56 protein-coding genes and 3 tRNA genes (1 of these 59 cut by a window edge) are annotated in these 53,248 nt (G+C 69.0%); 30 read left to right on the top strand and 29 right to left on the bottom strand.

Annotated features, from left to right (window positions below; all coding sequences use genetic code 11):
• The 5 genes in view from AC1DQJ_RS18520 to rdgB are tightly spaced (at most 26 nt apart) and all read right to left on the bottom strand, a layout consistent with a single transcriptional unit that may run on beyond the window.
• On the bottom strand, positions 1-788 hold the 5' portion of the coding sequence (locus tag AC1DQJ_RS18520; RefSeq protein WP_477606002.1) for a transglutaminase family protein. 28 nt of this gene lie to the left of the window's left edge; only the first 788 of its 816 coding nucleotides appear in the window; it begins with the start codon at positions 786-788; its stop codon lies off the left edge, out of view.
• Between the two features lie 6 nt (positions 789-794).
• Complete coding sequence (locus AC1DQJ_RS18515; RefSeq protein WP_477606000.1) at positions 795-1,163, bottom strand: YraN family protein; 369 nt, start codon at positions 1,161-1,163, stop codon at positions 795-797.
• Positions 1,160-2,026, bottom strand: a complete 867-nt coding sequence (gene rsmI, locus AC1DQJ_RS18510) for a 16S rRNA (cytidine(1402)-2'-O)-methyltransferase (RefSeq protein WP_477605998.1) — start codon at positions 2,024-2,026, stop codon at positions 1,160-1,162. The genes AC1DQJ_RS18515 and rsmI overlap by 4 nt, the downstream gene beginning before the upstream one ends.
• A gap of 26 nt (positions 2,027-2,052) precedes the next feature.
• Complete coding sequence (gene hemW, locus AC1DQJ_RS18505) at positions 2,053-3,198, bottom strand: radical SAM family heme chaperone HemW (protein WP_477605996.1); 1,146 nt, start codon at positions 3,196-3,198, stop codon at positions 2,053-2,055.
• On the bottom strand, positions 3,195-3,794 hold the full coding sequence (gene rdgB, locus AC1DQJ_RS18500) for an RdgB/HAM1 family non-canonical purine NTP pyrophosphatase (protein ID WP_477605994.1): 600 nt from the start codon (positions 3,792-3,794) through the stop codon (positions 3,195-3,197). Before rdgB ends, hemW begins: the two co-directional genes overlap by 4 nt.
• Positions 3,795-4,112: 318 nt before the next feature.
• Between rdgB and AC1DQJ_RS18495 the strand changes: the two genes are divergently transcribed.
• From AC1DQJ_RS18495 to AC1DQJ_RS18485, 3 genes are read left to right on the top strand one after another with little or no spacing between them, the layout of a single operon-like run.
• On the top strand, positions 4,113-4,643 hold the full coding sequence (locus tag AC1DQJ_RS18495; RefSeq protein WP_477605992.1) for a DUF2975 domain-containing protein: 531 nt from the start codon (positions 4,113-4,115) through the stop codon (positions 4,641-4,643).
• A gap of 2 nt (positions 4,644-4,645) precedes the next feature.
• A complete protein-coding gene (locus AC1DQJ_RS18490) occupies positions 4,646-4,885 on the top strand; it encodes a helix-turn-helix domain-containing protein (RefSeq protein WP_477605990.1) in 240 nt (79 codons plus the stop codon).
• A 54-nt stretch (positions 4,886-4,939) separates the two neighbouring features.
• Positions 4,940-5,695 (top strand): creatininase family protein, encoded by a 756-nt coding sequence (locus AC1DQJ_RS18485; protein ID WP_477605988.1) that lies wholly within the window; start codon positions 4,940-4,942, stop codon positions 5,693-5,695.
• Here AC1DQJ_RS18485 and AC1DQJ_RS18480 read toward each other — a convergent pair.
• Genes AC1DQJ_RS18480 through tsaD form a run of 4 tightly spaced genes read right to left on the bottom strand, consistent with a single transcriptional unit; the run spans position 5,692 to position 8,433 of the window.
• Positions 5,692-6,060: a Rieske (2Fe-2S) protein gene (locus tag AC1DQJ_RS18480; protein ID WP_477605986.1), complete on the bottom strand. Its 369-nt coding sequence runs from the start codon at positions 6,058-6,060 to the stop codon at positions 5,692-5,694. The genes AC1DQJ_RS18485 and AC1DQJ_RS18480 overlap by 4 nt on opposite strands.
• Positions 6,057-6,344 (bottom strand): YciI family protein, encoded by a 288-nt coding sequence (locus tag AC1DQJ_RS18475; protein WP_477605984.1) that lies wholly within the window; start codon positions 6,342-6,344, stop codon positions 6,057-6,059. Before AC1DQJ_RS18475 ends, AC1DQJ_RS18480 begins: the two co-directional genes overlap by 4 nt.
• Positions 6,345-6,355: 11 nt before the next feature.
• Positions 6,356-7,345, bottom strand: coding sequence for an NAD(P)H-dependent glycerol-3-phosphate dehydrogenase (locus tag AC1DQJ_RS18470; protein ID WP_477605982.1), 990 nt, complete (start codon positions 7,343-7,345; stop codon positions 6,356-6,358).
• Complete coding sequence (tsaD, locus tag AC1DQJ_RS18465) at positions 7,342-8,433, bottom strand: tRNA (adenosine(37)-N6)-threonylcarbamoyltransferase complex transferase subunit TsaD (RefSeq protein ID WP_477605980.1); 1,092 nt, start codon at positions 8,431-8,433, stop codon at positions 7,342-7,344. The genes AC1DQJ_RS18470 and tsaD overlap by 4 nt, the downstream gene beginning before the upstream one ends.
• An 82-nt stretch (positions 8,434-8,515) precedes the next feature.
• Between tsaD and hemC the strand changes: the two genes are divergently transcribed.
• The 5 genes from hemC to AC1DQJ_RS18440 all read left to right on the top strand — a co-directional run bounded on the left by hemC (position 8,516) and on the right by AC1DQJ_RS18440 (position 12,712).
• Entirely contained in the window at positions 8,516-9,484 is a 969-nt protein-coding gene (gene hemC, locus AC1DQJ_RS18460; RefSeq protein ID WP_477605978.1) for a hydroxymethylbilane synthase, read from the top strand.
• A 40-nt stretch (positions 9,485-9,524) separates the two neighbouring features.
• Positions 9,525-10,223 (top strand): uroporphyrinogen-III synthase, encoded by a 699-nt coding sequence (locus tag AC1DQJ_RS18455; RefSeq protein ID WP_477605976.1) that lies wholly within the window; start codon positions 9,525-9,527, stop codon positions 10,221-10,223.
• A 2-nt stretch (positions 10,224-10,225) separates the two neighbouring features.
• A complete protein-coding gene (locus AC1DQJ_RS18450) occupies positions 10,226-11,077 on the top strand; it encodes a COG4223 family protein (RefSeq protein ID WP_477605974.1) in 852 nt (283 codons plus the stop codon).
• Entirely contained in the window at positions 11,074-12,594 is a 1,521-nt protein-coding gene (locus tag AC1DQJ_RS18445; RefSeq protein ID WP_477605972.1) for a heme biosynthesis HemY N-terminal domain-containing protein, read from the top strand. Before AC1DQJ_RS18450 ends, AC1DQJ_RS18445 begins: the two co-directional genes overlap by 4 nt.
• A 42-nt stretch (positions 12,595-12,636) precedes the next feature.
• Positions 12,637-12,712 (top strand) — tRNA-Thr (locus tag AC1DQJ_RS18440).
• A gap of 123 nt (positions 12,713-12,835) precedes the next feature.
• Here AC1DQJ_RS18440 and AC1DQJ_RS18435 read toward each other — a convergent pair.
• A complete protein-coding gene (locus AC1DQJ_RS18435; RefSeq protein ID WP_477605970.1) occupies positions 12,836-13,786 on the bottom strand; it encodes a SurA N-terminal domain-containing protein in 951 nt (316 codons plus the stop codon).
• 296 nt (positions 13,787-14,082) lie between these two features.
• On the opposite strand from AC1DQJ_RS18435, the gene AC1DQJ_RS18430 reads away from it, so the two are divergent.
• A complete protein-coding gene (locus tag AC1DQJ_RS18430; protein WP_477605968.1) occupies positions 14,083-14,364 on the top strand; it encodes a hypothetical protein in 282 nt (93 codons plus the stop codon).
• On the opposite strand, the gene AC1DQJ_RS18425 is transcribed toward AC1DQJ_RS18430, so the two are convergent.
• Positions 14,361-15,113 (bottom strand): SIR2 family NAD-dependent protein deacylase, encoded by a 753-nt coding sequence (locus AC1DQJ_RS18425; protein ID WP_477605966.1) that lies wholly within the window; start codon positions 15,111-15,113, stop codon positions 14,361-14,363. The two genes, AC1DQJ_RS18430 and AC1DQJ_RS18425, sit on opposite strands and share 4 nt — an antisense overlap.
• A gap of 280 nt (positions 15,114-15,393) precedes the next feature.
• Here AC1DQJ_RS18425 and AC1DQJ_RS18420 point away from each other — a divergent pair, with 280 nt between their 5' ends.
• Genes AC1DQJ_RS18420 through AC1DQJ_RS18410 form a run of 3 tightly spaced genes read left to right on the top strand, consistent with a single transcriptional unit; the run spans position 15,394 to position 20,117 of the window.
• Complete coding sequence (locus tag AC1DQJ_RS18420; protein ID WP_477605964.1) at positions 15,394-17,304, top strand: methyl-accepting chemotaxis protein; 1,911 nt, start codon at positions 15,394-15,396, stop codon at positions 17,302-17,304.
• Positions 17,304-17,777, top strand: a complete 474-nt coding sequence (locus tag AC1DQJ_RS18415) for a chemotaxis protein CheW (protein WP_477605962.1) — start codon at positions 17,304-17,306, stop codon at positions 17,775-17,777. The genes AC1DQJ_RS18420 and AC1DQJ_RS18415 overlap by 1 nt, the downstream gene beginning before the upstream one ends.
• Positions 17,778-17,822: 45 nt before the next feature.
• The gene (locus AC1DQJ_RS18410) at positions 17,823-20,117 is read left to right on the top strand and encodes a methyl-accepting chemotaxis protein (RefSeq protein ID WP_477605960.1); all 2,295 of its coding nucleotides are present in this window, start codon (positions 17,823-17,825) and stop codon (positions 20,115-20,117) included.
• Between the two features lie 145 nt (positions 20,118-20,262).
• Here AC1DQJ_RS18410 and AC1DQJ_RS18405 read toward each other — a convergent pair whose 3' ends face one another.
• A complete protein-coding gene (locus tag AC1DQJ_RS18405; RefSeq protein WP_477605958.1) occupies positions 20,263-20,553 on the bottom strand; it encodes a DUF167 family protein in 291 nt (96 codons plus the stop codon).
• A complete protein-coding gene (locus tag AC1DQJ_RS18400) occupies positions 20,546-20,857 on the bottom strand; it encodes a YggT family protein (protein ID WP_477605956.1) in 312 nt (103 codons plus the stop codon). Before AC1DQJ_RS18400 ends, AC1DQJ_RS18405 begins: the two co-directional genes overlap by 8 nt.
• Before the next feature lie 128 nt (positions 20,858-20,985).
• Here AC1DQJ_RS18400 and AC1DQJ_RS18395 point away from each other — a divergent pair.
• Positions 20,986-21,061, top strand: a tRNA-Ala gene (locus AC1DQJ_RS18395).
• A gap of 43 nt (positions 21,062-21,104) precedes the next feature.
• On the opposite strand, the gene AC1DQJ_RS18390 is transcribed toward AC1DQJ_RS18395, so the two are convergent.
• The 4 genes from AC1DQJ_RS18390 to AC1DQJ_RS18375 all read right to left on the bottom strand — a co-directional run bounded on the left by AC1DQJ_RS18390 (position 21,105) and on the right by AC1DQJ_RS18375 (position 25,731).
• Positions 21,105-21,521, bottom strand: coding sequence for a cupin domain-containing protein (locus AC1DQJ_RS18390; RefSeq protein WP_477605954.1), 417 nt, complete (start codon positions 21,519-21,521; stop codon positions 21,105-21,107).
• Between the two features lie 115 nt (positions 21,522-21,636).
• The gene (gene polA / locus AC1DQJ_RS18385; RefSeq protein WP_477605952.1) at positions 21,637-24,501 is read right to left on the bottom strand and encodes a DNA polymerase I; all 2,865 of its coding nucleotides are present in this window, start codon (positions 24,499-24,501) and stop codon (positions 21,637-21,639) included.
• A gap of 88 nt (positions 24,502-24,589) precedes the next feature.
• Positions 24,590-25,387 carry an isocitrate lyase/PEP mutase family protein gene (locus AC1DQJ_RS18380; RefSeq protein ID WP_477605950.1) on the bottom strand — a complete coding sequence of 266 codons (798 nt, stop codon included), beginning with the start codon at positions 25,385-25,387 and terminating at the stop codon, positions 24,590-24,592.
• Positions 25,388-25,482: 95 nt separating this feature from the next.
• A complete protein-coding gene (locus AC1DQJ_RS18375) occupies positions 25,483-25,731 on the bottom strand; it encodes a zinc-finger domain-containing protein (protein ID WP_477606053.1) in 249 nt (82 codons plus the stop codon).
• Positions 25,732-25,891: 160 nt separating this feature from the next.
• On the opposite strand from AC1DQJ_RS18375, the gene AC1DQJ_RS18370 reads away from it, so the two are divergent.
• Together AC1DQJ_RS18370 and AC1DQJ_RS18365 are read left to right on the top strand one after the other, a co-directional pair.
• Positions 25,892-26,830 carry an ABC transporter ATP-binding protein gene (locus AC1DQJ_RS18370; protein WP_477605948.1) on the top strand — a complete coding sequence of 313 codons (939 nt, stop codon included), beginning with the start codon at positions 25,892-25,894 and terminating at the stop codon, positions 26,828-26,830.
• 49 nt (positions 26,831-26,879) lie between these two features.
• A tRNA-Arg gene (locus tag AC1DQJ_RS18365) sits at positions 26,880-26,956 on the top strand.
• A gap of 142 nt (positions 26,957-27,098) precedes the next feature.
• Here the strand turns inward: AC1DQJ_RS18365 and AC1DQJ_RS18360 are convergent.
• A complete protein-coding gene (locus tag AC1DQJ_RS18360; protein WP_477605946.1) occupies positions 27,099-27,725 on the bottom strand; it encodes a PEPxxWA-CTERM sorting domain-containing protein in 627 nt (208 codons plus the stop codon).
• 425 nt (positions 27,726-28,150) lie between these two features.
• Entirely contained in the window at positions 28,151-29,200 is a 1,050-nt protein-coding gene (locus tag AC1DQJ_RS18355; protein ID WP_477605944.1) for a 2OG-Fe(II) oxygenase family protein, read from the bottom strand.
• Positions 29,201-29,416: 216 nt separating this feature from the next.
• Here AC1DQJ_RS18355 and AC1DQJ_RS18350 point away from each other — a divergent pair, with 216 nt between their 5' ends.
• Positions 29,417-30,898, top strand: a complete 1,482-nt coding sequence (locus AC1DQJ_RS18350) for an ATP-binding protein (RefSeq protein WP_477605942.1) — start codon at positions 29,417-29,419, stop codon at positions 30,896-30,898.
• Complete coding sequence (locus AC1DQJ_RS18345) at positions 30,895-31,587, top strand: response regulator (RefSeq protein ID WP_477605940.1); 693 nt, start codon at positions 30,895-30,897, stop codon at positions 31,585-31,587. The genes AC1DQJ_RS18350 and AC1DQJ_RS18345 overlap by 4 nt, the downstream gene beginning before the upstream one ends.
• On the opposite strand, the gene AC1DQJ_RS18340 is transcribed toward AC1DQJ_RS18345, so the two are convergent.
• The 3 genes from AC1DQJ_RS18340 to AC1DQJ_RS18330 are packed head-to-tail and all read right to left on the bottom strand — an operon-like array spanning position 31,584 to position 33,281.
• Positions 31,584-32,051, bottom strand: coding sequence for a hypothetical protein (locus AC1DQJ_RS18340; RefSeq protein ID WP_477605938.1), 468 nt, complete (start codon positions 32,049-32,051; stop codon positions 31,584-31,586). The genes AC1DQJ_RS18345 and AC1DQJ_RS18340 overlap by 4 nt on opposite strands.
• Positions 32,052-32,091: 40 nt before the next feature.
• Positions 32,092-32,919, bottom strand: coding sequence for a heme-dependent oxidative N-demethylase family protein (locus AC1DQJ_RS18335; RefSeq protein WP_477605936.1), 828 nt, complete (start codon positions 32,917-32,919; stop codon positions 32,092-32,094).
• Entirely contained in the window at positions 32,916-33,281 is a 366-nt protein-coding gene (locus AC1DQJ_RS18330) for a VanZ family protein (protein WP_477605934.1), read from the bottom strand. The genes AC1DQJ_RS18335 and AC1DQJ_RS18330 overlap by 4 nt, the downstream gene beginning before the upstream one ends.
• 96 nt (positions 33,282-33,377) lie before the next feature.
• Here AC1DQJ_RS18330 and AC1DQJ_RS18325 point away from each other — a divergent pair, with 96 nt between their 5' ends.
• Genes AC1DQJ_RS18325 through AC1DQJ_RS18315 form a run of 3 tightly spaced genes read left to right on the top strand, consistent with a single transcriptional unit; the run spans position 33,378 to position 35,136 of the window.
• Complete coding sequence (locus tag AC1DQJ_RS18325; RefSeq protein ID WP_477605932.1) at positions 33,378-34,037, top strand: HAD-IA family hydrolase; 660 nt, start codon at positions 33,378-33,380, stop codon at positions 34,035-34,037.
• Complete coding sequence (locus tag AC1DQJ_RS18320) at positions 34,034-34,339, top strand: 4a-hydroxytetrahydrobiopterin dehydratase (protein WP_477605930.1); 306 nt, start codon at positions 34,034-34,036, stop codon at positions 34,337-34,339. Before AC1DQJ_RS18325 ends, AC1DQJ_RS18320 begins: the two co-directional genes overlap by 4 nt.
• A gap of 20 nt (positions 34,340-34,359) precedes the next feature.
• Positions 34,360-35,136: an SDR family oxidoreductase gene (locus AC1DQJ_RS18315; RefSeq protein ID WP_477605928.1), complete on the top strand. Its 777-nt coding sequence runs from the start codon at positions 34,360-34,362 to the stop codon at positions 35,134-35,136.
• Between the two features lie 52 nt (positions 35,137-35,188).
• Here AC1DQJ_RS18315 and AC1DQJ_RS18310 read toward each other — a convergent pair whose 3' ends face one another.
• On the bottom strand, positions 35,189-35,605 hold the full coding sequence (locus tag AC1DQJ_RS18310; RefSeq protein ID WP_477605926.1) for a hypothetical protein: 417 nt from the start codon (positions 35,603-35,605) through the stop codon (positions 35,189-35,191).
• A 119-nt stretch (positions 35,606-35,724) separates the two neighbouring features.
• Entirely contained in the window at positions 35,725-36,492 is a 768-nt protein-coding gene (locus AC1DQJ_RS18305) for a LytTR family DNA-binding domain-containing protein (RefSeq protein ID WP_477605924.1), read from the bottom strand.
• Positions 36,493-36,598: 106 nt separating this feature from the next.
• Here AC1DQJ_RS18305 and AC1DQJ_RS18300 point away from each other — a divergent pair, with 106 nt between their 5' ends.
• On the top strand, positions 36,599-37,069 hold the full coding sequence (locus tag AC1DQJ_RS18300; protein WP_477605922.1) for a (2Fe-2S)-binding protein: 471 nt from the start codon (positions 36,599-36,601) through the stop codon (positions 37,067-37,069).
• The gene (locus tag AC1DQJ_RS18295; RefSeq protein WP_477605920.1) at positions 37,066-39,366 is read left to right on the top strand and encodes a xanthine dehydrogenase family protein molybdopterin-binding subunit; all 2,301 of its coding nucleotides are present in this window, start codon (positions 37,066-37,068) and stop codon (positions 39,364-39,366) included. Before AC1DQJ_RS18300 ends, AC1DQJ_RS18295 begins: the two co-directional genes overlap by 4 nt.
• 65 nt (positions 39,367-39,431) lie before the next feature.
• On the opposite strand, the gene AC1DQJ_RS18290 is transcribed toward AC1DQJ_RS18295, so the two are convergent.
• Positions 39,432-39,833 carry a Tat pathway signal protein gene (locus AC1DQJ_RS18290; RefSeq protein WP_477605918.1) on the bottom strand — a complete coding sequence of 134 codons (402 nt, stop codon included), beginning with the start codon at positions 39,831-39,833 and terminating at the stop codon, positions 39,432-39,434.
• A 108-nt stretch (positions 39,834-39,941) separates the two neighbouring features.
• On the opposite strand from AC1DQJ_RS18290, the gene pseB reads away from it, so the two are divergent.
• From pseB to rarD, 3 genes are all read left to right on the top strand, one after another.
• Positions 39,942-41,000: a UDP-N-acetylglucosamine 4,6-dehydratase (inverting) gene (gene pseB / locus AC1DQJ_RS18285; RefSeq protein WP_477605916.1), complete on the top strand. Its 1,059-nt coding sequence runs from the start codon at positions 39,942-39,944 to the stop codon at positions 40,998-41,000.
• Between the two features lie 2 nt (positions 41,001-41,002).
• Complete coding sequence (gene pseC / locus AC1DQJ_RS18280; protein ID WP_477605914.1) at positions 41,003-42,154, top strand: UDP-4-amino-4,6-dideoxy-N-acetyl-beta-L-altrosamine transaminase; 1,152 nt, start codon at positions 41,003-41,005, stop codon at positions 42,152-42,154.
• A gap of 100 nt (positions 42,155-42,254) precedes the next feature.
• The gene (rarD, locus tag AC1DQJ_RS18275; protein WP_477605912.1) at positions 42,255-43,169 is read left to right on the top strand and encodes an EamA family transporter RarD; all 915 of its coding nucleotides are present in this window, start codon (positions 42,255-42,257) and stop codon (positions 43,167-43,169) included.
• On the opposite strand, the gene AC1DQJ_RS18270 is transcribed toward rarD, so the two are convergent.
• The 4 genes from AC1DQJ_RS18270 to AC1DQJ_RS18255 form a co-directional block, all read right to left on the bottom strand.
• Positions 43,154-44,281, bottom strand: coding sequence for a serine hydrolase domain-containing protein (locus tag AC1DQJ_RS18270; protein ID WP_477605910.1), 1,128 nt, complete (start codon positions 44,279-44,281; stop codon positions 43,154-43,156). The genes rarD and AC1DQJ_RS18270 overlap by 16 nt on opposite strands.
• Positions 44,278-45,135, bottom strand: a complete 858-nt coding sequence (locus tag AC1DQJ_RS18265; RefSeq protein ID WP_477606051.1) for a pyridoxal kinase — start codon at positions 45,133-45,135, stop codon at positions 44,278-44,280. Before AC1DQJ_RS18265 ends, AC1DQJ_RS18270 begins: the two co-directional genes overlap by 4 nt.
• An 81-nt stretch (positions 45,136-45,216) precedes the next feature.
• Positions 45,217-46,608 (bottom strand): adenosylhomocysteinase, encoded by a 1,392-nt coding sequence (ahcY, locus tag AC1DQJ_RS18260; RefSeq protein WP_477605908.1) that lies wholly within the window; start codon positions 46,606-46,608, stop codon positions 45,217-45,219.
• An 81-nt stretch (positions 46,609-46,689) separates the two neighbouring features.
• Positions 46,690-48,171, bottom strand: a complete 1,482-nt coding sequence (locus AC1DQJ_RS18255; protein ID WP_477605906.1) for a CYTH and CHAD domain-containing protein — start codon at positions 48,169-48,171, stop codon at positions 46,690-46,692.
• An 81-nt stretch (positions 48,172-48,252) separates the two neighbouring features.
• Here AC1DQJ_RS18255 and bioB point away from each other — a divergent pair, with 81 nt between their 5' ends.
• The 5 genes from bioB to AC1DQJ_RS18230 all read left to right on the top strand — a co-directional run.
• Entirely contained in the window at positions 48,253-49,251 is a 999-nt protein-coding gene (bioB, locus tag AC1DQJ_RS18250) for a biotin synthase BioB (protein WP_477605904.1), read from the top strand.
• Positions 49,252-49,270: 19 nt separating this feature from the next.
• Entirely contained in the window at positions 49,271-49,984 is a 714-nt protein-coding gene (locus AC1DQJ_RS18245; RefSeq protein WP_477605902.1) for a hypothetical protein, read from the top strand.
• Between the two features lie 779 nt (positions 49,985-50,763).
• Positions 50,764-51,690 (top strand): ABC transporter ATP-binding protein, encoded by a 927-nt coding sequence (locus AC1DQJ_RS18240; RefSeq protein WP_477605901.1) that lies wholly within the window; start codon positions 50,764-50,766, stop codon positions 51,688-51,690.
• Positions 51,687-52,448: an ABC transporter permease gene (locus AC1DQJ_RS18235; RefSeq protein WP_477605899.1), complete on the top strand. Its 762-nt coding sequence runs from the start codon at positions 51,687-51,689 to the stop codon at positions 52,446-52,448. The genes AC1DQJ_RS18240 and AC1DQJ_RS18235 overlap by 4 nt, the downstream gene beginning before the upstream one ends.
• 205 nt (positions 52,449-52,653) lie before the next feature.
• On the top strand, positions 52,654-53,248 hold a 595-nt coding region (locus tag AC1DQJ_RS18230; protein WP_477605897.1), incomplete at its 3' end, for a DUF937 domain-containing protein.

The following is a 53,248-nucleotide window of genomic DNA, read 5'->3' as shown; positions in this document are numbered from 1 at the left end:
CGCTGGGCGCGGGCGGCGAGGGCCGCGCCGCCGTCGAGGCTGGAGGCGTGGGCCAGGGCTTCCAGGGCGCCGGCCAGCGCGCCTTGGCCCTCGCGGGCGGCGGCGACGTCGAGCCAGGGGCGGTGGTCGAGCGGATCGAGCAGGGCCCGGCGCAGGGCGGCGCGCTCGGCTCGGCCGTAGTCGCCGGCCGCGGCGGCGCGGGCGAAGACGTTGTTCTGCAGCCTAATCAGCACTGCTCGGTCGCTGGCCGGAGCCATCAGCCGATCGAGCCGGTCGGCGACGTTGGGGGTCAGGCCGGCGTGCAGCGCCCGGCGGGTCAATTCCGAGGGCAGCACCACCCGGCCCTCGCTGAACGGGTCGAGGGCCAGCGGGCCCTCGCGGGTCTCGATGCGCAGCAGGAAGTGGCCGGGGAAGTCGACGCCCTGCACGGTCAGGCCGCACCGCCGCGCGACATGCAGATAGAACACCCCCAGCGCCACCGGCAGGCCGCGCCGCCGCTCGGCCACCGCCACCACACAGGCGTTGTCGGGGTCGTCATAGGTTAGAAGGTCGCCAGTCAGGCCGAGATCGCCGGCCATGGTCTCGGCCAGCGCCTCCTCGGGGCTCTCCAGTTTCAGCCGCTCGGACAGCCGCTCGACGCCCAGCCGCGCCATCTCCAGCGCCGGCTGCGGGTCGCGGCCCGGATCCTCGTGCACGGCGCAGGCCACCGCCGCGTCGAGCAGCGGGAAGACGTCGTCCGGCGCAAGTCCGGCTTCTCGCAACAGGTTTTCGGCTTCCTCTTGGGTCATAGGCTCTCAAGCGCCCTTCCAGGCGTCAGGACTGTGTACCGGCAAGCGCCCCGGCGCGAGCGCGACCAAATCGAGCCGAATGGAAAGATTTTGCAAGCTGGGCCTGCGCGCGGCGATAGCGCGCCCCGCTCGTCGCAACCGCTCACGCTGGGTCTGCGTCACCGTCTCAAGCGCCGCCTCCAGGCTGGTGCGGCGCTTGACCTCGACCACGACCAGCACCTCGCCGCGCTGGGCCAGCAGGTCGATCTCGCCCTGCGGCGTGCGCAGCCGGAAGCCCAGGATGCGGTAGCCCTTGGCCATCAGCCACAGGGCGGCCCAGACCTCGGCCCGGCGGCCGGACAGCCTGGCGGCGGCTCCCCGGGCCTGGCGGCTCATTTGCCCTTCAGCTCCATGGCCCGCCGGTAGAGGTCGCGGCGAGGCAGGCCCAGCGCCTTGGCCACCTCGGCGGCGGCGTCGGCGGGCTTGAGGCGAGTCAGGGCGTCGGCCAGGGCGGTGTCGGCGTCGGCGGCGCTGGCCGCCTCCTCGCGGCCGGGCCCGACGAGGATCACCAGCTCGCCCTTGGGGAAGTCCATCTTCGGGTCGGCGGCCAGCTGGTCCAGCGGTCCGCGGGTCACGGTCTCGTAGAGCTTGGTCAGCTCGCGGGCCACGGCCGCTTCGCGCGGTCCGAACACCGCGGCCATGTCGGCGAGGCTCGAGGCCAGGCGGGAGCCGCCCTCGAAGAACACCAGGGTGGCGCGGATGCCGGCCAGCTCTTCGAAGAAGGCGCGGCGTCCGGCGCTCTTGGGCGGTGGGAAGCCGGCGAACAGGAAGCGGTCGGTCGGCAGACCGGCCACCGACAGCCCGGCCAGCAGCGCCGAGGCCCCGGGGATCGGATAGACGGCGGACCCCTGCGCCACGGCCTCGCGCACCAGCCGAAAGCCGGGATCGGAGACCAGCGGGGTGCCGGCGTCGGAGACCAGGGCCACGCGCCCGCCCTCGGCCAGCAAGGCCAGGGCCTTGGGGCCGCTGCGTTCGGCCGAGTGCTCGTCATAGCGCTCGATCTTCTTCGACAGGCTGTAGGCGCTGAGCAGCTTGGCCGCCACGCGGGTGTCCTCGGCCAGCACCAGATCGGCGGCGTTCAGCACGTCCAGCGCCCGTAGGGTGATGTCGCGCAGATTGCCGATCGGGGTGGCGACCACATAGAGGCCCGGATCGAGCGGGGCCTCGGACAGGGCCGGCGGAGGAGGGTGACGCGACATGGGCGCAAGGCTTCGCCGGTTATCGCTCAGGTCGCAAGCCTTGAGGTCACGTGGTCGAGCAGCAGGCGCCCCTCCGGAGTGGCGCGCAGCCGGTCGGAATCGTCGGCCAGCAGCCCAGCCTCGACCAGGTTGCGGACCTTGGGATGCAAGGGCGTCAGGCCCAGGGCCGCCACTTCGGCGAAGCCGACGCCGGGCGCAATGCGCAGGCCCGCCAGCAACCGCTCTTCAGCGGCCTCGATCTCGGTGAGCATCTCGCGGGTCGCAAAGCCGGTTCCGCCCGCCTCGACCGCGCCGATGTAGTCGGCCGGCCTGGCGTGGGCGAAGGTGGCGGCGCGCCCGCCCTCCAAGCTGAGCCGGCCATGCGCGCCGGGGCCTGCGCCCACATAGTCGGCGCCGGTCCAGTAGACGAGGTTGTGGCGCGAGCGCGCCGCCTCGCCGCGGGCGTGGTTGGAGACCTCGTAAGCTTCGAAGCCGGCGGCTTCCAGCACCGCTTGAGTGGTCTCGAACAGCTCGGCGGCTGCATCCTCGCCCGGCGGCCTCAGGCTGCCGCGGCGCACTGCGCGGTCGAAGGCGGTGCCGGCCTCGATAGTCAGCTGGTAGGGCGAGACGTGCTCGGCCCCCAGATCGAGGGCCTGGGCCAGCTCGGCGCGCCAATCGTCGGGGGTCTGGCCGGGGCGGGCGTAGATCAGGTCGATGGAGAGCCGCGGGAAGATCGCTGCTGCGGTTCGCGCCGCGCGGATAGCCTCCTCGGCGTCGTGATTGCGGCCGAGCAGGGTCAGGCTGGCGTCGTCCAGCGCCTGCAGTCCCAGCGACAGGCGGTTCACGCCAGCCGCAGCGAAGCCGGCGAAGCGATCGGCCTCGGCGTCGGTGGGGTTGGCCTCAAGGGTGACTTCCAGGTCGGCGGCGGGGCTCCAGAGCCTGCGGGCCAGAGCGACCAGCTCGCCGGCCCAGTCGGGGTCCATCAGCGAGGGAGTGCCGCCGCCGAGGAAGATCGAGACCAGCTCCCGCGGCCCGGTCAGCTGGCGCTGGGCGGTCAGGTCGGCGGCGATGGCGCGGACCAGGGCGGCCTGCTCCTCGCGCCGGCCGCGGTCGCGATAGACGTTGAAGTCGCAGTAGGGGCAGATCTTCGCGCAGTAGGGCCAGTGGATGTAGAGGCCCAGCGATTCAGTCAAAGCAGGGCGGCCTTCAGCTTGGCGAAGGCCAGGGCGCGGTGGCTGATCTGGTCCTTCTCGATGGGGTCCATCTCGCCGAAGGTGATGGTTGCGCCGATGGCCTGGAAGATCGGGTCGTAGCCGTGGCCACGGTCGCCGCGGCCAGGAAACACCAAGGTCCCGTCGACCCGGCCTTCGACGACCACGGCGGGGCCGCCCGGCCAGGCCACCGCCAGGGCGCAGGTGAACCAGGCGCCGGCGTCGTCGCTTTCGACCTCCTCCAGTCGCTGCTCGACCTTCTTCATGGCTCCGACGAAATCCTTCTCCGGTCCGCCCCAGCGCGCCGAATAGATGCCCGGCGCGCCGTCGAGGGCGGCGACCGACAGGCCGCTGTCGTCGGCCAGGGCGATCAGGCCGCTGGCCTCGGCGGCGGCTCTGGCCTTCAGCAGCGCGTTGCCGACGAAGGTGCTCTCGGTCTCTTCTGGTTCGCTCAGGCCCAGTTCCCCGGCGCTCACCAGCTCGAAGCGGTTGTCGAGAATCGCCGCCAGCTCGCGGGCCTTGCCGGGATTGTGGGTGGCGACCACCAGCTTGGCGCCGGGTTCGAGCTTCAGGGCCATGGGCGAATACCTCGCAGACGAAGGGGCGGCGGACCATAGAGCCGGCGGCGGCCGGACGCATTGCGAAAGTTTAATATCGTTTTTCGATATTTCAATTGATCGAAAAGCAATGCGATCATATCGATTATCAACACCAGCGGCGATCCCGCCGCGCCAAACCCAAGAACAGGAGCTGCTCATGTTCTCGTCCATGATGTCCGGCTTGGAACGGACCCTGATGATCGCAGCGGTCGTGATGGCCGCCTTGCCGATCGCCGCCTTGGTCACCGGCGGCGCCTTCGCCTAGTCTGGCGCTTCGTTACAACGCGGAGCGGCTGCATGCGCGCCCTGGGGCCAGGCTCGGTTTCGAGCTTCCTGAAGATCATCCTCGACGTCGTGTTCGTCGCGCTCTGGATCGGCCTGGGCGCGGTGGCGCTGATGATGCTGGCCGCCGCCCTGTTCAGCTTCAATCCGGAGCTGATCGACAACATCTCGATCCGCACCGGCGCCAATGAGATCGAGGCTGGCGGGCCGGTGCTGCTCGGCGGCTTGGCTGCGGCCGGGCTCTATCTGGCCGGAGTGCTGGTGATCGTCGAGCGGCTGCGCCGGATCTTCGCGACCCTGACCGCCGGCGACCCCTTCCATCCGGAAAACGTCCGCCGCCTGCGGGTCATCGGCCTAGTGCTGGCCGGTCTGGAGATCGGCCGCTACGCGATCTACGGCATCGGCATATGGGCCTTGCCTGGCGCCGACATCAAGGAGCCGGAGCTCAGCCCCACGGCCTGGTTCTCGGTGCTGGTGGTGTTCGTGCTGGCCGAGGTGTTCCGCGAAGGCGCCCGCCTGCGCCGCGAAGCGGAGCTGACGATCTGACCATGCCCATCCGCGTAAACCTCGACCGAGTGCTGCTGCAGCGGCGCATGTCGCTGACCGAACTCGCCGACCGGGTGGGCGTGACCATCGCCAACCTCTCGATACTGAAGACCGGCAAGGCCAGGGCGGTCCGCTTCTCCACCCTCGCGGCCCTATGTCGCGAACTCGACTGCCAGCCGGGAGACCTGCTGGTCTACGAGCCGGGACCGGACGACTCCGGACCCGACGACGGGTTCGACTAGCCGCCCGCTCGGTAGTATGGCCGGGGCGACGGGGCTCCTTCCAAGGGATTTCAAATGCTGCTGCACCTTTCGACCTGGCAAGAGATCGAGGCCTATCTGGCGCGCTCCAAGACGGTGGTGGTGCCGATCGGTTCGAACGAGCAGCATGGGCCGACCGGCCTGCTGGGCACCGACTGGCTGTGCCCGGAGATCATCGCCCACGAGGCGCAGAAGACTTCCGACCTGCTGATCGCCCCGACCTTCAACATCGGCATGGCCCAGCATCACCTGGGCTTCCCGGGCACCATCTCGCTGCGGCCGACCACCTTCATCGCCGCGATCGGCGACTGGTGCCGCTCGCTGGCTGGCCACGGTTTCGAGAAGATCTATTTCCTCAACGGCCACGGCGGCAATGTCGCCACCATCGAGGCGGCCTTCTCCGAGCTCTATGCAGAGGCCAGCTTCGCCGGCCGCGAGCGCGGCTTCGCCTGCAAGCTCAAGAACTGGTGGGATCTGAGAGGCGTCAACGCCCTGGCCAACCGGCAATTCCCCAGCGGTCACGGCAGCCACGCGACGCCCTCGGAGATCGCCGTCACCCAGTGGGCCTATCCGGACTCGGTCAAGACCGCCAACTACGCGCCGCAGATCGCTCCCACCGGACCGATCCGTGAGGCCAAGGACTTCCGGGCTCGCTATCCGGACGGCCGCATGGGCTCTGACCCCGCCCTGGCGACGCCCGAGAAGGGCGGCGAACTGGTGGAGCTGGCCGTGCAAGGCCTGATCGCCGACGTCGCCGACTTCGGGGCTGAACCGTTCCCGGCGCGCGGCTAAGCGGTCAGGATTTCGCCATCCACGACCTGCACCGGCCAGGGGCTCAGCCTCTGGTCGGCGCAGGGCCCGGCGACGCAGACCCCGTCCAGCGGCCGAAACAGCGCCGCGTGCCCGCCGCAGAGGATCAGGTCGCCCTCGCGGGTCAGGTAGCGGTCGTCCCAGGCGGCCAGGGGCCAGCCGGCGTGCGGGCAACTGTCGACATATCCGCGGATCTCGCCGCCGACCCGCACCACGAAGCCGGCGAACATCTTGCCGCCCTCGCGGAAGCGAAAGCCCTTGGAGCCGGGATCGGCGATCTCGGCCAGCGGGCAGAGCGCCACGCCGGCGCCCGGGCGGGCGGGATTGTCGGGGCCGTCCCGCGTCAAGCGAACCCGCCGAGGGTGGGCTTAAAGGCGGTGATCTCCACCTTCTGGAACAGGCCGGCCTTGTTGTAGGGGTCGTCGGCCGAGAAGGTCCGCGCCTGGGCGATGTCGTCGAACTCGACGATCAGCAGCGAGCCGGCCATCGCGCCCTCGGCATCCAGCAGCGGGCCGGCCAGCTTCAGGTGCTCGCGGAACCCGCCGACATAGGCCAGGTGCGCCTCGCGGTTGGCCATCCGCAGGTCGAGCGATTGCGGCTTGTCGAGGCAGTGCAGGGCGAAGATGGTCATGGCGTTTCCCATTATCGTTCGGTTCTGATCGGACGCGACAGCAGGCCGGCGATGGCCTCGTCGACCTGCGCCTCGCCAGCCAGGATGGCGGCGACGGCCTCGCAGATCGGGGCCTCGACCTCCAGCTTGCGGGCCAGGGCGACGACGGCGGGCGCCGAGGCGACGCCTTCGGCCACCGAGACCTTGCCGGCCAGCGCCTGCTCAAGGGTCTGGCCGCCGCCCAGCGCCAGGCCGACGCTCATATTGCGCGACTGCGGCGAGGAGCAGGTCAGCACCAGGTCGCCGAGGCCGCAGAGACCGGCGACGGTCTCGGCCTCCGCGCCCAGGGCCACGGCCATCCGGGTCATCTCAGCGAAGCCGCGGGTGATCAGGGCGGCGTGAGCGCTGCGGCCCAGGCCCTTGCCCTCGGAAATCCCGCAGGCGATGGCCAGCACGTTCTTCACCGAGCCGCCGATCTCGGCCCCGACCATGTCGACGGCCAGGTAGGGGCGGAAGGTCGGCAGGCTGAGCGAGGCGGCGATCTGGAAGCCGAGCTCCTCGTCCGGGCAGGCGAGGGTCACCGCGGTCGGCAAACCGCGGGCCACGTCGATGGCGAAGCTCGGGCCCGAAAGCACCGCGGGCGAGGCCTGCGGCAGGGTTTCGTCCAGCACCTCGGTCATCAGCTTCAGCGAGCCCTGCTCCACGCCCTTGGAGCACAGCACCACCGGCACGCCGGCCTTGGCGTGCGGCCGGAAGGCGTCGAGGCTGGCGCGCAGGTGCTGGGCCGGCGTCACATTGAGAATCAGGTCGCAGCCGGCCAGATCGGCCAGGTCGCCGCTGGCCTTCACCGGGGCGTCGAACACCACGCCGGGCAGGAAGGTTTTGTTCTCGCGCTCGCCATTGATCGAGGCGACGACGTCGGCCTCGCGGGCCCAGAGCGTCGTCTCAAGGCCGGCGCGGGCGCAGACCAGGGCCAGGGCGGTGCCCCAGGCTCCGCCGCCGATGACGCCTGCGGTCTTCATGCCTTGGCTCCCTTGCGGCCGAATGCGTGGGTCGGGTTGGCGGCGGCGGCCTCTGGGTCCAGCGGCCAGCGCGGCCTGGCTGGGGCGTCCAGCGGGTCGGAGATGCCCAGCGCCAGGCGCTCGGCCCCGGCCAGGGCGATCATCGCCGCGTTGTCGGTACAGTAGGCCAGCGGCGGGGCGTCAAACGAGAAGCCGTGCCTGGCGGCGGTCTCCTGCAGCTTGTCGCGCACCGCCTTGTTGGCCGCCACCCCGCCGGCCACCACGAAGCGCAGCCGCTGGCCGGGACGCTCGGCGGCGTAGGCCTCCATGGCCCTGTCGGTGCGCTCGGACAGCTGGCGGGCGATCGCCGTCTGGACCGCGGCGGCCAGGTCGCGGCGCTGATCGTCGGTGGTCACTGTGGCGGCGAACCGGGCGGCGGCGGTCTTCAAGCCCGAGAACGAGAAGTCGAAACCCTTGCGGCCCAGCAGGGCGCGGGGCAGCTCATAGGCCGAGGCGTCGCCGCCCTGGGCCATCTGCTCCAGGTGCGGGCCGCCCGGATAGGGCAGGCCCATGCTCTTGGCGATCTTGTCGAAGGCCTCGCCGGCCGCGTCGTCGATGGTCGAGCCCAGCCGCTTGCAGGCGCCGACGCCCTCGACGCTGAGCAGCTGGCAGTGGCCTCCGGAGACCAGCAGCAGCAAGAATGGATAGGGGATGTCGGCCGCCAGCCGGGCCGAGACCGCGTGGCCTTCCAGGTGATTGACCGCCACCAGCGGCAGGTTGCGGGCAAGGGCCACGGCCTTGCCGAACGCCAGTCCGACCATCACCCCGCCGACCAGGCCGGGCCCGGCGGTGGCTGCGACGCCTGTCAGCTCGCCATAGCCGACGCCGGCGGTCTTCATGGCCTCGGCGACCACCCCGTCGATGGTCTCGACGTGCGAGCGGGCGGCGATTTCAGGCACCACGCCGCCATAGGGCGCGTGCTGGGCGAACTGGGTGCCGATCACCGAGGACAGCACCTCGACCTGGCCGTCGCCGCCCAGGCGCACGACCGACGCCGCGGTCTCGTCGCAGCTGGTCTCAAGCCCCAGAACTGTCAGAGGGTCGCTCACCCAGGCTCCCGATGGTTGCGGCGCCCCGCTTGGTCCTATAGGCCGGGGCTTCCTTTCAGAACGCCGAGGTAGACTGCGCGTCGTGCCCACGCAACAGCCCGTCCGGATCGGAGCCCGCGGCTCCAAGCTCTCCCTGGCCCAATCGGGCATGGTCCAACGCCGGATCGCCGCCGCCCTGGGCGCCGATCCCAGCAACCCCGCCGAGGTCGAGGCGGTCGCCCCGCTGATCGTCATCACCACCACCGGCGACCGCGTGCAGGACCGCCGGCTGCTGGAGATCGGCGGCAAGGGCCTGTTCACCAAGGAGATCGAGGAGGCGCTGCTGTCGGGCGCCATCGACTGCGCGGTGCACTCGATGAAGGACATGCCGGCCCTGCTGCCCGAAGGGCTGTGCATCGCCGCCATCCCCGAACGCGAGGATCCGCGCGACGCCTTCCTGAGCCACAAGGTCGAGCGCCTGGAGGACCTGGCGCAGGGCGCGGTTCTTGGCACCGCCTCGCTGCGCCGTCAGGCGCAGTCGCTGCACCGCCGCCGCGACCTCGACGTGCGCATGCTGCGCGGCAATGTCGACACCCGCCTGGCCAAGCTCGCCGCCGGCGAGGCGGACGCCATCCTGCTGGCCATGTCCGGCCTCAAGCGGCTGGGCCTCGGCGACCTGCCCAAGAGCTTGCTCGATCCGGTCGAATATCCGCCGGCGCCGGGACAAGGCGCGTTGGCCATCGAGACCCGGGTCTCCGACATGGACGCGCCGTGGCTGGCGGCGATCCGCCACGCCCCAACCACCGTCGCCGTGGCCGCCGAGCGCGGCGCCCTGACCGCGCTGGAAGGCTCCTGCAAGACCGCCATCGGCGCCCATGCGCGGCTGGCGGGCGGCTCGCTGCACCTGATCGTCGAGGCGCTGTCGGCCGACGGCGCTCACCGTTTCCGCCATGAAGGCTCGGCCGAGCTGGCCGCCGCCCGCGACCCGCAGGAGGCGGCGCGCGCGCTCGGCCTGTCGCTGGGCGAGGCGGTCAAGCGCGAGGGCGGCGACCTGATCCTGGCGCCGGAGTGATTGATTAAGCTTCGCTAGAGCGCCAGGGTTGAGCTCAGCCATGACCACCCGCCCGCTCATCGTCTGGATCACCCGCGCGCAGCCCGGCGCCGAGGCCACGGCTGCGCGGGTGCGCGGGCTCGGCCATCAGGCCTTCGTCGCGCCGCTGCTGACCATGCACCCGTTGCCCGGCGTCCAGGTCGACCTGAACGGGGTCAAGGCTCTGGCCTTCACCAGCGCCAACGGCGTGCGCGCCTTCGCCCGGGCCAGCACCGACCGCTCGCTTCCAGTGTTCGCGGTCGGCGCGGCCACCGCCCAGGTCGCCCGCGAAGTCGGCTTCCGCCGCGTGCTGTCGGCCGACGGCGACGTCGCCGCCCTGGCCAAGGGCATCGCCGACCGGCGCGCCGAGATCGGTGGCGCGGTGCTGCATCCGGGCGCCGTGGAGCTGGCCGGCGACTTGGCCGGAGCGCTGGAGCGCAGCAAGGTCGAGGTCCGCACCCTGGCGCTCTACGACACCGTGCCGGTCCCGCTCGATCCGCACGACCTCGAGCGGCTGGCGGATGTCGATGTCGCCCTGGTGCATTCGGCCAAGGGGGCCAAGGCGCTGGCCGACGTGCTGCGCATCCATCCGCGCCCCAGCCTGCGGGTGCTCGGCCTCTCCATGGCGGCGCTGCTGCCGCTCAGCCGCACCCCGGTGGCCGAGCGAATCCACGCCCCGTTTCCACTCGAAGCCGCACTGTTGAATCTGTTAGATCGATAGACATGAGCGACCAGCTGTCCGCCCCGCGTGATCCTGGCTCCTACGGGCGCCGCCGCTCCGCCGGCTTCGGCATTGGGGCCATCGCCCTGTTCGGCGTGGCCTGCCTGGCGGGCGGCTACGGCCTGGCCCGTTTCGGGCCCGAACTCTATCCCGACAAGCCGCAGCCGGGGGCGAGCGCCGAGCGCGCCGCCGTCGCCCCAGCACCGTCGCCCACGGTCGCACCCATGGCCGTGCTGGTCGACACCGCGCCGCCCGAAGCGTCGCCGGCCCTCGACACCGCGCTCGGCCAGCGGGTCGAGGCGCTGGAGAGCGACCGCGCCAAAATGGCTTCGGCGGCCGCCTCGGCCCTGGCCGCCGGGGCCCTGGTCGAAGCCGCGCAAGGCTCACGCCCGTTCCCGGACGAGGTGAAGGCCCTGGCGGTGCTGGCGCCCTCGCTCGATCTGCGCGCCCTGGCGGTGGACGCCGAGCGTGGCGCACCCAGCCGCGCCGCCCTGGCCGCCAGCTTCCCCGACTATGCGGCCCGCGCCGCCTCCGCCGCCCGCGCCCCGGACGACGGCGCCGGGGTGCTGGAGCGCATCGGCTACGCGCTGTCCCGTGTGGTCGCCCTGCGCCGGGTCGGCGACGTTCCCGGCCAGGGCGTCGATGCCCTCATCGCCCGGGCCGAGCGCCAGGTGGAGGACGGCGACGTGGTCGCCGCGCTCGCCACGCTCGAGACCTTGCCGGCCGACGCCAAGGACGCCATCGGCCCGTGGCGCGACCGCGCCGAGCGCCGCGCCAAGATCGACCGCGAGATCGCCACGGTCCGGGCCCAGGCGCTGGAGGAGCTCGTCCGCCAGGCCCGGAGCGGCGCATGATCCGTTCGGCGCTGATCGTCTTCCTGGTCGCCGCCTTGGCGACCGCCATGCTGGCCGTCACCGGCGAGCCGGGCCACGCCACCCTGGTCTGGCTCGGCTGGCGCGCCGACATGACCGCTGCGGCGTTCGTGCTGATCACCCTCCTGGTCGCGCTCTGCGCCATGATCGCCTGGCGCGCGCTGCTGTGGGTGGCCGAGGCCCCGCAGCGGGCCGAGCGGGCCCGCGCAGACGCCCGCCGCCCCCAGGCCAACGAGGTTCTGACCCGCGGCTTCGTCGCCGCCGCGGCCGGCGACGGCTCCGAGGCCCGCCGCCTGGCGTTGAAGGCCGCCGACCTGGCCGACGAGGCCCCGGGACTGGTGCGCGTGCTGGCCGCCCAGGCCGCGGAAGCCGCCGGCGACGCCGCCGCGGCCCAGGCCGCCTACACCGCCATGCTCAGCCTGCCGGACATGCGCCTGGCGGGACACAAGGGGCTGATGCAGCTCGCCCTCGCCCAGGGCGACCGCGCCGCCGCCGCCGCCCATGCCGAACAGGCCTATGCCGAGGCGCGCACCGCCCGCTGGGCTTGGCGCGCAGTGCTGGAGGCCAAGCTCGAGGCCGGCGACTGGGACGGTGCGCGCGAGCTGGCCAAGAGCGCCCTGGATCGCAAGATCGTCTCGCCCATCGTCGCCGACCGGGCCCGCGCGGCGCTGCTGGCCGCCTCCGCCGCCGAGGCCGAGGGCGATCCCAAACGCCGCGCCCAGGCGCTCGACTTCGCGGTCGAGGCCGCCCGGCTGCAGCCGGGGTTCGCACCCGGCGTGGTGATGGCCGCCCGCCTTCTCAGTGAGGACGGCAAGGCCGCGCGCGCCTCGCAGGTGATCGAGAACGCCTGGAAGGCCGCGCCGCACCCGGCCCTGTGGCTGGCCTATCGCGACCTGCGCACCAACGAGACGCCGCGCCAGCGGGCCGAGCGGCTCTGGAAGCTGGCCTCGCTCAACTCGTCGGCCCGTGAAAGCCGCATCCTGCTGGTCGAGCAGGCGCTGATCGGCGGCGACCCCGACCGTGCGCAGGACGCGGCCAAGGCGCTGGAGGCCGAGCCGGTCACCGCCCGCATCGCCGGATTGCTGGCCCGCACGGCCTTCGCCGCCGGTCAGCCGGACGAGGCGCGGGTCTGGATGGCCCGCGGCGTCAGCGCCGAGCAGGAGCCCGACTGGTCCGACCTCGATCCGGAGGGCCGAGCCTTCGCCTACCAGCCCGCCGATTGGGCCCGGCTGGTGGCCAGCTTCGCCGAGAGCGGCGAACTGATCCATCCGCGACACGAGCGGCGCGAGCGCACGATGAGCGAGCTGCCGGAGCTGCCGATCTCCTATGCCGACTCCGCCGCCTTCCTGGTCGCGCACGAGGCCGAACCCGCCCCCTACGCCTTCGCCGAAGGGGTCTATGAAGACGAGGATCCGCCGACTCCGCCGACCCCGCGCGCCGGCGAACGTCGCCCTTCCGGAAGGCGACGCTTGGCGAGCGCGCCGAGAGTCGCTAAGTAGGCGCTCCCTCGCGGGCCAAATCGGCCTGTGAACGCGTACCAGGCCGCTTTAGCTCAGCTGGTAGAGCACCTCATTCGTAATGAGGGGGTCACAGGTTCGAGTCCTGTAAGCGGCACCACCCTCCCATCTGAAGACGACGCCCTGCTCGGCCTGTCGCGGACGGGTTTGGCGCGCGCCCAAACGAAAAGGGCGCGGCGAGAGGTCCCGCCGCGCCCTTCAGGCTGTGGTCTTCGGTGCGCCCTTAGGTCGGCGAACCGGCCGGGGCCGCCGGAGCGGCGGCCGGGACGGGAAGCGCCGGCGCCGCGGGAGCAGCGCCCTTGGCGGCAGGGGCCGCGCCCTTCGCCGCCGGCTTGGCCGGGACGGGCTTGTACTTGTCGTTGTAGGTGACCTTGGCCTCGGCGCCCTTGCGCATGGTCTCGATCTGCTTGCCGACCTGCTCTTGGGTGCGCATCGTCTTCAGGCCGGACATGGCGTAGTTGATCGCGCGGTCGCCGGTGAACGGCATGACGCGCGAGTCGCGGATCTGGTTGACGAAGATCGCGTTGCCGCGCGGGAAGATGAAGATCTCGCCCGGGGGCAGCTTCATCAGAGTGTCGGTCAGGCCTTCCGGCGCGCTCAGGGTGTCGAGCACGGTGGTGGTGCGCTGGAAGTCGATGTTTTCGCGCGAGAGGACGCCCTCGATCTGCTCGAGGGTGGTCATCGGCTCGAATTCCTTCATCAGCTCCTGCTTGAACTTCCCGACGACCAGCTGGTCGACCACCATCACCCGGCGCTGGGCGAACATGTTCGGATGGTCGGTGACGAACTTCTCGGCGTCCGGACGGGTCGGAGCCACGACGGTCGCTGCGATCTGCCGCTGCATGGCGCCGACCAGCATGGCTTCCTTGGCCTGCTGTTCCTGCTGAGCATACTGCGGGGTCTTGTCGAGCTTCTGCTCCTTCGCGGCCTGGGCCACGACCTTGCGAGTGATGATGGCGTTCAAGGCCGCCTGTTCCATGGCCTTGCGCTCGTCGGGATTGGCCGACGAGGCGCCGCCCAGTTCACGGTTGAGCTCGGTGATGGTGATTTCTTCGCCGTTTACGGTGGCGACCACCTGCCCCTTCGGGGCCTTGGAGCCGCCGCCGATCAGGCCGCAGCCGCTCATGGCGATGCAGGCCAGCAGGGCTGCGCCATGAGTCCAGTTCAATTTCATCGGTCTCTCCCCGAGTGTGTCGCGACGGCTCAGCTTCAGATCGCCACGATGACGTGTAGGCGTCAACTTGGGCGAGCCGTCTCAACGGGCCGTTTGTCCCTTTAACCTCGAAACTTCTTAAACTGTGACGAACAGCGCTGTGCGTCGAGCGCAGGCGCTCCCGCGACCAACCCCTCGCCGGTCGCGGCGATGTCCGCGTCGTTTGGTGTTGCAAGTCAATGCGGGACAAGGGAAAACCGCTGCCGTCCCCGGCCGTCGAGCCGCACCGGGCTCGAAAGGTCCCCAAGTTTCATTTCATGAGCGACGAACCTAAGCGCCGCCCCGTACTTTCGCTGAAGAACCCGCCGAAGGTCGTCCTTCCGGAGGGTCTGAAGCCGCGCGCCCCGGTCCCGCCGCCCCTCCCGCAGCATGAGTGGAAGTGCAAGCCCTGCGGCGCCGGGTTCTCGATCGAGGCGACCTTGGCCGACGAGGTTGTCATCCGCTGCCCCGGCTGCAACGCCAAGCTGGGAAGCGTGGGCGACTTCCGCACCGAGCCGCTGCCGACCAAGGTCCGCGCCCGCTCGATCAAGAAGGCCTAGGCCCCCACCACCTCGCGCATCACCGGGCCGATCTCGTCGTGCAGCACGATGTCGGCGTAGCCGTCCTGATCGGTCGGCTCGCGGTTGACGATCGCCAGCATCGCGCCGTTGCGCTTGGCCAGCAGCGGGAACCCTGCCGCCGGATAGACCACCAGGGACGAGCCCAGCACCAGGAAGAGGTCGCAGGCCAAGGTCGCGGCCTCGGCGCGCTCCATGGGCGCCTCGGGCATCGCCTGGCCGAACGAGATGGTGGCGGACTTCACCAGTCCGCCGCAGGCGCGGCAGACCGGGATTTCGCCGCGCTCGGTGAAACTTTCGCGAAAATCTTCGAACTCATGTCGCAGGCCGCAGGCCAGGCAGCGCGCATAGTGCGCATTGCCGTGCAGCTCGATCACCTGCGCCTCCGGTATGCCCGACTCCTGATGCAGGTTGTCGACGTTCTGGGTGATCACCGCGCGGGCCCTACCTTCGCGCACCAGCCTGGCGACAGCGGTATGGCCGTCGTTCGGCCGCGCGCCGGTCCATCTGGCCGCGCCTGAGAACACCCGGCCCCAGGCCTCGCGCCGGCGGTCCTCGTCGCCGACGAACTCCTGGAAGTAGATCGGCTTCATCTTGCTCCAAACCCCGCCGGGACTGCGGAAATCCGGCACCCCGGACTCGGTGGAGATGCCGGCCCCGGTGAAGATCACGATGTTCCGTGCGCCGTTCAGCGCCCGGGCCAGCGCGGCGCGTCCGCCGTCGTCGGTCATGGTGGCCTCTCCCGTGGATCCGCCAGCGATCGGTAGCGCGGGCCGCCGCGGTCGCCAAGCGCGATCGCGCCGGTAGGGCTGGCCAGAAATCCCAGGCAATACAGAGTAAGTATCTAAAGTATTGCTGCCGAGAAGCGGGCGGATAGAGCAAGAATGGCGCTGGCGTCACGTCCAGTATGAAAAGTGCGACAATTTGGCGTGATGCGATTAATCGTCATTAACCGTCGGGAAGTGTGTTTTGCGCAATTCAATGCCTGAACTGTACTGTCGGGGCCTCGAAATGAACTTCAGTAATATGCGCATATCCGCCAAATTGATCGCGGCATTCGTCGTGATCTTGGCGGTGTTCTCCATGTCGGCGACGGCCGTGTTCTTCAGTCTCAGCGCCACCGTGAAGGCGGCCGAGGCGAACAACGTCAGCAACAAGAACAATGAGCACGTGACCAGCGTGCTCTACTACGCGGTCGAACAACAGAACGCGGCGCGCGGTTTTGCGGCCACCCGCAACGCCGACTTCCTGAAGAACTACGAAGCCAACCGCACAGCGCTCTACAAGAACCTCGAGGACTTCACGGCCAACACTGCGCTTGCCGAGCAGAAGCAGCGCGCCGCACGCCTGAGGGCCGCATTGAACGCCTGGGAAGCCAAGAACGACGAGATCATCAAGCTCTCGCGCGATCCGATGACCGAGTTCCAGGCCCTTGCGCTGTTGGACGAGGTGCGTCTGGGCGACGTCCGCACCGTCCAGGGCGAGATCATGGACGCCCAGCGTAAGCTGGTCGCCCAGCGACTGGCCACTCAACAAGAGGCCATCAAGCAAGCCCAGCTGACCCTGATCGCCGGCAGCGCCATCGCCATGCTGGCCGCGGCCGCCATGGCCTGGCTGCTGTCGCGCGCCATTGCTGCGCCGATCGGCTCGATGACCCGCGTCATGGGCAAGCTGGCCAGCGGCGACAACGCCGTCGACGTCCCCGCCCTCGGCCGCAAGGATGAGATCGGTGAGATGGCCAAGGCCGTCCTCAGCTTCAAGGAAGCCGCGATCGAGAAGATCCGCCTGGAGGCCGCGGCCGCCGAGCAGCGCGCCGCCGCCGAGGCCGAGCGCAAGGCCCGCGAGGAAGAAAAGGCCCGCGAGGCCGAGCAGGACGCCGTCGCCATCGGCTCGCTGGCCGAGGCCCTGGGCAAGCTCGCCAAGGGCGACATGACGCACCGCATCACCGCCGCCTTCGCGCCCAAGGCCGAGCAGCTGAAGACCGACTTCAACGCCGCCGTCGCCACCCTGCAAGAGACGATGAAGGTCATCAGCGGCAACACCACCTCGATGCGCTCCGGCGCCGGCGAGATCAGCTCGGCGGCCGACGACCTGTCGCGCCGCACCGAGCAGCAGGCCGCTTCGCTGGAAGAGACCGCCGCGGCGCTCGACCAGATCACCGCCACTGTCCGCAAGACCGCCGAGGGCGCCAATCACGCCCGCGACGTGGTCGAGACCGCCCGCAGCGACGCCGAGCGCAGCGCCGCCGTCGTCGAGCGCGCCACCGCGGCCATGGGCGAGATCGAGCAGTCCTCCAAGCAGATCGGCCAGATCATCGGCGTGATCGACGAGATCGCCTTCCAGACCAACCTGCTGGCGCTGAACGCCGGGGTCGAAGCGGCCCGCGCCGGCGACGCCGGCAAGGGCTTCGCGGTCGTCGCCTCCGAAGTCCGGGCCCTGGCCCAGCGCTCGGCCGAAGCGGCCAAGGAGATCAAGGCCCTGATCAACGCCTCCTCAGCTCAGGTCGGCCAAGGCGTCGATCTGGTGGCTGAAACCGGCAAGGCTCTGCAGCGGATCGCGGCCCAGGTGGCCGAGATCAACTCCTCGGTCTCCGAGATCGCCGCCAGCGCTCAGGAGCAGGCCACCGGCCTGCACCAGGTCAACACCGCTGTTAATCAAATGGATCAGGTCACGCAGCAGAATGCGGCCATGGTCGAAGAGTCCACCGCCGCCAGTCACGCGCTCGCCAATGAGGCCGTCGAGCTCGCTCGCCTCATGGGCCAGTTCACGATCGGCCAGGACAACGACCGTCCGACCGCGCGCCAGGCCGTGCCTGCGCCCCGCGCCGCCCGTCCGTCGCCCTCCCGCAGCTACGGCTCGGGCGCGGCCACGGCGCGCAAGCTGGAGCCGGTCGGCGACACCGACACCTGGGAGGAGTTCTGATGGAAGTAGATTCCCGTATCCCGTCGCCCGGCGCTGAGCTGATTTCGGTACGCATCGCCGAACAGGCCTACGCCATCGACATCATGGCGGTGCGAGAGATCCGCGGCTGGACCGCGGCGACCCCGCTGCCGCACGCCCCGTCGCACGTGCTGGGCATGATGAACCTGCGCGGCGCCATTCTGCCGGTCATCGACCTGGGCGCGCGCCTGGGTCTGGGCCCGGCCAACCCCAGCACCTCCTCGGTGGTGGTGGTGGCGCAGATCGGCGACGCCCAGATGGGCCTGGTCGTCGACGCGGTGTCCGACATCCTGACCGTGACCGAAGGCCTGATCCAGCCGCCGCCGGAAGTCGGCAGCCCGGAATCCACCGCCTATGTCAGCGGCGTGATGACCACCGACACCGGAATCGTCTCGCTGCTGGCGCTCGACTACATCCTGCCGCCGGACATCCAGGCGACCGCCGCGGCCGCCTGATCGCGGCCGCCAGTTCAGTACCAGTAAGTGCGTTTGGGGGAATAAATGCTGGCGCGACTTTCCATTGCTTGGAAGCTGATGCTCGCTGCGGGCTGCGCCATCGGCGCCCTGCTGCTGATCGCCGCCGCCCTGGTGGCGACCAACGCCAGCGGCATCGTCCGCGACCTCTCGAACGACAACGCTGAAGCCCTGGCCGGCAAGGCCGCCGCCGAGGTCTCCGGCGACCTTGGCCACCTGGAAGGCATCGCCCGCGGGCTGTCGGACACCCTGGGAGCGGCCCACGCCGCCGGGATCCGCGACCGCAAGGTGCTGACCGAGATGATCAAGCCGACGGCCACGGCCTCGCCGATGATCCTCGGCGCCTGGTTCATGGAAGTGCCGAACGAGCTCGACGGCCTCGACGCCGAGCACCTGGGCGACCTGGCCGGCGGCTCCAACAAGCTCGGCCAGTTCACCCCCTACTGGGTCAATGAAGGCGGCTCGCTCAGCCTCGCGCCGCTCGACACCGGCAGCGACTACGAGCAGCCGTTCTACCAGACCAGCTTCACCAGCAAGAAGGCTGCGATCGTCGAGCCCTATCCCTACGAGATCGGCGGCAAGACGGTGGCCATGACCTCGATCACCTTCCCGGTGCTGTCGAACGGCAAGCTGATCGGCGTCGCCGGCATAGACCTAGCGCTCGACAGCATCTCCAGCGAGCTCGGCGCCCTGCGCCCGTTCGGCGACGGCCGCGTCATGCTGGTCTCGCCCCAGGCCAACTGGGTTTCGCACACCGACGCCAAGCTGCGCATGAAGCCCTATGCCGACACCGGCGCCGCCGAGCTCAAGGGCGCGATGGGCGATGGCAAGTCGGTGCTGCTTTCGGGCCTCGACCAGCCGATCGGCAAGGTCGAACGCCTGGTCGTCCCCGCGCCGCTGACCGGCCTCAACTCGACCTGGGCCGTCGTCATGGACGTGCCGACCAAGCACATCACCGGTCCGGCCCGCCAACTGGCCATCTGGCTCGCCATCGGCGGCCTGGTGATCCTGGCCCTGGTGCTGGGCGCGCTGTTCGTCGCGGTCGGCAAGCTGGTCCGCCAGCCGCTGGCCGGCATCACCGCGGCCGTGGGCGAGCTCACCGCCGGCCGCTACGAGAAGGCCGTCGCCGGCGCCGACAAGCATGACGAGGTGGGCGAGATCGCACGCGCCCTCGAAGGCTTCCGCCACGGCCTGGCCGAGAACCGCGCCCTGCGTGCCGGCCAGGAGGCCGCCAACGCCGCCGCTGAAACCGAGCGCCGCAACGCCGAGGCCGAACGCAACGCCGTCGCCGCCCAGCAGGCCGTGGTGGTCAACGCCCTGGCTCAGGGTCTGGAACGCCTAGCCCAGGGCGATCTGACGGCGCGCGTCGACGCCCAGGTCGCGCCGGAATACGAGTCGCTCAAGCACGACTTCAACGTCGCCATGAGCCAGCTGCAGAACACCATGGGCGTGGTGGTCGGGGCGACCTCGTCCATGCGCTCGGGGGCCGATGAGATCAGCAAGGCCGCCGACGACCTGTCGCGCCGCACCGAGCAGCAGGCCGCTTCGCTGGAAGAGACCGCCGCGGCGCTCGACCAGATCACCGCCACCGTCCGCAAGACCGCCGAGGGCGCCAACCACGCCCAGGGCGTCGTCCAGACCGCCCGCTCCAACGCCGCGGAAAGCGCCCACGTGGTGCAGCGCGCCACCGACGCCATGGGCCAGATCGAAGGCTCCTCCAAGCAGATCGGCCAGATCATCGGGGTGATCGACGAGATCGCCTTCCAGACCAACCTGCTGGCGCTGAACGCTGGGGTCGAAGCCGCCCGCGCCGGGGAAGCCGGCCGCGGCTTCGCCGTCGTCGCCTCGGAAGTGCGGGCCCTGGCCCAACGCTCGGCCGAAGCGGCCAAGGAGATCAAGGCCCTGATCAACGCCTCCTCGGCCCAGGTCGGCCAGGGCGTCAGCCTGGTCGCCGAGACCGGCAAAGCGCTGCAGCTGATCGTCGAGCAGGTGGCCGAGATCAACGGCATCGTCACCGAGATCGCCGCCAGCGCCCAGGAGCAGGCCACCGGCCTCCACCAGGTCAACACCGCGGTCAACCAGATGGACCAGGTGACCCAGCAGAACGCCGCCATGGTCGAGGAATCGACCGCCGCCAGCCACTCGCTGGCCGGCGAAGCGGTCGAGCTCGCGCGTCTGATCGGCCAGTTCAAGACCGGCGGCTCGGCTCCGGCGGCAAGCCAGGCGCCCGCTCCGCGCCAGCGCTCGGCTCCGCGCCTGGCCGTCGCCGGCGGCGGCGCGCCCCGCGGCATGGCCGGGCACGACAGCTGGGAAGAGTTCTAGAAGAATAGTTCCTCCCCTCATGGGGGAGGTGGCTCGCCGCCTGGCGGCGAGACGGAGGGGGCACGCTGACTCAGCATACCCCCTCAGTCAGCCATCCGGCTGACAGCTCCCCCGGCGGGGGAGCATCTGGCTGGAGAAGGATCGCCTAGGGCCGCACTCCGAACGCCGTCTCGACGTCGGCCGCCTCGACCCCCCCGATCTCGATGATCTTCAGCCGCGCGGTCTCGCCCGCGGCGATGCGCAGCGCCGATTTCGGCCGCTTCAGCGCCTTGGCCAGGAAGGCGACCACCGCCGCATTGGCCGCGCCGTCGCTGGGCGCCGCCGACACTCGCACTTTCAGGAAGGCCCGCCCGGCCGGATCCAGCGCCCAGCCGTCGGCGCTGTCGCGCCCGCCCTTGGGCGTCACCCTGACGGCCAGACGATAAGGCTCAGCCAAGGCCCATCAGCGCGCCGGCCGCGGCCGGCAGCAGGTAGCGCTGGATGCCCGAGATCACCAGGATCGCCAGCACCGGGCTGATGTCCACGCCGCCCAGGTTCGGCATGATCTTCTGGAACGGCGCCAGCACTGGGCGGGTCACTGCATCCAGGAACCGGGCGACATTGTAGACGAACTGGTTGCGCAGGTTGATGACGTCGAACGCCACCAGCCACGACAGGATGGCGCTGGCGATCAGCGCGAAGACCAGCAGGCCCAGCAGGGCGTCCAGAATGAAGAAGACGAAGCCGACCAGCGGAGCCATCGCGAAATCCGTAGAGGAATGTGGCCCCTTCTATCGGCTGGCGCGCGGGCGCTGGCAAGACGTGAGGCCGCACCGCAGATCTGCGGCTTGACAGACCCGCCCCTCGCCCCCTAAGTCCCCGCCTTCCTGGGGCCGTAGCTCAGTTGGTAGAGCGCCTCGTTCGCAATGAGGAGGTCAGGGGTTCGACTCCCCTCGGCTCCACCAATCTCTCTCAAAGAGGTTGGTCGCTTCCAGGATCCTCTGAAATCTAGAGCTTGGTTCCCGGACCGTCCTCCGTGAGGACGCCGTCGAAGTGTTCCTCGTTGGCCGCGGCTTCGGCCTTGGTGGCGCGGATCACCCCGTCGCGGTGCTCGGGCGGGCCATAGAGCGTGTAGAGCTTCAGGGTCTTGTCGCCAGTGTTGACGACGTTGTGCCGCGCGCCGGCCGGCACGATCACCCCGAAGTCGGCCTTCACCTTGGTCTTCACGCCGTCGATCCAGACCTCGCCCTTGCCCTTCTCGAAGCGGAAGAACTGGTCGTGGGTCTCGTGCGTCTCCTCGCCGATCTCCTCGCCGGGCTTCAGGCTCATCAGCACCAGCTGCAGGTGCTTGCCGGTGTAGAGCACGCGGCGGAAGTCCTTGTTGCCCTCGGTCAGCTCCTCGATGTCGTCGACAAAGCCCTTCATGGCGTCCCTCGCTGGTTTGGAGGCCGAGGCTCGGCGCATCGGCGCTGCCCCGCCTTGATCGGCGTCAAGGCGGGTATCCAGCACTAAGCGGTTGGAACGGCGAAGGTTCCGAGACCTAGTGCGCGTCGTCCCAGTTGTCGGCGGCGCGGGCTTCGACCACCAGCGGCACCGATAGCGCCACCGCCGGTTCGGCCGCTCGCTCCATGATCTTCTTGATCACGGCGATGGCGGCGTCGGCTTCGGCCTGCGGAGCCTCGAACACCAGTTCGTCGTGCACCTGCAGCAGCATCCGGGTCTTCAGACCCGCCGCCTTCAGCGCGTCCGGCATGCGGATCATCGCCCGGCGCATGACGTCGGCGGCGGCTCCCTGGATCGGGGCGTTGATCGCCGCGCGGTCGCCGAACGCCCGCTCAGCCTGCGACTTCGAGCCCACCGCCGGAATGTGCACCTTGCGGCCGAAGATGGTGGTGACGAAGCCCTGGGTCCGCGCCGCCTGCTTGGTGCGGTCCATATAGGCGCGGATGCCCGGGAAGCGTTCGAAGTAGGTCTTGATATAGGCCCCGGCCTCGTCCTGGGGGATCGACAGCTGATTGGCCAGGCCGAAGGCCGAGATGCCGTAGACGATGCCGAAATTGATCGCCTTGGCGCGGCGGCGGGTCTCCGAGGGCATGCCCTCGATCGGCACGCCGAACATCTCCGAGGCGGTGGCCGCGTGAATGTCGTGGCCCTCCATAAAGGCCTTCTTCAACTGCGGGATGTCGCCCACGTGCGCCAGGATGCGCAGCTCGATCTGGCTGTAGTCGGCGCTGATCAGCACATGGCCCGGCTCGGCGATGAACGCCTTGCGGATCTTGCGGCCTTCCTCGGTGCGGATCGGAATGTTTTGCAGGTTGGGGTCGTTGGACGACAGCCGCCCCGTGGTGGTCGAGGCCAGGGCGTAGGAGGTGTGCACCCGCCCGGTCCGCTCGGCGATCGCGCTGATCAGGTTGTCGGTATAGGTGCCCTTCAGCTTCGACAGCTGGCGCCAGTCCAGCAGCACCCGCGGTAGCTCGTGGCCCTCGGCGGCCAGGTCCTCCAGCACCGAGGCGTCGGTGCCTTGCGCGCCGGTGGCCGTCAGCCGCTTCGAGGCCAGGCCCATCTCGCCGTACAGCACTTCGCCGATCTGCTTGGGGCTGCCCAGGTTGAACGGCCGTCCGGCCAGGCGATGGGCCTCGATCTCCAGCTCGCCCATCCGCACGGAGAAATCGTTGGAGAGCTTGCGCAGGGTCTCGGTGTCGACCTTGATCCCCTCGTTCTCCATCTGCGCCAGCACCGGCGGCATGCCCCGCTCCAGCGTCTCGTAGACGGTCAGCAGCCCCTCGCGCGCGAGCCGCGGGCGCAGGTGCTGGTAGAGCCGCAAGGTGACGTCGGCGTCCTCGGCCGCGTAGCAGGTCGCCGGCTCCAGCTTCACGTGCTTGAAGCTCTTCTGCGACTTGCCGGTGCCGGTCACCTTCGAGAACTTGATCGGCTCGTGCTCCAGCCAGCGCTTGGAGAGCTCGTCCATACCGTGGCTTTTGTGCAGCCCGCCCTCCAGGGCGTAGCTGATCAGCATGGTGTCCTCGATCGGCGCGACAGCGATCCCGTGGCGCGACAGGACGGCGATGTCGTACTTGGCGTTCTGGGCGACCTTCAGGACTGCCGGGTCTTCCAGCAGCGGCTTCAGCCGCGAGATCACCTTTTCAAGCAGCAGCTGCTCGATCGCCTCGGGGGCCTCGAACTCCAGGCCGCCGCTGTGCTCGTGCTCATGGCCGACCGGGATGTAGCAGGCCTCGCCCGGCGCCACCGCCAGCGAGATCCCGCAAAGCCCCGCGGTGGCCGATGACAGCGCGTCGGTCTCGGTGTCGAAAGCGACCACGCCGGCCGACCTGGCCCTGGCGATCCAGGTGTCCAGGGCGGCCAGGTCGCGGACGCAGACATAGGCGTCGACGTCGATGGCCGCGGCGATCGGCACGACGGTGGGAACGGGCTTGGGCGCCTGGGCCCCGGCCGGCGCGCTGGCCGTGCCGCCGCCGCCCTGCACCCGGCGGGCCAGGGTGCGGAACTCCATCTCCTCGAGGAAGGCGGCCAGTTCGGCGGCGTCGGGCTCCTTGACCGCCAGGGCGTCGACCGGCTCAGGCAGCGGGGTGTCGCAGTCCAGCCGCACCAGTTCGCGCGAGAGCCGGATCTGGTCGGCGAACTCGATCAAGGTGTCGCGGCGCTTGGGCTGCTTGATCTCGCCGGCCCGGGCCAGCAGCGTGTCGAGGTCGCCGTATTCGTTGATCAGCAGGGCGGCCGTCTTGACGCCGATGCCGGGCGCGCCGGGCACGTTGTCGACGCTGTCGCCACACAGCGACTGCACGTCCACGACCTTTTCCGGCGGCACCCCGAACTTCTCGATCACCTGCTCGCGGCCGATCTTCAGGTTCTTCATGGTGTCGAGCATCGACACCCGGTCGCCGACCAGCTGCATCAGGTCCTTGTCGGACGAGACGATGGTCACCTCGCCGCCGGCGTCGCGCACCTTGCAGGCATAGGCGGCGATCAAGTCGTCGGCCTCATAGCCGGGGAGCTCCAGGCAAGGCACCCCGAACGCCCGCGTGGCGCGGCGCATCAGCGGGAACTGCGGGATCAGGTCCTCGGGCGGCGGCGGCCGGTGCGCCTTGTACTGGTCGTACAGCTTGTTGCGGAACGTCTTCTCCGAGTGGTCGAAGATCACCGCCAGGTGGGTCGGCCCTTCGGCCTGCGCCTTCATCTCGACCAGCAGCTTCCACAGCATGTTGCAAAAGCCGCTGATCGCCCCGATCGGCAGGCCGTCCGACTTGCGGGTCAGCGGCGGCAGGGCGTGATAGGCGCGGAAGATGAAGCCCGACCCGTCCACCAGATAGAGCCGCTGTGCGGGTCCGTCCTGGGTCTGGGTGCGGGGGATGTCTTCCAGGGTGGCTTCAAGCGGCGCGTCGGTCATGGCCGGGAAGATAGGGCGGCGGCGCGCCCGGGTCAGCCCCTGGCGTCATGCTTGCTGACAACGCCTGGCAGGATCGCCGCCGCGCGCCCTAGCCGAAGCGCTTGTTAAGGTCGGGCGCGCCCTTGCCGGCCTCGGCCAGCTTGCTGGCGTCGCCGTCGGCCAGGAAGGCCTGCACCAGTTGGCCCAGGGTCGCATAGGCGGCGCGGAACGGGGCGGTGGCCGAGGACAGCCGGCGCACGCCGATCTCCTGCAGCCGCGCAGCCGGGGCGATGCCGCCGCGGCCCATGGCGTTGAGCGGCAGGGCGATCTCCTTGGCGAGCACGGCCAGCAGCGCCTCGTCGGCCGGGCCGGGCACGAAAATCCCGTCGGCTCCGGCCGACCGGTAGAGCTCGGCGCGGCGCAGGGTCTCGGCCAGGGCCGCTTCGCCCTCGGCCAGGCCTTTCAGATAGATGTCGATGCGGGCGTTGACGAACAGCGGGACGCCGGCGGACTCCGCGGCCTTGCGCACGGCTTCGATCTTCCGCGCGTGCAGGTCGGGCGAACGGGTCCCGTCCTCGAAGTTGATGCCCACGGCGCCGGCGCCGATCACGCCTCTGACCGTCTCGGCCACGGCGGCCAGGTCGTCGGAATAACCGCCCTCGATGTCGGCGGTCAGCGGGACCTTCAGCACCCGGCCCATCTCGCCGATCGCGTTCAGCAGCACCGGAACCGGGAGGTTGTCGCCGTCAGCATAGCCATGTGCCCAGGCCACGGCGGCCGAGGAGGTGGCCACCGCCTTCGCGCCGGCGTCCTCCATCATCGCCGCGCTGGCGGCGTCCCAGGCGTTGGGCAGGACGAGGATCTGCGGACCCTCGTGCAGGGACTTGAAAGTCTGGGCTTGGCTCATGGACGGCTCCTCATCGGTAACGACGATATAGGAGCCGCCGCCGTGACATGCTGGTGGGAATCGGCCGCCAACCGCGTCACTGCTGACAGGGTGTGTCAGTGGCCGTGCGGGCCCTCGTAGACGCCGGGGGCCAGGCGCTCGTCCTCCGGGCCCTCCGAGCCTTCCGGCAGCACGAAGCGGCGGTCGCAATAGGGGCACTCGACGAACGAGGCCTCGCCCATCTCCAGCCAGACCCGCGGGTGGCCCAACGCGCCGCCGACGCCGTCGCAGGCGACGCGGCCCGAGCGGACGACGACGACTTCCGAGGGCGGCAGGTCAGGGGTGCGGGCGCCTTTGGCGGGCATCGGCTCCAGCTTGGAGGAGCGGCCTTGATCGGGAACGGGGGCTTTGCGGGCCATTTCTTCGAACTCTCCGGCGGCGGAAGCTTGGCGGAAGCGCCGCACGCGCCTAGGTATTCGACCACGGCTTTCGCCGTCAATGCACGCCCCGGACACAAAGAGACGCATGACGCTACCTGAGTTCGCCATTGAGGCCGAGGGCGTGGTCAAGATCTACCCCGCGACCAAGACGTCGCCGGAGATGCACGCCTTGCGCGGGCTGGACCTGCGCATCCCCCGCGGATCGATCTTCGGCCTGCTGGGCCCCAACGGCGCCGGCAAGTCGACCTTCATCAACACCCTGGCCGGCCTGACCAAGAAGACGGCCGGCACGGTGCGGATCTGGGACCGCGACATCGACGAGCGGCCGCGCGACGCCCGCGCCGCGATCGGCGTGGTGCCGCAGGAGATCTCAGCCGACCCCTTCTTCACCCCGCGCGAGTCGCTGGAGGTGCAGGCCGGGATGTACGGCGTGCCCCCGGCCGAGCGCCGGACCATGGAATTGCTCAACGCCCTGGGCCTGGGCGACAAGGCCGAGGCCTATGTGCGCCAGCTCTCGGGCGGCATGAAGCGGCGGCTGATGGTGGCCAAGGCCATGGTGCACAATCCGCCGGTGCTGATCCTCGACGAGCCGACCGCCGGCGTCGACGTCGAGCTGCGCCGCCAGCTGTGGGCCTATGTGCTCGAGCTGAACCGCAAGGGCGTGACCATCGTGCTCACCACCCACTACCTGGAAGAGGCGCAGGAGCTCTGCGACCAGATCGCCATCGTCAATCGCGGCGAGGTGGTGGCCTGCGAGTCGACCTCCAGCCTGCTGCAGCGCCTGGACACCCGCAATGTCGTGGTCACACCGGCCGAGCCGCTGCTGACGGCGCCCGACCTGCCCGGCTTCGAAACCAAGCCGCGGGCCGGCGGGGCGTTCTCGGTGACCTACCGCACCGGCCATTCGAGCGTCGAGCAGGTGCTGGCCGCGGTGCGCGCCACCGGCCTGCACATCAAGGACATCGCCACCGAGGACCCGGACCTGGAGGACGTCTTCGTCTCCTTGACCACGGCCGGCGCCTAACCCTTCCGTTTTGCGCCGCTTTCGGTTAGACAGCGCAACTCTCAAAGACGCACCCGTAGCTCAGCTGGATAGAGCGTTGCCCTCCGAAGGCAAAGGTCACACGTTCGAATCGTGTCGGGTGCGCCATTTCTCCTCGTCGGATCAATGATTTAGACCCTCGGCGCCGGCCGCTGGGTTCTCCATGCTCGATCGAGCTGACACGGCATCGAGGCATGAAAAAGCCGGCGGAGCGCGCCCCGCCGGCTTTTCGAAGTCCAACTTCGCTGCCTTAGGCGGCGGCGAAGGTCGTGCGACGACGGCGGATCGCCGCGCCGGCCAGGCCGAAGCCGGAGATCATCATCGCCCAGGTCGCCGGTTCCGGAACCGCCGACAAGCCGCTGATATCGTCGACTTCGAAGGAGTTGTCGGCCGACTCGAAGGTCAGGCCAGTGATGTAGTCGCCGGCGCCGGCGATCGCATAGAAGCGGCCATTGGTCCCGGGCTGCTGTTGATTGCCGTTGGCCGGACTCGGGATGACGATCGTGTTGCCGCTTTTGGCGTGGATGGTCAGAGTGTTGTAGGTGTCCAACGAACCCCAGTTGAAGCTGATGCTCGACATGATCGAGTCGAACGTCAGCACCGCCTTGCCGCCGCCCTTGACCGACATGTAGTTGCCGCCGGGGTCGGAGAACGGGTTCTGGGCGCCATCGCCGTTGGTGACGCTCTGGATAATGGTCAGCGTCGAGCTGTCCAGAAACGCCAAGCTGCCATCGGTGAAGTCGTAGAGGAGGGTGTCTGGGGCGCGGGGCGCATCCAGACCGGGCTCGAAGCTATAAATGACAGCGGCGTTCGCTGAACCCGCAAGCAATACAGTCGCCGCAGCGGCTGCTGCAGCACCTTTCGCCAGCAATTTCATGAGGTTAGCCCCTCAGTGCGGTTGTTGATGGCCGCCGAGCGCAGCCATCTTCGATAACAGCGATAGCTGAGCTTCTATCTTAAGTAAATATAAACCATACCTTCAACCGCCAGAATCTTTCCATATGTGTCGGGTAGACGACCAGTAAGGGTGGCTATCGTGCGAGTTGCGACTCTCGCAGTTCTTAGTATCTCGAGGTTGATCGTGATGCGTATGGAGGTTTGGATTTAAGTATAATCTATGCGTGATCACGCATTCCGACGCATTTCCGCCACTATAGATTCAGGATGCGGCGATTGTGGCTGATACCGATCTGACGCCAGGGCGGGCGACGAGGCGAGCTTGACTGAAAAGATCATCGTGCGGCCGCGCCTAGCCCTGCCTTGTGGGAAACCTGCACCTTCCCTGTTGGCCTCGCTGAAGGCTCAAACCTCCTCGGCCAAGGTGTGCAGGTTCTTCAGCCGAAGCTGTTCGCCCGCCTCGTCGTGGAAGAACGGCAGGAAGGCGTAGCGGCGGCCGCGCGTCACTGGCGTGGCCTCGTGCAGCAGCGAGCAGGAGAACACCACCGCGCCGCCGGTCGGCGGCCGGTAGGTGCGCGCGCCATACTCCGGGAACCGCAGGTCCCCGCCCTCGAATTCGTCGGCGTTGAGGTTGATCGAGCAGGCGAACTTGCGATGCGCCGTGCCGGTGGTGGTGTTGTCCCGGTGCGGACGGAAATAGCCGCCATCGTCGGCGTCGTAGCAGGCGACGATGTAGCGTTCGATACGGCTTGGCCGGAACTGGAAGGCCAGGTTGATCTGGCGCATCAGACGGGTCTCCAGGCGCTGAATGATCTGCCGCTTCAGGTCCGGATGCTCGACCGTGACGTCGCTGCGGCTTTTGAAGCTGTCGAGCACGGGAACCGTCTTGTCGCCGACCTGTCGCATGACCCCGGAGGGCGTCCCGCCGACCTCGTCGTAGAGCGCAATCAGTCGTCGGCACAGCTCCGGTTCGAAGATCCGCGGAACGATCAGCACCGGGGCGTTCAGCGGCGTTCCGGCGTGATCGTCGGGCGCCGGCAGCCGGTCCAGCAGGCCAAGCACCCGGTCGGTGTCGCTCATCGCGCCCGTGAACAGGATCCGCAGGCTGGGATCGATCACGCACCAGTGCGGGGCCTCGGCGCCGTCCTCGCCCAGCGCGCGGTAGAGCCGGCTGACCATCCCGCCGCGGTCGAGGAACCAGCGGACGCCTAGGCGGTCCTTGGCCGTCGCGATGGCCGCCTCGTCGCGGACCACGCAGAAGACGATCAACCTGACCTGGTCGAACAGCGCCTGCGCCGCCTCGATGGCGGCCAGCGCCGCCCCGCGCGCTCGCGCCTCCTCCGGGAGGAAGGCCAGGACCACATAGCGGCCGCCGAGGCTGGAGAAGTTGAAGCGCGGATTGGTCGGCGTCGGGCAGACGAACCAGGGCGCGGCTTGACCGGGAGGGAGGCTCATATGCGGTTGGTCGCGTGGACGTCCGCGCCCCACAAGCATAAGAAGCTTATAAGGATGCGCCCCGCGCAAGCCGCATAAGCGGGGCATAATTGTACCGGATCGCGGTGCGCTCCATGGTCCGCGGCGTCGGCGGCCTCGCTCGTCTCCCAATCTTCGAGCCTGGGGTTCCCACGGACAGGGCGACGCCGCCGACGACCCGGCTTTGCAAGGAACCGCATGGCGCGGGAACGGACAATCAGATCGCGAAGGCGCCTGGCCGGCGCCTGGCGCTACCTGGCCGCGCTCGGCTTCGTGGCCGCCTCGACCGCCGTCGCGGAGGTCATCTATCGCGTCTTCGACACCGACCGACTGTCGATGGTGTTCCTGGCCGGCGTGCTGGTCTCGGCCGTCACCCTGGGGCCGGGGCCAGCCTACTTCGCCGCCGCCGCCGCCTTCGTGGTCTATGACGTCTACCTGGTCGAGCCGCGCTTCGTCTTCACCCTGACCTCGGCCGAGGACGTGATCGTCCTCATCGTCTTCCTGGCGGTGGCGGTGCTGACCGGCGGTCTGGCCGGGCGCCTGCGTGAGGCGCAGCGCAAGGCCGAGGCCAGGGCGCGGACCTCCGGCGCCCTGCTGCGCGCCAGCGAAGAGTTCTCGGCTTCGGACAACGAGGACGCCGTGCGTCAGGCCCTGGCCAGCCGGATTGCCGAGGCCGGTCGCGAGGCGGTGGTCTTCTACGATGGCAGCACCTGGACCGCCCCGGCCCGCAACGCCGCGCCCGCGGCCCTGGCGGCCATCGCCCAGGCCCCGGCGGCCCATGCCGCCACCTTCGAGGCCGGCGGCTGGCGTCTGCGGCCGCTGCGCGCCGACGGCCACGCCCTGGGGGTCGCCGCCTGGCGCCCGAGGGAGCGGTCGATGGCCGAGGACGACGATCGCCTGGTCGACGTGCTGGTCGACATGGCCGGGGCCGCCATCGTCCGCTCGCGGCTCTCGGGCGAGCGCGCCGAGATGCAGGCCCGCACCCGCACGGAGGAACTGCGCAACGCCCTGCTGTCCTCGATCTCGCACGATCTGCGCACCCCGCTGGCGGCGATCCTCGCCTCGGCCAGCAGCCTGCGCGAGTTCGGCGACCGCTTCGATGCGGCCACCCGCCAGGACCTCACCCTGACCATCCAGGAGGAAGCCGAGCGCCTCAACGTCTTCGTCGGCAACCTGCTCAACATGACTAAGCTGGAGTCCGGGGCCCTCACCATCGCCGGCGTCGCCTTCGGCATGGCCGAGGTCGCCGAGCGGGTGGCGCAGCGGGTCCAGCGGCGGGCTGGCGCCCGTGAAATCGTCCCTCATGTGGCCGGCGACGACCTGTCGGCGGTGGGCGACCCGATCCTCGCCGAGCAGGCCTTGGCCAATGTAGTGGAGAACGCGGTGCGCTTCTCGCCCAACGGCGCCCGCATCGACATCACCGGCCGCCGCGAAGGCGGCCGGGTCGTGGTCGAAGTCGCCGACGAAGGGCCGGGCGTGCCGCCGGCCGAGCTGCCGATGCTGTTCGAGAAGTTCTACCGTTCGCCCTCGACGGCGGCCGGCCAGCAGGGCACGGGCCTGGGCCTCTCGATCACCCGCGGCCTGGTCGAGGCGATGGGCGGGAACGTGTCCGCCCGCGCCCGCGACGACGGCCGCCCCGGCCTCGTCGTGGCCCTGGCGCTGCCGGGAGTCGCTGCATGAACGCCCACCTGCTTCTGGTCGACGACGAGCAGCAGATCCTGCGCGCGCTCAAGCCGGCCCTGGCGGCGGCCGGCTATACGGTGACCACGGCCGAGACCGGGCACGAGGCCCTGGCGCACCTGGCGGGCGAGGTCTGCGACGTGGTGATCCTCGACCTTGGCCTGCCGGACATGGACGGCAAGGCGGTGATCTCGCGCATTCGCGAATGGTCGGAGGTCCCGATCCTGGTGCTGTCGGCCCGCGATCTGGAGCACGAGAAGATCGCCGCCCTCGACCAGGGGGCCGACGACTTCATCAACAAGCCCTTCGGGGTCGGCGAGCTGTTGGCCCGCATCCGCGCGGCGCTGCGCGGTCGCGAGCGTCGCTTCTCGGCCAACGCAGTCTACCTCAGCGGCGATCTGGAGGTGAACTTCGCCACCCGCCGCGTCGTGCTGCTGGGCGACGAGGTGCGGCTGACACCGCGCGAATACGACTTGCTGAAGACCCTGGCGCGCTACGGCGGGCGGGTGGTCACCCATCGCCAGTTGATCACCGCGATCTGGGGGCCGGCGGCCCAGGTGGACGCACAGTTCGTGCGGGTGCTGGTCGCCCAGCTACGCCAGAAGATCGAGGAAGAGCCGTCGACCCCGAAGATCCTGCTGACCGAGCCCGGGATCGGCTATCGCCTGACCCCGGAGGACGAGGTCTAGCGCTTGCCGGGCCAGGTCAGGAAGCCGTTGGCGTCGCGGCCGGCGGCCGTGAAGGCCATCTGCGGCCGCGGTGCGACGGCGGGCGCGGCGGCCCCGCCGGTGGTCCAGGACTGATAGACTTCCTCCTCGGTGATCCGGGCCTGAGGCGCCGGCGGAGGGACGCGGGCGTACTCGCGCTCGGGCGGCGGCGCGGCGGCGACCTGCACGCGCGGTTTCTTCTTCGGCGGGTGGCGGTGGACCTTCACCGGCTTGGCCGGCGCCTTGGCGACCTTGGCCGGCGGGCAGGCCTTGGCGATGATCTCCTCGACGCTCGGGCAGGAGGCGGTCGGCGCGGCGGCGGCGGTGGTCATCGGAACGGTCACCGCGCCCTGGTCCGCGGTCGCGCCGACCTTGGGCGGGCCCTTGGAGTCGCAGGCGGCCAGGGCCACGAACACGGCGATGGACAAGACGGTGCGCAGGCGCATGGCGGTTCCCGGCGTCAGAATGAGGCCCCAAGGATGAAGTTCAGTTTTCGTTAATGCTGTGGCTTTCACCGTGGGCGCGAAGAAATCCCGTGACAAGCTCGTCGTAGAGCGCGAGCCGCTTGTAGGCGCGGAAGTCGGCGCTCGCCGTAGCCCAGGCCCGGGCGAAGGCCGCCAGCCGCGGCGGGTCGGCGGCCAGGTCGTCCAGCGGATGCAGCCACACCCGGATCGTGAACAGCGCCCCGCCGGTGCGCGGCAGCCGCCTCAGGGTCTGGCGCTCGACCCGCACGAACAGCTCCGCGCCCGCCCGGCTCGGATCGATCGCCGGGATCTGGGCGCGGATCGGGGCCGGGTCGGGGGTGAACGACTCGCCGGAGTTCACCACGCTCCAGTTGCGCCGCTCGAGGATCAGGCCGGGCCGCAAGCCGTCGAAGATCCGCACCACCCGCACCAGGAAGCGGTCGGCGAAGCCATGCACCGGTCCGTGGATGTGGGCCAGGCTGCGGCCCAGGACCTCGGGCGCAGAGAAGAAGGTCGGGGCGCAAAGCGACAGGGCCGAGACCCGCCAGTGGCCGTCCCGCCTCTCCATCAGCACCAGGTCGTCCGGCACGCGGCGGGCGGCGGCGTAGAGCGGCGGCAGGTCGGCCGACGCCGGACCCAGCGCCGCCTCGACCAGGTCCAGCACCTCTTGCTGCCCGTCCCGCGACTCCGGCGTCTCGCCCCAGACCGTGTCGCGATGGTCGCGGTAGAGCGGGTCCTTGCGGGCGGCTGGATCGGCTTCGCCGCCTTCGAGCCAGGCCTCCGCTGCGATAGGCTTCAACCCGATGGCGAAGTCGGCGCCGTCTTCGTAGGGGGCGTGGCGAATGCTCATCGCGGCTTGAAGCGGCGGGCCAGCGCCCACAGCCCCACGCCCAGCGCGATGCCGATCGAGTCGGCCAGGGCGTCGCGCCAGTCGCCCTGCCGGCCATAGGGCATCAGCGCTTGGGCGACCTCGATGCCGACGGCCAGCACCCAGACGCCGACGATCACCGCCCAGCGCCGATGGGTCGACATCAGCAGACCGATGATGACCAGCAGGCCGAAGGCGATGGCGTGCGCCGCCTTGTCCCAGATCAGGGCCGAGCCCGGCACGTCGTCGTTCGGGGCCAGGGTCAGATACAGGATCACGGCGACCGCCCCGCCGAACACCGCCAGGCGCAGCGGTCGCGGGATGAACGAGAAGAAGGCGTGCATGCCCTTTTAGTAGCGGCGGCGCGCGGCGTCGGCGAGCCTTTCAAATCCGGCCCAGGCCCGCTAGCTTCCGGGCATATTCAAACACGGGTTTAATTCATGTCGGTCGAAGCGGTGATCTGGGATTTCGGCGGGGTGTTCACCTCGTCTCCGTTCGAGGCGTTCGCGCGCTATGAAGCCGAGAACGGCGTGCCCAAGGACCTGATCCGCAAGGTCAACTCGACCAACCCCGACAGCAACGCCTGGGCGCTGTTCGAGCGCAACGAGATCGACGCCAAGGGCTTCGACGAGCTGTTCCTGGCCGAGTCCACGGCGCTGGGCCATCCGGTCCCGGGCCGTGACGTCCTGCCCCTGCTCTCAGGGTCGGTGCGGCCGCGGATGGTCGCAGCGCTCAAGGCCTGCAAGCAGCACTTCAAGGTCGGCTGCATCACCAACAACATGGTCAGCCACCACAGCCCGGGGGCGGACGAACCGCAGCGCGCGGCAGGGGCCATGGGCCAGATCCTGCCGCTGTTCGACCAGGTGATCGAAAGTTCGAAGGCCGGCGTGCGCAAGCCGGACCCGGCGATCTATCTGATGATGTGCGAGGCCCTCGGGGTGAAGCCGGAGGCTTGCGTCTACCTCGACGACCTGGGCATCAACTGCAAGCCGGCCGCGGCGCTCGGCATGCGCGCGATCAAGGTGGTGGACGTCGACCAGACGCTGGCCGAGCTTTCCGCCGCCACCGGCCTGGTGTTCGACGAAGAGGAGCTTGCGTGACCCGTCCATCCCGTATCGGCGCCGAGGCGGCGCTGGCCAAACTGCCCGGCTGGAAGGTCGCCGGCGACAAGCGCGAGGCGATCTCGCGCACGTTCAAGTTCGCCGACTTCAACACCGCCTTCGCGTTCATGACCCGGGTGGCGATTCGCGCTGAGCAGCTGGACCACCATCCGGAATGGTTCAACGTCTACAACCGGGTCGACGTGATCCTCACCACCCATGACGCCGACGGGGTGACGGAACTGGACGTGGCGCTGGCGACCTTCATGGACGAGGCGGCCAAGGCCGCGGGAGCGCAATAGCCTAAGCTGGGAGGACGGCGATGGCGGGACGGGTCGAGGGGAAGAAGGCTTTCATCACCGGCGCGGCCCAGGGCCTTGGCGCGGCCATGGCGCGGATGCTGGCCGCCGAGGGCGCCAAGGTCTCGATCGCCGACATCAACCACGAGGGCGCCAAGGCAGTGGCGGGCGAGATCAACGCCGAGCACGGCGAGGGCACGGCCTTCGCCTTCCCGCTGGACGTCACCAAGGAAGACCAGTGGATCTTCGCGCTCGAGGAGGCCGATGCGGCCATGGGCGGGATCTCAGTGCTGGTCAACAACGCCGGCATCAGCCGCGGCGGCGACATCGAGCAGCTCAGCTTCGAGGATTGGAAGCTGGTGATGAGCGTCAATGTCGACTCGGTGTTCCTCGGGACCAAGCACGCGCTGAAATACATGCGCGAGAACCAGCCGGGCTCGATCGTCAACATCTCCTCGATCGCCGGCCTGATCGCCGCCCACAATTCGCCGGTCTACAACGCCTCCAAGGCCGGGGTCTGGCTGCTCAGCAAGGGCATCGCCCTGCACTGCGCCAAGCAGGGGCTGGATATCCGCTCCAACTCGGTCCACCCGACCTTCATCGACACCCCGATCCTCGACCCGCTGCGCCAGCAGTTCGGCAAGGAGGTCGCCGAGGGCAAGCTGGCCCGCCAAATCCCGCTCGGTCACATCGGCGAGCCCGACGATATCGCCCATGCGGTGCTCTATCTGGCCAGCGACGAGAGCAAGTTCATGACCGGCGCCGAGATGAAGCTCGACGGCGGCATCTCGGCGATGTGAGGCGCTGGTACGTGACGCTGTTCACGATCGTCGTCGCCATGCTGCCGTACGGCTAGCCTCTCATCGTAGGTCGCCCCGCCAGGGTCCTGCGCCCGACGGTTGCGGCCACGGCGAGGCCGGCCAGAATCGGCAGCAGGATGCCCGCCACCTGCATCCAGAAGGGATGCGGAGCTGCAGTGAGCGTGACGAAGAAGGCGCCCGCGACCATCACGGCGATGAGCACCGCAGGCCAGCGGGCGTCTGCGATCCAATTACCGAGCAGGCCGCCCACTGCGACGCCGACTGCGTAGCCGCCGACAACCCAGGCCTGGGCGGCGAACGACATCTGCGCCAGCATCTCGCGCTTCACAGGATCCCTCGGATCCATGGTGGGGAACGGGAAGATCACATGGCCCAGCAGTTGCCAGGCGTAGATCCCAGCAAAACCAACCGCGGCGCCGGCGACCATTCCAAGCAGAGTCCTGAACATGCCAAAACCCCCGAGCCCAGGACTTCAATCAGCTCCCGGGATTAGCCGTCCGCGCATTTTGTATCCGTGACCGAAGCGGCGCCATATCGGGTGAACCCCTGCGGCGGCCGCGAGCGCCGTCAGGAGCTCGCAGCCTCGAGGCCTGAGCGAACGGCTGCGAGGTAGGTTCTGCCGACCGGTACGGTCAGACCCCCCGTGAGCTCGATGAGCGTCTGATGGCCGTCGCGGCGCAACCCGGCGACTTCCTTGCGCGCGACCCACCAACGCCTGTGCGCTTGAAAGCCAAGCTGCGGCGGCAGGATCTGCACGGCTTCGCTGAGCCGCATGTAGATGAGAGCCGATCCACGGCGTGTATGGACCAGCAGATAATGGTCCTGCGCCTCGAGGGCCAACAGGTCCCGTCCTAGCCGGTCAGGGACGCGCTCGAAAAACGGATCGGCGTTCACGTCCTCTGCAGGGGGCGCTGGCCGGTGGGGGGCCAGGAACGGCCATGCCGCAATGCCGGCAATGACCAGCTGGACCGCCGCTACCGAAAGATAGAGCGACACCAGGCGTCCTGGCGGCGTCGACCGTCCGAAAACCACGTCGAGCGCCCATGCCACGACGAACATCATTGGCAGAGTCGAGAGCAATCCCACGAGGACGATCGCGGCGACCTTCGGGAGGCGAGCGAACGCGGCCCAAGGACGAAGGATCTGCAGGGTGGCGATCGCCAGCCCGTAGCCCGTCGCCACAAGGCCGAACCAGAAGGCGTAACGTTGGGGGTGCGCCAGAGACTGAAACGAGCCGAACGGCCCTGCGAACCCCAGAAATACCCCCAGCGCGATCGCACCGTAGAAGCTGGTGAAGAGCGGGGAGGTCCAGGTTCGGAGGGGAATCGAGGTCATCTTGCGGCGTTGGCGAAAAGCGAACGCTATTCGCGGAAACCGGCGTTGTCGAGCCGGCCGGATGTGAGCTTCACGGACCTATTCCGTCGCAAATTTCCGGACCCCGATGACTTTAGCCCTTCGCATAAACGGCCAGACTCGACACGTCGACGCGCCGCCTGATCAACCGCTTCTGTGGGTGTTGCGAGAGCAGCTCGGCCTGAAGGGCGCGAAGTTTGGCTGTGGCATCGGCGCCTGCGGGGCGTGCACCGTTCATATCGATGGCCAGGCCGTTCGCTCCTGCGTCACCCCGGTCGGCGCGGTCGGCGAGGCCTCAGTCACCACGATCGAGGGGCTCGCTGCGAAGGAAGCGCTCCACCCTGTGCAGCAGGCATGGATCGAAGAGGACGTCGCTCAATGCGGGTACTGCCAGGCCGGCCAGATCATGGCGGTCGTCAGCCTGCTAGCTGAAACGCCGAGCCCATCTGACGACGAGATCGACGCCAAGCTCACCAACCTTTGCCGGTGCGGCACCTACACGCGCATCCGTACCGCGATCCGCCGTGCGGCTAAGCTCATGAAGCAGCGCGCCGCATGAGCGCGGCGACGTTGACGACTTCCCGGCGCGACCTGCTGAGGGCTGCCGCCGGGGCCGGCGCCCTCCTGGTGTTCGCCCACCCGCAGGCCGGTCGCGCGGCGGCCCGTTTCGTGGGCGCGATCGGCCCCTTTGTTCGCATCGAGGCTGACGGTGCGGTGACGATCGGCTGCCATGTCGGAGAGATGGGCCAGGGCGTATCGACCTCCCTGCCGATGCTCATCGCAGAAGAGCTGGATGTGCCGTTCGAGCGGGTGTCGATCCAAGGGATGCCGCTGCATCTGGCGCGTAACGCTCGGGGGCAAGCGCGCTCTTATCTGGGCGCGGGCCAGAGCACCGCCGGCGGCTCGAACAGCGTGAGGGTAGGCTTCACGCCATTGCGGCAGGCCGGCGCACGCGCCCGACGGATGATCCTCGAAGCGGCGGCCGATCGCTGGCTTGTTCCGGTGGACGAACTCACAACTCAGGGCGGCGTCGTTCGGCATGCTGCGTCCGGCCGCACCGCCACCTACGGCGAACTCGCCGGCGAGGCCGCGAAGCGCCGTGAGCCGACTGGCGAGATCGCCCTCAAATCTCCGGACCAGTTCTCCATAGTCGGCAAGCCGCAGCGCCATCTGGATGCGGACCGGATCGTCCGTGGCGAGCCGCTGTTTGGGATCGACGCAGAGATGCCGGGCATGCTCCACGCTGTCGTTGCCCGCTGTCCCTACCTCGGCGGCAAAGTCGCCACCCTGGATGAGGGCCACGCGCTCGGGCTTCCGGGCGTTGTCGCGATCGTGCCGATCCCTGTCGCCCAAGCGCCAGCGCCGCCCCTCACCCCGCAGAGCACGCCGCTGGCGGCGGGGGTGGCGGTCGTGGCCAGGTCCTTCTGGGAGGCGTTGCAGGCCCGCGACGCGCTCAAGATCAACTGGAGCCGGGGTGCGGGAGCAGCAGCCGACGAAAGCTCGGCGCGCGCCTATGCCGACACCTGGGCGAAAATGGAGGCGACCCCAGGCGACGTGGTCCGCAAGGACGGCGACTTCGCCAGCTTGCGCGCCCCGCAAGCGCGGATGATCAGCGCCCGGTATGAGGCCGCAATGGTCGCCCACGCCTGCATGGAGCCGCCGAACGCCATCGTTTCGGTCGATCCGGACGGGAAACGCGCTCGGGCAATCCTCGCAACTCAAGCGCCGGACATGGCCGCAGCCACTATAGCAACGGTCACCGGAGTCGACCCGTTGCAGATCGACGTCACGCTCGCGCGCATGGGTGGGGGCTTCGGACGGAAATTCGACCAGGACATGGTCGCTGAGGCAGCCATCATCGCCAATTCGGTGAAGCGCCCGGTCAAGCTCGTCTGGACCCGTGAGGATGACCTGCAGCACGATCTCTACCGACCTGGCGCCTGTCACATCCTCGATGCCGCGGTGGCCCCTGGTGGCCGTATTCTCGGTTGGCGTCACCGCCTGGCGACGCATTCACGGGTGGCGGGCGCCGCCGGCAATCCCCCGCCGCGGTTGACGGAGTACTATCCCGACGGCTTCCCCGCCGGTCACGTCCCGAACATGGAGGTCGAATACCACCTGTTGCCATCGGCGGCCCCGCGCGGCGCCTGGCGCGCGCCAGGCCACGTCGTCAACGCCTTCGCGATCGAGTGCTTCCTTGACGAGATTGCGGTCGCTTCAAACCGAGATCCCGTCGAGCTGCGCCTTGAAATGATCGGAGCCGGCGGCCCCCACAGCTACATGTACCTGCCCCAGATGCCGCGCCAAACCTTCGACACCCGGCGCTATGCGGCGGTCATCCGACGTGCGGCCGAGGCGTCCGGATGGGGCAAGCCGATCCCCAAGGGCCGCGGGCGCGGATTTGCGGCGCACTTCACATTCGAAAGCTATGTCGCCCAGGTCGTCGAGGTGACGGTCACGGATGGCCGCGTGCGCATCGACCGGGTCACCGCGGTGGTCGACGCTGGCCTGATCATCAACCCAAACGGCGCGCGCGCGCAGATCGAAGGCAGCATCAACGATGGCTTGTCGGCAGCGCTCGGCCAAGCGATCACCGTGCGCGACGGCCAGGTCGAGCAGCAGAACTTCAACGACTATGAGATGCTGCGTATGGAGGGCGCCGCCCGGCGCATCGACGTGACCTTCATCGAGTCACGTGAACCTCCCAATGGCCTCGGCGAGCCGGGCGTGCCGCCGCTCGCGCCGGCCCTGGCCAACGCGATTTTTGCCGCGACAGGCGTGCGTCTACGCCGGACGCCGATGCTGCCAGACCTGGGACCCGGGCTCGCCGCAAGGACGCGCAAAGCCCCAAGTTGATGCTGGAGCTCCCCACCCGTCTGGACGTTCCACGGGTCAGCCTTCGGCGCGGAGGTGAAACGCTCCTAATTGATCAGCATCGCGCCGAGCAGCAGCTTGGCGCCGCGCTGGCCGAGGATGCGGTCGGTGTCGCGCTGCAGGGCCTGGGCCAGGACATCGCCGTTCGGCGGCGTCGCCGGCGTCATCCCGCTCGCATAGGTCTGCAGGGTCTGGATGTAGGCGGAGCGCAGCCGCGGCAGGTAGAGCTCGGTCTTGGCGCGCAGCTTGGGGTCGGGCACGTCCAGCCCGCATTGCACCGTCATCACCCCGCGCTTGCCGTTGAGGCGGGTGATGGTCGCCGCCAGGGTGTGGACCTCCACATAGTCGCCGACGCTCTGTTTCTTCTTGTCGTCCTTCTGTTCGGACGAGCCCATCAGGCCGGGCGCGGCGAGGGCGGCGACGATGGCGATCAGGCGGCGGCGGTGCATGCGCGACAGCACGCCACATCATGGTTAGCGCTCTCTTTACGAGCTCCACCGAACAGTGCGCCGACGATTCGTATTTTGTGACTCGTGTTCGTGTTCAGGAGCGCCTCATTGGCCCGGTTCGCAGCGACCAACCTAGACCTCGACGGCAAGGTGATCTTCGTCACCGGCGGCACCGGCTCCTTCGGACGACGCTTCATTGAAACGGTTTTGCTGCGGGCCAAGCCGCGCAAGCTGATCGTTTTCTCGCGCGACGAGCTGAAGCAGCACGAGATGCAGATCGAGCTGTCGGAGAAGTTCGATGCCGAGTCCCTGCGCTGCATGCGCTTCTTCCTGGGCGACGTGCGCGACCGCGAGCGGCTGACCCTGGCCACGCGCGGGGTCGACATCGTGATCCACGCCGCGGCGCTCAAGCAGGTGCCCGCCGCCGAGTACAACCCCTCGGAATGCATCCACACCAACATCATGGGCGCCGAGAACGTGGTGTGGGCCTGCCTGTCAAACCGCGTGAAGCAGGTGGTGGCGCTGTCCACCGACAAGGCCTGCAACCCGGTCAACCTCTACGGCGCGACCAAGCTGGCCTCCGACAAGACCTTCGTGGCGGCCAACAACCTCTCCGGCGACATCGGCACCCGCTTCTCGGTGGTGCGCTATGGAAACGTCGTGGGCTCGCGCGGCTCGGTGGCGCCGCTGTTCCAGCGCCTGCTGGCGCGGGGCGACAAGGAGCTGCCGATCACCGACGAGCGGATGACCCGGTTCTGGATCACCCTCAACCAGGGTGTCGACTTCGTGCTCTCCTCGCTGGAGATCATGCGCGGCGGCGAGATCTTCGTGCCGAAGATCCCCTCGATGAAGATGACCGACCTGGCGGTGGCCATGTCGCCGGGGATCTGCATCAAGGTGATCGGCATCCGCCCCGGCGAGAAGCTGCACGAGATAATGATCTCGGCCGACGACTCCCGCACCACCGTCGACCTCGGCGACCGCTTCGCCATCGAACCGGCCTTCGGGGAGTTCGGGCGCAAGTCCTTCGACAGCGACTTCCCGATGGTCGGCGAGGGTTTCTCCTACGCCAGCGACACCAATGACGAGTGGCTCTCGGGCGAGGGCCTGCTGGCCCTGCTGGCCGACGGCGCGCCCGAGCGCCGCTATCGGCGGGCGACCGACTGACCATGCTCGCCTACGGCCGCCAGACCATCGAGGACGACGACATCGCCGCGGTCGTTGAGGCGCTGCGATCGGATTTTCTGACCACCGGGCCGCGGGTCGAGGCGTTCGAACAGGCTTTCGCCGAGACGGTCGGCGCCAAGTACGCGGTCGCCTGCGCCAACGGCACCGCTGCCCTGCACCTGGCGATGCTGGCGCTGGAAGTGCAGCCGGGCGAGGCGGTGATCGCCCCCTCCATCACCTTCCTGGCCACCGCCAACTGCGCCCGGTTCGTCGGCGCCGAGGTGGTGTTCGCCGACGTCGATCCGCAGACCGGGCTGATGACGCCTGAGACGCTGGCCGACGCGATAGGCCGCCTGGACGGCCGTCGCCTGCGCGCGGTGCTGCCGGTGCATCTGCGCGGCGACACGGCGCAGCTTCCGGTGCTGGAAGCCCTCGCCCAAGCCCACGGCGCGGTGCTGGTCGAGGACGCGCCGCACGCGCTGGGCTCGTCGATGACTTTCGGCAACGTGCTGGAGCGGGTCGGTGACTGCGCCCACTCGGCCATGGCCACCTTCTCGTTCCACCCGGTGAAGACCATCGCCACGGGCGAGGGCGGCATGGTCACCACCAATGACCCCCGCCTGGCCGAGCGCCTGCGCCGGCTGCGCAGCCACGGCATGATCCGTCCCGAGGGCGGCGATCCCTGGTGGTACGAGATGCCGGAGGTCGGCTTCAACTATCGCCTGCCCGACATCCTCTGCGCGCTGGGCCTCTCGCAGCTTGCCAAGCTGGACCGCTTCGCCGAGCGCCGCCGCGCCCTGGCCGCCCGCTACGACGCGGCGCTGAAGCCCCTGGCGCCGCTGGTGCTCCAGGCGACCCGGCCCGACTGGAGCGACCCGGTGCTGCACCTGATGGTCGCCCTGATCGATTTCGAGGCGGCCGGCCGCTCGCGCCGCGAGGTGGTCGAGGGGCTGAAGGCGCGCGGCGTCGGGACCCAGGTCCACTACATCCCGGTCCACACCCAGCCCTACTACCGGCAGCGCTATGGCGAACTCGTGCTGCCGGGCGCGAGCGCCTGGTACGACCGCTGCCTGTCGCTGCCGCTCTATCCGGGGATGGACGACGCCGACGTCGACCATGTGGTCGGCGCGCTGAGGGACGTCCTTGGCCTCTGAGGCGACGTCCGTTTGTCGCGAGGGTTTCTGGGAAAAGGCCTTGCCGCGCGGCGCGGACGGCATAGGTAGAGCGCCCGCGCTCACCAGGAAGGGCCCGCCAGTGGCCAAGGACGAACCCGCTCAGCTCAACAGCGCCGCCCTGGCGGTCGGGGCCGGCTGCTACTTCATCTGGGGCCTGGTGCCGCTGGCCTTCCAGATCATGGGCCGGATCGGCATCGGCGCCTGGGAGATCCTCGCCCACCGCACGCTGTGGGCGGCGCCGACCGCCTTCCTGTTCGTAGTGCTGGCCCGCCAGGTCCCGCAGCTGGCCAAGGTGCTGCGCTCGCCCCGGACCATGGCCTGGCTGACCCTGTCGGCGGCGGTGATCGCGATCAACTGGCTGGTGTTCATCTGGGCGGTGAACAACGGCCGGGTGTTGGAGACCAGCCTCGGCTACTTCATCAATCCGCTGATGGCGATGGCCGCCGGGGCGGTGATCTTCCGCGAGCGGCTGGACGCCATCGGCAAGGGGGCCATCGCCCTGGCCGGGGTCGGCGTGGTCATCCAGGCGTTCGCGCTGGGCCACGTGCCGATCGTCTCGCTGACCTTGGCCACCAGCTTCTGCGCCTACGGCATCATCCGCAAACGCGTCGCCGCCGAGGCCCAGACCGGCCTCTTCATCGAGTGCGTGATCCTGGCCCTGCCCGGCGTCTTCCTGATCGGCTGGCTGCAGAACTCCGGCCAGGGCCACTTCACCGCCAGCCCCGCCGCCACCGCCTGGCTGCTGGTCTGCGGGCCGCTGACCGCCCTGCCGCTGATGATGTTCTCCTGGGCCGCGCGACGGATCCCGTTCTCGGCGATGGGCTTCCTGCAGTTCATCGCCCCCAGCATGACCTTCGTCATGGGCGTGCTGCAGGGCGAGGCCTTCACCCCGCTGCGCGGCGTCTCGTTCGCCTTCATCTGGATCGGCGCCGGCGTGTTCGCCTTCGGCGCCTGGCGGCGCGGCCGGGCGCTCGCGGCTCAGAGCGCGGCGTAGGCCGCCTCGATCAGCCGCTTGGCGCGGGCGTCGCCGATCAGGTCGGTCGACTGCTTGTTCATCACATAGGCGCCGGCCAGACCAGTCTGCGGATCGGCGAACGCGCAGGACCCGCCCCAGCCGGAGTGACCAAATGTCTGCTCGCCCGGGCCCCAGACCTTGACCGCCGAGTTGCGCATGAAGCCGGCGCCCCAGCTCATCACGAACGGCAGCACCAGGTCCTGGCCGTGGATCCGCTCGCGGCTGGCCTCGGCGATCAGCGCCGGCGACAGGATGGTCTCGCCGTCCAGCCAGCCGTCATTGGCCAGCGCTCCGATCAGCCGCGCCAGGGCCGGCGCCGTGGCGTGGCCGTTGGCGGAGGGAATCTCCATCCGCCGCCACTCGGCCTGGCCGCGGCCGGCCGGCGACGACCACGGGGTCAGGAACGCCGCCTTGGTCGCTTCGTTGAGCTCGCCGAAGTTGGGCAGGCCGCTGGGCCGCTGCAGGTCGGCGGCGCGGTGGTGTTCTTCGTCCGGCAGGCCGATCCACAGGTCGAGCCCGAACGGCCCCGCCAGGTCCTCGCGCAGCGCCGCGCCCATGGTCCGCCCGTCGACCCGGCGGAAGATCTCGCCGGCCAGATAGCCGAAGGTGATCGGGTGATAGCCGCTGGCGGTTCCCGGCAGCCACAGCGGGGCCATCGCCGCCAGCTTGGCGCAGATGGCGTCCCAGTCGAACCACAGCGCCGGCTCCATCTCCTCGGGGAAGCCGGAGAGGCCCTCCTGGTGGCTCATCACCTGCTCGACGGTGATCGCCCCCTTGCCGGCCTGGGCGAACTCCGGCCAGACGTCGGCGACGCGCTGCCCGTAGTCGAGCTTCCCGGAGTCCACCAGCCGCGCGATCAGCAGCGCTGCCACCGCCTTGGTGGTCGAGAACACCGGCGTCAGGGTCGTCTCGTCGAACGGCTTGGTCCGCTGGCGGTCGGCGAAGCCGGCCCATAGGTCGACGACCAGCTCACCGTTCTCCACCAGCGCGAACCGCGCGCCCAATTCCTGGCCGCTGGCGAAGTTCTGTTCGAACTCCGCGCGCACCCCGGCGAAGCGGTCCGGGCAGACGCCGTGGATCTCAATGGTCATGCCAGTCGCTCCAGTCTTACGCTCGGCGATGTCGCCTTCAGCCGCTGGGCCATGGCGACGATGGGAAGTTCGGCCGCCTTGGCGGCATGGGCGGCGGCCACCGTCTCGGCCACCCCGCCGACCGCCCGGCCCAGCGCATAGGAGCCGGTCAGCCCGTCCAGCAGCGCCGCGCCGAACAGGGCGCTCAGCAGGTCGCCGGTGCCCTTGGGCGCGGTTGGCAGCTTCGGGTGGGCGGCCATCCAGGCCTCGTCGCCGTCGGCGTAGATCACCCCGATCTCCTCGCCAAGCGGGACGGATGAGACCAGGACCGGCTTGCCCAGCCGCCGCGCCGCGGTCAGCGCGCCCTGCGGGTCGCGGGCCGGCTCGCCGGTCAGGTGGCCCAGCTCCCAGACGTTGGGCGCGACGATGTCGGCGCGTGGAAGCAGTTCGCGGGTCACCGCCTCGGCGACCTCTGCGGGCACATAGAGCCCCTTGCCGGCGTCGCCGATGGTCGGGTCGACGATCACCAGCGGTTTGCGCGCCGCCTCGCCGGCATAGCCCGTGCGCTTGGCGCCACGCACGGCGTCGATCGCCTGGGCGGCGGCGCTGACCTGCTCGGGAAACGCGAAATAGCCGGTGAGGACCAGGTCGGTCTGGCCATAGAGCTTGTTGGCCTCGATGCCGGCCAGCATGCCTTCGAGCACGCTGGGCTCGACCTTGGCGCCGCCGGGCGGGCCCCAGCCGGGGTGGCGGCCATAGAGCACGGTCGGGGCGACCATGGCGTCGATCTTGAAGGCGGAAAGCGCGCTGGCCTGGGCGGAGCCGCCCACGTGGCTGGCGGCGACGTGGCTGGAGATGATCAGCGCGAGCGGCATCGCCACCTGCTTAGCCGAGGGCGGCTGAGCGGGCCACAATAGAACTTCGCCCCCGGGGATGCCGGGGGCGAAGGGATCGTCCTAGTAGCGGTAGTGGTCCGGCTTGAACGGGCCGGCCTGCGGCACGCCGATATAGTCGGCCTGCTCGTTGGAGAGGGTGGTCAGCTTGGCGCCCAGCTTTTCCAGGTGGAGGAAGGCGACCTTCTCATCCAGGTGCTTGGGCAGAGTGTAGACCTTGGTCTCGTACTTGGCCTTGTTGGTCCACAGTTCGATCTGGGCCAGGGTCTGGTTGGTGAACGAGGCGCTCATCACGAAGCTGGGGTGGCCGGTGGCGTTGCCCAGGTTCACCAGGCGGCCTTCCGACAGCACGATGATCTTCTTGCCGTCCGGGAATTCCACGTGGTGGACCTGCGGCTTGATCTCGTCCCACTTGAAGTTGCGCAGGCCGGCGATCTGAATCTCGCTGTCGAAGTGGCCGATGTTGCAGACGATGGCGTTGTTCTTCATCCGACGCATGTGGTCGACGGTCAGAACGTCCTTGTTGCCGGTGGCGGTGACGAAGATGTCGGCCTTGTCGGCGATGTCGTCCATGGTCTGGACTTCATAGCCTTCCATCGCCGCCTGCAGGGCGCAGATCGGGTCGATCTCGGTGACGATCACCCGGGCGCCGCCGTTGCGCAGCGAAGCGGCCGAGCCCTTGCCCACGTCGCCGTAGCCGAGGACCACCGCGACCTTGCCCGACAGCATGACGTCGGTGCCGCGGCGGATGGCGTCGACCAGGCTCTCACGGCAGCCGTAGAGGTTGTCGAACTTCGACTTGGTGACGCTGTCGTTGACGTTGATGGCCGGGAACGGCAGCTCGCCGCGCTCGGACATCTGGTACAGGCGATGCACGCCCGTGGTGGTCTCTTCCGACACGCCGCCGATGGCGTCGCGGATCGCCGAATAGAAGCCCGGCTTTTCCTTCAGGTAGCGCTTCATCACGGCGTAGAGCGCTTCTTCTTCCTCGTTCTGCGGGTTGCTGAGGACCGAGGGGTCCTTCTCGGCCTTCGGGCCCAGCACGCAGAGCAGGGTGGCGTCGCCGCCGTCGTCGAGGATCAGGTTCGGATAGCCGCCGTCCGACCACTCGAAGATGCGGTGGGCGTATTCCCAGTACTCGACCAGGTTCTCGCCCTTGATCGCGAAGACCGGCGTGCCGGCGGCGGCGATGGCCGCGGCGGCGTGGTCCTGGGTGGAGAAGATGTTGCACGAGGCCCAGCGGACTTCAGCGCCGAGGGCTTCCAGGGTCTGGATCAGCACGGCGGTCTGGATGGTCATGTGCAGAGAGCCGGCGATGCGGGCGCCCTTCAGCGGCTGGTCCTTGCCGAACTCGGCGCGCACGGCCATCAGGCCCGGCATCTCGGTTTCGGCGATGGCGATTTCCTTGCGGCCGAAATCGGCGAGGGCGATGTCTCTCACGACGTAGTCGGTCATCGGTCGGTCCTGTGGGAGGGGTGTTTGGCGGTTCTATAGCCGCCCGGCCGCACAGGAGCAAGAAATCACATAAAGAATGCTTTATATGATCCAGAAGGTCGGGGTTGTGACCAGCTTGTCCATCCCCTTGGCCGCGGCCTTGATCAGCTGCGGCCGGCCGGCCTCGCGCGCCGCCAGCAATTGGCGGGCGGCGGTCAGCGCCGCGCCCTTCAGCCTCAGCCGCTCGATCAGGCCGCCGGCCACCGCCACGTCGTTAAGGGTCCCAAGCTGGTCCTGCAGTTGCTTCAGCGTCTTGATGAACAGCTTGGGGTCGCTGTCGAACAGCGGAGCGAAAGCCTCGGCTGCGTAGCGCAGCTTCTTGGCGGCGATCCGCGCCCTATGCCGGGCCTCGTCGTCCCGACCCTTGAGGTCGCCGGCCAGTTTCAGCAGCGCCTTGCGCCGTCGGGTCAGGGCCTTGGTGGCGAATTTCTCGGCCGGCAGGTCGCGGCGCTTGGCGCTGGTCTTGCCGCCTTGGGTCAGCCAGGCGCCGGTCTCCACCCAGGCGGTGGTTTCCAGCACCAGCTCGCGGAAGCGGCCGGAGGCCACGGCCGCGCAGGCCTTGGCGTGGGCGCGGGCGCGGGCCGCGCTGACCACCGGGGCCAGGGGCGAGAGGTCCAGGGTCGGCTGGGCCAGCACCGTGGCGCCCTCGGCGAACACATCCAGGTCGCGGGCTTCGTCGCAGGCGCCGGCCAGCCATTTCAGCTCCGACTTGATGGCGTCGGCCTTGGAGTCGTCGACCGCGTCCTTGAAGGTCGAAATGGCGCTGCGCATCCGGCGCACCGCCACCCGAAGTTGGTGCACGGCCTCGACGCTGTCGGCCTCGCGCAGCACCACGCCATTGGCGGCGATCTGCACCAGGGCGTTGCGGGCGATGGCCTGGAAGGCCTCGCCGGCGGTCAGGCCGCGGGCCAGCGGGGCTTTGTCGTGCCGCCGCGGAGCGCGGTCGCTGCCGTCGATCAGGCCCTGACCCTGGGTCGCCTTGCCGTCGAACGACAGATAGAGCGGCGCCGACTTGGAGAGCTGGCGGGCCAGTTCGAACATCGGGCCGCAGTCGCCGGACTTCAGTTCCAGCTCGACCTCGCTGATCCGGCGGCTGCGCTCGCCGGCGTGGACCTCGCCTTCGTCCACCGCCAACTCGATCGCCGCGCCGCCGAAGTCGAAGGTGCGCTGGCGGCGGGTGACGCGGACCGTGAAGATCGGGGCCAGGATCTTGCGCTTGGCTGGCGACAGTGCCGCCTTCAAGGCTGGGAAGTTGAGATCGAGGGCCTCGCCCTCAAGCGGGGCCTCGTGTTCCTCGCGGGCGAATCCATCGCCGCGCTTCAGCGTCTGCACGCGCTTGCCGCCGCCCTCGCGGATGCGCAGAGAAATTCGCGCCTGGCGCAGATCGCCCTGCGGGGTGTCGTAATAGGTGGAAATCAGCGATTTTTCGTGGGTTTCCGCTGCGGGCGCGGCTGTGAGCACGACCGCCAGATCGGCTGGTTCGCAGAGGAACTTCAACTCGATCTCGTCTTCGCCTGCGCTCATGCGCTACACGCTCCCGAACCGCGCGACTTGCCTGCCTACTCGCAGGCGGCCAATGGCGGCCCCTGTATGAGGAGATTGCTCATGAACGCTCCAATCGCTCAAGGTTTCCGCGCGGTGGACCTGGCGCAGCCCCGCCACGACTGGACGCTCGCCGAGGTCGAGGGTCTGTTCGAGCTGCCGTTCATGGAGCTGGTGTTCCAGGCCGCCGCGGTGCACCGGACCTGGTTCGACCCCAGCGAGGTGCAGCTCTCGCAGCTGCTCWSSATCAAGACCGGCGGCTGCGCCGAGAACTGCGGCTATTGCAGCCAGAGCCAGCACTTCGAGACCGGGGTGAAGGCCGGCAAGCTGATGGACGCSACCAGCGTGATCGCCGCGGCGATGGACGCCAAGGCYGGCGGCGCGCAGCGCTTCTGCATGGGCGCGGCCTGGCGCGACCTGAAGGACCGCGACGTGCCGAAGGTGGCGGCGATGATCGCCGGCGTGAAGGCGCTGGGCCTGGAGACCTGCGCGACCYTGGGCATGCTGACCCGCGACCAGGCCCAGTCGCTGAAGGACGCCGGCCTCGACTACTACAACCACAACCTCGACACYGGGCCGGACTATTACGACCAGGTGGTCACCACCCGCACCTAYCAGGACCGCCTCGACACCCTCGAAGCGGTGCGCAGCGTGGGCATGAGCACCTGCTGCGGCGGCATCGTCGGCATGGGCGAGACGCGGACCGACCGGGCCGGGCTGCTGCACGCCCTGGCCACCTTGCCGGCCCATCCCGACAGCCTGCCGATCAACGAYCTGATGCCGATCCCCGGCACCCCGCTGGGCGACTCCGAGGCGGTCGACCCGCTGGAGTTCGTGCGGATGATCGCCGTGGCCCGCATCCTCTGCCCGAAGACCGTGGTGCGGCTGTCGGCCGGCCGCGAGCACATGAGCCGCGAACTGCAGGCGCTGTGCTTCCTCTCCGGCGCCAACTCGATGTTCATCGGCGGCAAGCTGCTGACCACCGCCAACCCGGACAAGGATACCGACGCCGCCCTGATGGCCGACCTCGGCCTGAGGCCCATGACCATGGCGGGCGCCTAGCCCAGAGCGAGCGTCATTGATGGTCATTCGACGGGCCTCGACGCTTGTCTGGGCGGCGGCGCTGCAGTTCCTCTTCCTCACGGCGCCGGCGCAGGCCCAGCCGAAAGTCCTGTACGGCCCATTCGCACCGAACGTCAGCATCAGCGACGCTGTCTCCGCTCAGCCAGGTATGGGTTGGCGGACCATTCGGCATCGGAAGACGAACGAGGTCGTGCAAGTCGTGGCGGATCGTCCTCTTCGGTTCGCCGACCTCAACTGGCGGCTCAGCCTTGGCGATTCCGTCGCCGCCCGCTCGCTGGCGAAGATCTACAGCTTCGATATCAGGTCGGAACTCTCCGCCGAGAGCGTCGGCTCGTGTCTGCTCCAGTTCTCCCACGTCATATCGACACTCGAAGGAATGTACGGGCCATTCGGCCAGCACCCGGCCTTTGCCCGGGACGGCAAGGGAGTGAGCGCTCCGCTGTATCGAAGCGAACCCTTCGAGACGCGACCTATCGGCGACCGCTCGGTGCTACGCGACTACGGCGACGGCGACTACACGACCTTCTTCGAAGTCGACGAGGGGACGGGCGAGGCTGTGATGGCCGAGGCGACGTTCTCTTCTGCGGAACGAGCTTGCTCGCTCCGGATCAACGTCTTCCAGGATGAAGACCGGATCCCTCGCGCACAGGCTTCACGTGCCAGGTACGAAGGGCGGGAAGACGCGCCGCCAACGTCCGCTCTCCGTCCTTAGCGGACGTCCGCTTTCGGGAGCAGCGGCGGAAGGAAAGTCGCGATCGATCAAATCCGACCCGGACGCTCGTCGAGAAGTCTGCTTCTGGGCGGGCGGAAACTTGGCTATCGTCGGCCGACGGGGGACGCGGATGCGAAGACTGCTGCAGTGGGTTGTGCTGGCCACATGCCTCTGGCCGCGCGGGGCAGCAGCGGCCGACAGCCCACCCTTGCACACAGCGGTGCAACACCAGGAGGAAAGCAGGCCCTTGAACTCCGGGCGCTATGACGGCAAGCCACTACTCCGGCTTCTGGAACTCTATGTCTTGTGGTCAATCGGAGAATTGACCCCCAAAGACGAAGCTACTCTCACCGCTATGGCGCCAAAGTTGAGAGCTACGTTTGGCGGTGACGGTACTTGGCAGAGCGCTGTCGCGGCATCGATGGAGATGCCCCGTGAAATGCCTGGGTTCATTCGAGCCAATTGGGACAAGAACCGGTCAATCGCGGCCAATAGGGTTGCGCTCGCGCCTCAAAGCTTTGCCGAGATGTTCGTGGACAGCAATTTCGCCAAGTGAAATAGGCGAGCGCCGAGGCGTTCTCGCGCGGCAAGCAATGTCCGCAAACCACCCGTCGCTGACGCTCCGGAGATCGGCTCTTGAGCCGGAAGCGGCGGCGAACCCGCCTCGCCCAAATTCTATCCCTTGTCGGTTGCTGACACCTCCCGGCGTCCTTCGGGCTAGCTTGACCCTCTGAGCGCGCCTATCTGGCGAGGACGCTTGAGGCCAACCCGGGGGACCCGTGCAGCCGATCATTTCAGTTCAGGGTCTCTCCAAGACCTATGCCGGGGGCTTCCAGGCGCTCAGGTCGGTGGACCTGGACATCCGCAAGGGCGAGATCTTCGCCCTGCTCGGGCCGAACGGCGCGGGCAAGACCACCCTGATCAGCGTCATCTGCGGCATCGTCAATCCGAGCACCGGCACGGTCACCGCCGATGGCCACGACATCCTGACCGAGTACCGGTCGGCGCGCTCGAAGATCGGCCTGGTGCCGCAGGAGCTTTCCACCGACGCCTTCGAGAGTGTCTGGGACACCGTAAAATTCAGCCGCGGGCTGTTCGGCAAGGCGCCGAACCCGGCCTATCTTGAGAAGGTCCTTCGCGATCTCAGCCTCTGGGACAAGAAGGATTCCAAGATCATGGCGCTCTCCGGCGGCATGAAGCGCCGGGTGATGATCGCCAAGGCGCTGAGCCACGAGCCGCGCATCCTGTTCCTCGACGAACCGACCGCCGGCGTCGACGTAGAGCTGCGGCGCGACATGTGGGAGATGGTGCGCGGTCTACGCGAGAGCGGCGTCACCATCATCCTGACCACCCACTACATCGAGGAGGCCGAGGAGATGGCCGACCGGATCGGGGTGATCAGCAAGGGCGAGATCATCCTCGTCGAGGACAAGGACGTGCTGATGCGCAAGCTGGGCAAGAAGCAGCTGACCCTGCATCTGCAGGAGCCGCTGGCCGAACTGCCGACCGGTCTTGCCGACTATCAGCTGGAGCTGGGCGCGGACGGCCACCAGCTGACCTACACCTTCGACGCCCAGTCCCAGGAAACCGGCATCGCCGGCCTGCTGCGCAAGCTCAGCGCCGCCGGCGTCGACTTCAAGGACCTCCAGACCACGGAAAGCTCGCTGGAGGAGATCTTCGTAAGCCTGGTGAGGGCCCGGCCATGAACCTCTACGCCATCAAGGCCATCTACATCTTCGAGCTGGCGCGCACCTGGCGCACCTTGATGCAGTCGATCGCCTCGCCGGTGATCTCGACCTCGCTTTACTTCATCGTGTTCGGGTCGGCGATCGGCTCGAAAATGGTCGAGATCGACGGGGTCAGCTACGGCGCCTTCATCGTGCCGGGCCTGATCATGCTGTCGATCCTGACCGAGAGCGTCAGCAACGCCTCATTCGGGATCTACATGCCGAAGTTCTCGGGGACCATCTACGAGGTGCTCTCCGCGCCGATCTCGGCCTTCGAGATCGTCGTCGGTTATGTCGGGGCGGCGGCGACCAAGTCGGTGATCCTCGGGCTGATCATCCTGGCCACCGCGCGCCTGTTCGTGGAGTTCCGCATCGACCATCCGGTCTGGATGGTCGGCTTCCTGGTGCTGACCTCGATCGCCTTCAGCTTGCTCGGCTTCGTGATCGGCGTGTGGGCAGACGGCTGGGAGAAGCTGCAGATCGTGCCGATGATGATCATCACGCCGCTCGCCTTCCTGGGCGGCAGCTTCTACTCGATCAGCATGCTGCCTGAGCTCTGGCAGAAGATCACCCTGTTCAACCCGGTGGTCTACCTGGTGTCGGGATTCCGCTGGAGCTTTTACGGCGTCTCCGACGTCGACGTCGGCCTCAGCTTGGCGGCCACCTGCGTCTTCGTGCTCATCTGTCTGGCCGCCATCTGGGCGATCTTCCGGACGGGTTACAAGCTCAAGTCTTGAGGGCGCGTAAAGCTAAGTCTCAGTAAATTACCCCACGGACTCACAACTACCCGCGATGATCGGAAAGGGTGTACAGACTTTGACGTTCCATCAACTGTCGGAACGTGTTGGCTCTGCGCGGAGTGTCGGGGGAATTGTACAGTAAGGCTTGAGGTTTGCGACTGCGCTGAGTTCTGCACGGCCCCACGCCCTTGGGAGATCTGCCGTGAACCTCGTTCAAACCGTGATCAGCGCCCTGTCGCCTGATCTCGTAACCCAGCTGTCCGGTCATCTCGGCGAGTCGTCCGGCGCCGTCAGCAAGGGCTTATCGGCCGCGACGCCGTCCCTGCTGGCCGCGGCCCTGCAGCAAAGCTCCACGGCGAGCGGGGCCAGCGGCCTGCTCAGCTTGATCAGCCAGGCGGTGGGCGGCGGCAACCCGCTGGATCGGCTGCCGGCCCTGCTCGGCGACGATACCGCCCGCACCGCCTATCTCAGCGAAGGACGCACGCTCTCTGACAGCCTGCTGGGGACCAATAGCGGAGGTGTGACCAACGGCCTGGCCAGCTTCGCCGGCCTGAAGGGCGGCGCGGCCACCAGCCTGCTGTCTCTGGCCGCCCCGCTGGTGCTGGGCGCCATCGCCAAGTCACTGGGCGGCGCGCCGACCGCCTCCGGCGTCCAGTCGCTGCTGTCCGACCAGCGGGCCAGCATCCTCGGCGCTCTCCCGCCCGGGCTAGGCGCGCTGTTCGGTCTCGGCGGCGCGGCCCAGGCGGCGCGCGGCGCGGCGCCAGCCGCGGCGACCACGAGCGGCGGCGGCTTCATGA

Source organism: Phenylobacterium sp. P4_E10, assembly GCF_056401675.1.
Note: the sequence above shows the minus strand (reverse complement) of the source record. Positions and strands in the feature narration are given on the sequence as shown.

What these genes read in the sequence shown, in the direction of transcription:
- AC1DQJ_RS18475 (WP_477605984.1), bottom strand. Translation starts at nt 6,344, where the DNA reads ATGACCATCTTCGCCCTGCACTGCCTCGACAAGCCGCAATCGCTCGAC.
- polA (WP_477605952.1), bottom strand. Translation starts at nt 24,501, where the DNA reads ATGACCGACGCGCCGCTTGAAGCCACCCTGGAAGACATCCCCCGCACC.
- AC1DQJ_RS18270 (WP_477605910.1), bottom strand. Translation starts at nt 44,281, where the DNA reads ATGACCATTGAGATCCACGGCGTCTGCCCGGACCGCTTCGCCGGGGTG.
- AC1DQJ_RS18515 (WP_477606000.1), bottom strand. Translation starts at nt 1,163, where the DNA reads ATGAGCCGCCAGGCCCGGGGAGCCGCCGCCAGGCTGTCCGGCCGCCGG.
- AC1DQJ_RS18490 (WP_477605990.1), top strand. Translation starts at nt 4,646, where the DNA reads ATGCCCATCCGCGTAAACCTCGACCGAGTGCTGCTGCAGCGGCGCATG.
- AC1DQJ_RS18255 (WP_477605906.1), bottom strand. Translation starts at nt 48,171, where the DNA reads ATGAGCGCAGGCGAAGACGAGATCGAGTTGAAGTTCCTCTGCGAACCA.
- pseC (WP_477605914.1), top strand. Translation starts at nt 41,003, where the DNA reads ATGCTCGCCTACGGCCGCCAGACCATCGAGGACGACGACATCGCCGCG.
- AC1DQJ_RS18245 (WP_477605902.1), top strand. Translation starts at nt 49,271, where the DNA reads ATGGTCATTCGACGGGCCTCGACGCTTGTCTGGGCGGCGGCGCTGCAG.
- AC1DQJ_RS18360 (WP_477605946.1), bottom strand. Translation starts at nt 27,725, where the DNA reads ATGAAATTGCTGGCGAAAGGTGCTGCAGCAGCCGCTGCGGCGACTGTA.
- AC1DQJ_RS18310 (WP_477605926.1), bottom strand. Translation starts at nt 35,605, where the DNA reads ATGTTCAGGACTCTGCTTGGAATGGTCGCCGGCGCCGCGGTTGGTTTT.
- AC1DQJ_RS18415 (WP_477605962.1), top strand. Translation starts at nt 17,304, where the DNA reads ATGGAAGTAGATTCCCGTATCCCGTCGCCCGGCGCTGAGCTGATTTCG.
- AC1DQJ_RS18305 (WP_477605924.1), bottom strand. Translation starts at nt 36,492, where the DNA reads ATGACCTCGATTCCCCTCCGAACCTGGACCTCCCCGCTCTTCACCAGC.
- AC1DQJ_RS18450 (WP_477605974.1), top strand. Translation starts at nt 10,226, where the DNA reads ATGAGCGACCAGCTGTCCGCCCCGCGTGATCCTGGCTCCTACGGGCGC.
- AC1DQJ_RS18445 (WP_477605972.1), top strand. Translation starts at nt 11,074, where the DNA reads ATGATCCGTTCGGCGCTGATCGTCTTCCTGGTCGCCGCCTTGGCGACC.
- AC1DQJ_RS18235 (WP_477605899.1), top strand. Translation starts at nt 51,687, where the DNA reads ATGAACCTCTACGCCATCAAGGCCATCTACATCTTCGAGCTGGCGCGC.
- AC1DQJ_RS18425 (WP_477605966.1), bottom strand. Translation starts at nt 15,113, where the DNA reads ATGACCGACGACGGCGGACGCGCCGCGCTGGCCCGGGCGCTGAACGGC.
- rsmI (WP_477605998.1), bottom strand. Translation starts at nt 2,026, where the DNA reads ATGTCGCGTCACCCTCCTCCGCCGGCCCTGTCCGAGGCCCCGCTCGAT.
- AC1DQJ_RS18495 (WP_477605992.1), top strand. Translation starts at nt 4,113, where the DNA reads ATGCGCGCCCTGGGGCCAGGCTCGGTTTCGAGCTTCCTGAAGATCATC.
- AC1DQJ_RS18295 (WP_477605920.1), top strand. Translation starts at nt 37,066, where the DNA reads ATGAGCGCGGCGACGTTGACGACTTCCCGGCGCGACCTGCTGAGGGCT.
- AC1DQJ_RS18375 (WP_477606053.1), bottom strand. Translation starts at nt 25,731, where the DNA reads ATGCCCGCCAAAGGCGCCCGCACCCCTGACCTGCCGCCCTCGGAAGTC.
- AC1DQJ_RS18335 (WP_477605936.1), bottom strand. Translation starts at nt 32,919, where the DNA reads ATGAGCATTCGCCACGCCCCCTACGAAGACGGCGCCGACTTCGCCATC.
- AC1DQJ_RS18435 (WP_477605970.1), bottom strand. Translation starts at nt 13,786, where the DNA reads ATGAAATTGAACTGGACTCATGGCGCAGCCCTGCTGGCCTGCATCGCC.
- AC1DQJ_RS18410 (WP_477605960.1), top strand. Translation starts at nt 17,823, where the DNA reads ATGCTGGCGCGACTTTCCATTGCTTGGAAGCTGATGCTCGCTGCGGGC.
- AC1DQJ_RS18430 (WP_477605968.1), top strand. Translation starts at nt 14,083, where the DNA reads ATGAGCGACGAACCTAAGCGCCGCCCCGTACTTTCGCTGAAGAACCCG.
- AC1DQJ_RS18265 (WP_477606051.1), bottom strand. Translation starts at nt 45,135, where the DNA reads ATGCCGCTCGCGCTGATCATCTCCAGCCACGTCGCCGCCAGCCACGTG.
- AC1DQJ_RS18485 (WP_477605988.1), top strand. Translation starts at nt 4,940, where the DNA reads ATGCTGCTGCACCTTTCGACCTGGCAAGAGATCGAGGCCTATCTGGCG.
- AC1DQJ_RS18315 (WP_477605928.1), top strand. Translation starts at nt 34,360, where the DNA reads ATGGCGGGACGGGTCGAGGGGAAGAAGGCTTTCATCACCGGCGCGGCC.
- AC1DQJ_RS18355 (WP_477605944.1), bottom strand. Translation starts at nt 29,200, where the DNA reads ATGAGCCTCCCTCCCGGTCAAGCCGCGCCCTGGTTCGTCTGCCCGACG.
- AC1DQJ_RS18380 (WP_477605950.1), bottom strand. Translation starts at nt 25,387, where the DNA reads ATGAGCCAAGCCCAGACTTTCAAGTCCCTGCACGAGGGTCCGCAGATC.
- AC1DQJ_RS18470 (WP_477605982.1), bottom strand. Translation starts at nt 7,345, where the DNA reads ATGAAGACCGCAGGCGTCATCGGCGGCGGAGCCTGGGGCACCGCCCTG.
- AC1DQJ_RS18400 (WP_477605956.1), bottom strand. Translation starts at nt 20,857, where the DNA reads ATGGCTCCGCTGGTCGGCTTCGTCTTCTTCATTCTGGACGCCCTGCTG.
- AC1DQJ_RS18350 (WP_477605942.1), top strand. Translation starts at nt 29,417, where the DNA reads ATGGCGCGGGAACGGACAATCAGATCGCGAAGGCGCCTGGCCGGCGCC.
- AC1DQJ_RS18370 (WP_477605948.1), top strand. Translation starts at nt 25,892, where the DNA reads ATGACGCTACCTGAGTTCGCCATTGAGGCCGAGGGCGTGGTCAAGATC.
- AC1DQJ_RS18330 (WP_477605934.1), bottom strand. Translation starts at nt 33,281, where the DNA reads ATGCACGCCTTCTTCTCGTTCATCCCGCGACCGCTGCGCCTGGCGGTG.
- AC1DQJ_RS18455 (WP_477605976.1), top strand. Translation starts at nt 9,525, where the DNA reads ATGACCACCCGCCCGCTCATCGTCTGGATCACCCGCGCGCAGCCCGGC.
- ahcY (WP_477605908.1), bottom strand. Translation starts at nt 46,608, where the DNA reads ATGACCGACTACGTCGTGAGAGACATCGCCCTCGCCGATTTCGGCCGC.
- AC1DQJ_RS18300 (WP_477605922.1), top strand. Translation starts at nt 36,599, where the DNA reads ATGACTTTAGCCCTTCGCATAAACGGCCAGACTCGACACGTCGACGCG.
- AC1DQJ_RS18345 (WP_477605940.1), top strand. Translation starts at nt 30,895, where the DNA reads ATGAACGCCCACCTGCTTCTGGTCGACGACGAGCAGCAGATCCTGCGC.
- AC1DQJ_RS18290 (WP_477605918.1), bottom strand. Translation starts at nt 39,833, where the DNA reads ATGCACCGCCGCCGCCTGATCGCCATCGTCGCCGCCCTCGCCGCGCCC.
- AC1DQJ_RS18390 (WP_477605954.1), bottom strand. Translation starts at nt 21,521, where the DNA reads ATGAAGGGCTTTGTCGACGACATCGAGGAGCTGACCGAGGGCAACAAG.
- rdgB (WP_477605994.1), bottom strand. Translation starts at nt 3,794, where the DNA reads ATGGCCCTGAAGCTCGAACCCGGCGCCAAGCTGGTGGTCGCCACCCAC.
- AC1DQJ_RS18420 (WP_477605964.1), top strand. Translation starts at nt 15,394, where the DNA reads ATGAACTTCAGTAATATGCGCATATCCGCCAAATTGATCGCGGCATTC.
- AC1DQJ_RS18325 (WP_477605932.1), top strand. Translation starts at nt 33,378, where the DNA reads ATGTCGGTCGAAGCGGTGATCTGGGATTTCGGCGGGGTGTTCACCTCG.
- AC1DQJ_RS18340 (WP_477605938.1), bottom strand. Translation starts at nt 32,051, where the DNA reads ATGCGCCTGCGCACCGTCTTGTCCATCGCCGTGTTCGTGGCCCTGGCC.